Here is a 57,345-nt window from a genome sequence, read left to right on the forward strand (position 1 = left end):
ATGCGGCGCATCCAACGCTTCCGTTTCTGGCGCAGGGCGCGAACATGGCGTTGGAGGACGCGTGGGTTTTGGCCGATAGCCTTGCAAGCCATCCGGACCAAGAAACAGCCCTTGCGGCCTACCAGCATCTGCGTCGGGCACGATGTGAAAAGATTGTCGATGCCGCCAGCAAAAACGCCAAGAACTATCACCTGAGTTTCCCACCTCTGCGCTTTGCAGCCCACACGGCGCTACGAATTGCGGGTGGCCTGTCGCCCGACATGATGCTGCGTCGGTTTGACTGGCTTTATGGGTATGACGTGACGTCCTCTTAATCCTCCCTTGTTTAAAGAATTGGCAGCATTACTTGCGCTGGAAAGGCAAGAGTAGTCAGAAAGATGCGTTTAATGGTGTACCTGTTGGTTGGGCTTTGTGTGGCTGTGATTGGCCTGATGGGTTGGGTGCGTCTTGCGCCACATGACGTGGAGCGGTTCCACACAGAGGTTAGGGCTGAGAACCAAACCACCTTCGATGTTAAAAAAATCGGGGCGCTTGCGGTCACGGATGCCTATCCACAAAGCCCACAGGTTGTGATGCAGCGGTTTGTGGACATTGCGTTGAACTCTCCTCGAACCAAGGTGCTGGCGGGTTCTGTCGAAAGTGGTCGCATAACCTTGGTGACGCGGACCCTGTTTTGGGGGTTCGCGGATTATTCCACCATCGAAAGCGTTCATAGCCCCGAAGGCACCCGGTTGAAGATCTTTGCGCGGATGCGTTGGAATGGCTCAGATTGGGGTGTGAACGCCAAGCGGTTGAAAGGTTGGTTGAAGACGTTCACGGACGTCTGACATCGAGCAGCCGGTTCCTGTATCACGCCATGCGGGGTTGTTCAGAACCATCTCGCAGCGGGCGATATAGGAACGACCACCGACATTCAGGCAAATACTTTGCCCAAGCTCCACACGATCCCCCACGCTGTCTGTGCAGAAGCAATCCAAAGCCGTCCCACTGTGTTTCGGCTCTTGTGCCGTTCCCGCATGGGGCAGGGTGGCCAGTATGAGAAATGCCAGTCTCATACCCCAGATTACCACATCTTGGGCTTCAAGTCCTCTTGACCCCGGCGGATGCTTGCGCAAGACAAACGCATGGTTCCCTTTGATAAACTTGATCAGATCACCCAGAGGTTCGAATACCTCGAAGCGCAGCTTGCTGGCGGCGCGGCCGATGACTTTGCTAAAGTCAGCCGCGAATATGCCGAGGTAAAACCCGTTGCCGACCAGATCGCGGCCTATCGCCAGTTGCTGGACGATATCGCCGAGGCTGAGGCGATGTTGGATGACCCCGAGATGAAAGAGCTGGCAGAGGAAGAACTGCCCGGCCTCAAGGCGCAACGCCCCGAGATGGAAGAGGCGCTGCAAATTGCGCTTTTGCCAAAGGATGCCGCGGATGCCCGGCCGGCAATCATCGAAATTCGCCCGGGTACGGGCGGTGACGAGGCGGCGTTGTTCGCAGGGGACCTGCTGCGCATGTACCAGCGTTACGCCGAAGCGCAGGGATGGAAGTTCGAAATCCTTGAAGAGCAGTCATCGGAACTGGGCGGGATCAAGGAAGTGACCGCAAATATTCAGGGCGAGGGCGTCTTTGCCCGGATGAAATACGAATCCGGCGTGCACCGGGTGCAGCGTGTGCCCGAGACCGAAAGTGGCGGGCGAATTCATACCTCGGCGGCGACCGTCGCCGTGCTGCCAGAGGCCGAAGAGGTCGATATCGACATTCCCGCCGGCGACATTCGTATCGACACGATGCGCAGTTCGGGTGCAGGTGGTCAGCACGTGAACACGACTGACTCGGCGGTGCGGATTACGCACCTTCCGACTGGTGTGGTCGTGACAAGCTCTGAGAAGTCGCAGCATCGCAACCGCGAGATCGCGATGCAGGTTCTGCGGACACGCCTGTATGATCTAGAGCGTCAGCGGATCGCCGATGAACGTTCGGCAGATCGGGCTAGCCAAGTCGGCTCGGGCGACCGTTCGGAACGTATTCGCACGTATAACTTCCCTCAGGGCCGGATGACGGATCACCGCATCAACCTGACGCTTTATAAGCTGGATCAGGTCATGCAGGGCGATCTGGATGAGGTTATCGACGCCCTGATCGCCGACGATCAGGCCCGCAAACTGGCAGAGATGGACGCGTGACCGGTGCAGAGGCGCTGCGGGCTGGGGTTGCCCGCCTGAAGGCCGCCGGTATCGAAGACCCGGCCCGCGACGCGCGCCGCCTTTTGGCCTTTGCCATTGGGCAAGACATGTCTCGCCTGACTTTGGTGTTGCCTGACCCGATCACTGAAGATCAGAACGACGTCTTTCGAACAGCTATTCTTGCGCGGGCAGAGAAACAGCCGGTGTCTCAGATCATTGGCTACCGTGACTTCTTCGGTCGGCGGTTCAAGGTCACGCGGGATACGCTGGACCCGCGTCCCGAGACCGAAGATCTGGTTGCAGAGGCCTTGAAACACCCGTTTTCAAATGTGTTGGACATGGGGACAGGGACAGGGTGCATCCTGTTGTCCTTGCTCGCAGAGCGTCCTTTGGTAAAAGGTCTGGGCACCGATCTGTCTGATGCGGCCCTGTCGGTGGCCCGCGAAAACGCGGACAGGTTGAACATAGCGGATCGGGCAAGTTTCGCTCGGTCTGACTGGTACGCCAATGTCGCCGGGCGCTTTGATCTGATCGTCTCGAACCCACCCTATATCGCCGCCGATGAAATGGATGCGCTTGACGCCTCTGTCCGCGATTGGGAACCCCGCAGCGCCTTGACCGATGAGGCTGACGGGCTGTCCGCCTATCGCGTGATTGCGGCAGGTGCCAAAGATCATCTGACGCCGGGCGGCCGGTTGTTGGTCGAGATCGGCTGGATGCAGGGCGAAGCTGTTGCCGCGATTTTTCGGGCCGCCGGGCTTGAATCCGTATCGGTTCATCCCGATCTGGATGGAAGAGACCGGGTCGTGACCGGTAGGCAACAATCTTAGAAAACCGATCGGTTTGCGTCCTAATTCCCCCGCAAACAGGGTCAATTCCTTCGTTTTCTGGATTTTTGGCTTGTCTTGCCACCCGTGGCATGGTTAGTCAGATGGAGTGGATGGCTGGATGCCTTGGACGCTCCCCACCACGTTAAGCCAGACAATCGCCAGATCCGGTGGCACCCCGTGCAAGAGGTACGGAACGGATCACAACTCGCCAAGATAAGGCTGAACAGCAGATAATAGTATGAGATCTTCCAAGTCACGTTCGCGGAATAAGAACAACCGTTCGCGCTCGATGGGTAACATCATCAACCGTGTTTTCGACAGCTCTGGCCCCGAAGGCAAGGTGCGCGGAACACCGCAGCAGATCATTGATAAATACAACCAGTTGGCGGCAGACGCACAGCTGTCGAATGACCGTGTTGCGGCTGAAAACTTTCAGCAGCACGCCGAGCACTACGCACGTCTTCTAAGCGACGCACAGCGTGAGGCCGAGGCTAAGCGCGAGCAGCAGGAACGTCATAACCGCGAACGCCAGCAGCAGCGCGAGCAGCAGCAGCAGGCGAAAGAGCAAAAGGTCGATGGCACCGGCGATCAGCCCGACATCGCTGACGCGGGCCCCGTGGGGTTCGCGGACGAGTCACAAGACAGCGGTCTGGTGGACACTCCGGAAGAAAAGAAAAGCGCTCCGCGCCCTGCACGCCGTGGTCGTCCGAAGAAATCGGAAGCCAAGGACGCAGATGTCGCCCCGCAGGATGCGCCTGCACAAGACGCTCCGGCAGCAGAGTAACTGGCCCTAGGCCAGTTCCCGCGCCAGGGCGCAAAACCCCTCTAGCGATACATTTTCAGCGCGCAGCGTCGGTTCAATCCCCGCTGCGCGAAGACGGTCCTCGATATCGGGGGCCTGACCCTTCAGGCTTGCGCGCAGCATTTTGCGACGCTGGTTGAAGGCCGCGGCCACGACGCGTGACAGGATTTTCGCATCGGCCTCAAACGCCGGTTTCTCGCGACGTTTCAGATGCACGACTGCTGAATGGATTTTGGGTGGCGGTGTAAACGCCTCGGGCGGAAGGGTCATGACGATCTTCGCCTCGGCGCGCCATTGCGCAAGGATCGCCAGACGGCCATAGGCCTTGGAGCCCGGTTTGGCGACGATCCGCTCTGCGACCTCTTTCTGAAACATCAGCGTCAGGCTGTCCCAGAACGGGGGCCAGGAGTCGGGTGTCAACCAGCGAACCAGCAGTTCCGTGCCGACATTATAGGGCAGGTTCGCCACGACGCGGACTGGGGCGGTCAGGTGTTCCAGCGGGTCGACCTCTAGCGCGTCGCCATTGATCACCTTCAGGCGACCGGGGTAGGCGGCTTCGACCTCTGCCAGCGCCGACAGGCACCTTTGGTCTTTCTCAATCGCCAGAACGCGGCGCGCGCCTTCGGCGAGCAATCCACGTGTCAGGCCACCGGGGCCGGGGCCAATTTCCAGAACGTCGCATTCAGATAGATCGCCCGCCTGACGTGCGATTTTCGCGGTCAGGTTAAGATCCAAAAGGAAGTTCTGGCCAAGAGATTTCTTGGCAGCAAGTTCATGCGTCGCGATGACCTCGCGCAGGGGGGGAAGACCGTCAATCGTAGCCATGTGGGTCTCTTACGCGGTTCCGCGCGCCAGCGCCATGGCTTGTGCCATGCGAAGAGCGGCGATCAGGCTGGTCGGCTCTGCTTGCCCCTTGCCCGCGATATCAAAGGCCGTGCCATGGTCAGGTGAGGTGCGGATGAAGGGCAGTCCAAGAGTGACATTTACCCCGCCCGCGAAATCGAGGGTCTTGATCGGGATCAGGGCTTGATCGTGATACATCGCCACGGCCGCGTCATACTTGGCGCGGGCTGCCGCATGAAACGCTGTGTCGGCGGGGTGGGGGCCGGTCAGTTGCAGGCCCTCGGCCCTTAGCCGATCCAGAAGCGGTATGATCATATCCAGCTCTTCATGTCCCATGGCGCCGCCTTCGCCCGCGTGCGGATTCAGCCCCATGATTGCGAGGCGCGGATCAGAGATGCCGAAATCGCGGATCAGGCCATCGCGGGTGATGCGGATGGTTGCTTCCAAAAGGTCTTTGGTCAGGGTCTTTGGAACTTCGGACACCGGGATATGGATCGTCGCGGGCACCACGCGCAATGCATCGCAAGCCAGCATCATGACCACCCGATCTACGCCACCAAGGGCGGCCAGAAACTCTGTATGGCCGGGATAGGCAAAGTCCGCCCCGTCCTTGAGTGCTTTCTTGTTGATCGGGTTCGTACAAACGGCAGAGGCTGCGCCGGATTGCGCGTACTCGACGGCCATTTCGATCGACTGGATAACACCAAAGGCATTTGCGGCAGAAGGCTGGCCCGGTGCCGCACCCTCTGCGAACGGGAGAGATATGACGGGCAGCCCGTTAGCCATCGCTGCCGACGCCTGATCAGGCGATGGGATGCGAACCACGGGAAGGTCAGCTGGCAGATGCGCAGGATCGCCGATCCAGAAGAAGGTCAATTCATCCTTCAGTGCCTGCCAGGCCTTCGCGGTGATCTCGGGGCCGACACCGGCCGGTTCCCCACAGCTAAGCGCGATGGGGGCGGTGGTCATGGACGCTTGATGATCGCGCTGGCGCGAAGCTCTGCAAGGTAGCCGTCGGCATAGGCATTTACGCGCTGGTTACGCAGGCTATTCCGCAACGCCGTGCGGTCGAAATCTTCGTCCAGCGCAGGTGTGCGTCCGCACAGCATGTACAGGACATTCTGACCGCCCTGATTGACGACTGCGGTTTCGTTTTCGTCCAATTTCGCAAGGGTCAGCGCCGTCGCGTCATCTAGATCTGCAATCGCCAGAACCTCGCGCTGCAGGCGCTCTTCGGGCTGTCCTTTGGCGACGCCGTACAGGTCGTCGCATGTGTCGATTTCAGAGGTCACGCGACCGGGGGCCGTGTCGCCCAAGGCATAGCGCGCAAACTCGACCGACACTGAGTCCGGCAGCTCTGCGTCAAGCTCTTCCAAATCACGGACCATGAATACGGCAATTGCATTACCGCCAAGCGGGATCGGGTCCGAAACCTCGTTTGGCCCCAGAACAAGAAGGCGGCTGGCAAGTGCTGGCGGCAGGTTCGAGAGGTCAACCCAATCGACGCGTCCACCACGGGCGCCAGTCGGCGCAACAGAAAGGCTGCGCGCCGCGGCTGCAAAGGCGCCAGGTGACTTGATCTGCTCTTTCAAACGAGCAGCTGTGGCCTGCGCCTGCTCTTTGAACTCGGGTGTGTCTGCGCGTAGGATAATCTCTGAGATCAGAATGCGAGCCGACCCCGAACGCGAGCTGATCGCAATAGCGCGGTCGATCTCATCCTCGGTGATCTGGGACCGAGGGCCAAAGCGACGGCCAACGACCTCGCGCCAGACCAAACCGGCGCGAACAAATTCACGGAAGGATTCAGGAGCGATCCCGCGTTGGGTCAGCAATGTTTCAAACTGTTTCAGATTCAGATTTGCACGGCCCGCAAATTCTTCCATGCCCAAGGTGACGTCTTCAGGAGAGGGAGAAACACCTAGCCGAGCCCCTGCATCCACACGCAGACGGTCCTCAATCAGCCCTTTTTCGGCTTCTTCGACCAGATCGCCAGGTGAATTCAACAATTCCAACATCAGGATGCGTTGCTGCAGTTCATACCCGGTGATGCCCCGTCCATTGACGATGATCTGAGGTGCAAACGGATTCGCGTTTTGTGCCAGGGCAGCCATTGGTGCCATGGTCAAAGTCACGAGCAGAAGAAGCAGATTGCGCAACATCAAAGTCATCCTACCTGTTAAACACCGGTGCAAGAGCGGCGATAGCTTTGCCCGGTCGCATTATTGCCGAAACCACCAAAGGTGACATCGATTCCGAAGTCTGTCGTCGGCCTGACTGTATCCGAGGAAGTGAACCTGCGCGATACAGAAAGGTCAACAATGACACATTCGTTCTTATAGATCAGGCCAAGTCCCGCCTCTTGAGCGCGGTCCTGAGTGAAGTCATAGCGCCATTCAGCTCGGCCGCTCCAGTTGCGGTCAAAGCGGTAGGTGCCGTCAAAGTCCCATTCAGAACTGTCCTCTGTACGCCCTTCAAGCGCATTCTTTGCCAGCCAGACATAGGCTGTTTCGAACTCGAACTTGGCTTGCTGCCAATCCACGCGAAGCTGGCTGCTGCTTAGTCCGAGCGTGTCATCAAGAAGCGAGCGGTTGGAAATCGTCAGGTTTTTAGAGCTGAAAATCTTTGTGCTGACCAGCCAATCCGAAGTGTAGCCATCCAGACCAGAGCCCTGGTCGAACTGGTCGAGATCCCGTTCATAGAATACGCGGCCAACATCAATGCCGAAGGACCATCCGTTTGCAGAATACCGGGTCCATCCAACACCAAGGTTCGCGCGCAATCCGCGTTCAACCACGTCTTCGCCGGCAAACCGGTCCAAAGCAAACAGATTGCCTTCGTCCAGAACCGGGCTGAGGCTGTCATCGTTCGGGACATCATCGCCCGATGGGTCTGCCCAGGCCAATTGAAGCACTGGTTCCAGCACGTAGCTGGCCCCGTTGTAGCCCGACTTGACCAGTGGATAGCGCATCTCCACCGCAAGGCTGGGGGTAAGTCGCGTCAGTTGATTATCAAAAGAACCGTCGTCATCGACGTTATAGGCATCGAATTTAAGACGTGCGTCGGCGGTTAGCAGAAGCCCGTTGTCGAATGTCCAGCTGTTGGTCCAATCGGCGCCAAGGTGCAGGCGCTGAATGTCGCGACCATCCGCATCGTCGGATGAATCGCGTTCAAACGCCAAAAGTCCGGCCTCGACCCCGAAAACGCCTGCGGATTGCGATGGCCGGATTTTGAGCTCGTATCCAAGGTCCAAAACCTTCGTGGGTACAAATTCTTTATCGATGTCAGAGCGTAAGGGATTGTAATGAATGGCCTCGGTGCGAATGATCTCGTCTCGCGTTACACGGGTCAGTTTCACGTTGCTTTCCAAACGATCCGCATCGGAATAGTCGTAATCCAGAAGGTAGGAAGGGTCAGAGGTGTCCTGAAGCTGGAACTCTAGCACAAAATCTCGGGGCAGTTCGAACCGGCCATTACCGAAGATATAAGAGCGCGGGTCATCCTCGATATCATCCTTTGAAATCGCGCCGTTCCATTCCATACGACCGTTTCGGAAAGCATGTCGATAACGCAGTTCCAGAGTGCGCGTCTGACCCGTCGACAGATAAGGTGTGACAGTCAGATCAGCGTGGTCACCCAGAGTGATGAAATACGGAAACTTGATACCGGTGCCCAAAGCGTCGGTGATCCGGATCGACGGGGACAGGAACCCGGTCGAACGTTTCAGTGTCGGGTCGGGCAGGCGCAGCGACGGCAGATACAGTACCGGTACGCCTGCGATTTCAAACCGGGCGTTCTCGAAGTAAATCTGCTGCTCTTCCTCGTCATGCACGACGCGGCTGGCGCGGATTTGCCAAAGCGGAACTTCGTCTTTCACGCAGATGCGGCAGGATGAGGCAACAGTCTTGTCCAACACCAAATAGCGGTCATCTACACGATGGATCTGTGCCGCGGCGATCTGCATCTGCTGATCCAGCAACAAGCGTGCGCTTTGCAGGATGCCCGAGGTCAATGCCGGGTCCAGATCGGCACTGCTGGCCATGAGAACGATGTTTTCGCCGGATGCCAGCGTCAGGGGGCCTTCGATCTTCAAGCGGTCGGTGTCGGGGTCATAGGTGATACGCGTGGCGCGCAGGTGGGAGCCATCGTAGAAAACCTCGACGTTGCCCTCAGCAACCAACACATCGTCTGACTTGATGGACATGCGGTCGGCGATCATGGTGACGCCCGCCGTCTGGGCAAAGCTGGCAAACGGGGCCAAACACAACAAAGCCAGCCAAATTACGCGGCGCATCACCCGTCCTCCAGATGCAACAAGATACTCATGGCCAACAAAATCCCTGCTACCGGAGGCCCCCAGGCCGCCAGAAGAATGGGAATCTGTCCGTTCTCCCCAAGTACTTGCGCGAAGTTGCGCATGAAAAACAAGCCCAAGCCTAGGCCAAGAGCTGTAAGAACCATGGTTCCGGTGCGACCAAAACGCGAGTGGCGCATGGTCAGACTGGCCCCTAGCAGCACCATGGCGACAAACAGCAGGGGTAGGGCAAGCTCCATCTGTTGCCACATCACGTGGCGACGGGTGGTAAAGCCTGCACGCTCCAGATCGCGAATGAAGGTCGGAAGCTCCCAGAAAGAGATATCCGACGGCTCTCCGAAACTGTCACGAATGCGGTCGGCGGTCAGGTCCGAGGCGAGGGTCAAAGTGGCATGCAACGTCGAGGACTGTTCAGGGTTCAGTATCTCGGGGCCAAGGTCCCAACGTTTTGCATTTGTAAGTTGCCATGCGCCTTCGACCAGAACGGCGCTTTCGGCCTTGATGCGGAACAGCGCCTGAGAGCGTGCGTCCAGCGACATAAAGGTGACATCGCCCAGAACAGCCCCGTCATTGTCGGCTTCAGCGGCATGGATGACCATTTGACCCTCAGCAGTTGCCTGACGCAACCACAGCCCTTCGCGGCTTATCGACAGCGTATTTTGCGAGCCACTTTCGTAATTCGCAGAAAGGCGTTTGTAAGTGGCCGAGGTGGCCGCAACGATTGGATTGAAAAGCCCGACCAGTATCGCCCCAAGTACCAGCGCCGAAATCACGGGCGCGATCAGACTGCGCAGTGCAGACCGGCCTGCGGCGCGGGTGATCACCATCTCGCTGGTTCTGGCAAGGCCCAGATACAGGGCCAAGGTGGTCAGGATGACGATCAGAGGCAGGATGCGATAAATCGCTTTGGGCGCGTTCAGGAGTGCCAATTCCAAAGCTTGGCCAAAGCTGATCGTGCCGATCTCGAACTTTCGTATCTGGTCGACCACATCAAGAAGTAGTAGGAACACCAGAAAGCCCGCGAAAATCGCGGCGAAGTTGATGGCGAACCGACGAGCGAAATACAGGTGCAGGATCATGATTCCACCTCTGTCTCGGTTGCATTGTGGCTGCGCTTTGTCCCTTGGCTGATAAAGAGCAGGCCAATGGCCATCAGGACACCAATAATCGGCGACAGGTAAACCACCGGCCAGCTCTTGTCAGATTGACGGGCCAGATCCGAAGCTGCGTTGTCGATCAGTTGCAGGACAATCAGCAGAAAGATCGCAAATGCGATCTGGCGACCAAAGCCGAAGCGGCTGTATTGGCCAAGCATCAGTGCTGCAAAGCCGATCATTGCCCCGGCCAATGCAAGGAACGGCTGTGCGATCCGGGCGTGGCCTTCGTATAGGAACTCCGCCCTTGAGCTGTTCATATGATGAACCTGCCAAGGTGTGGGGGTGATCAATTCTTGCGTCGATAGCTCTTCGATCCTGACGTTTCTGCGGCCTGTGTCGGCAAGTCCCTGAAGGTCATAAACAGCGTCCTTGAAGCGCGTGGTTGTCAAGCGCTGGTCCGACGTGCGCAAAGTTTGCGAGGTCCCTTCGAACATAATCAGCTTCAGGCCCTCTTCACTGGGAACGAGAAGCGCTTGGTTGGCGATATAGGTGATCTGCCGCGCTTCATTGCTGGCATCCAGAAGGTAGACGCCGTTCAACTGTCCCTGATCGGTGATCTCACCCACAAAAAAGGTGATCCCGTTGCCGGGGTGGATGAAACGGCCCTCACGCAGCAGTTTTGCGGCGTCGTTGTTGGCGATCGCCTGTCGTCGGTCGGCCAGTTCGCTGCGGCTGATGGGAACAAGGATATGGTTCAGAATGCTGATGAGCACGGTCACCATAAGCCCAAACACCACCACCGCGCGCATCATTCGGAAGGGTGAGAACCCCATAGAGCGGGCAACCACCAGCTCGCTTTCACTGGACATGCGGTTGATGACAAATATGGTCGCGGTGAACGCGGAAATTGGCAGCACAAGGCGAATGACATTCGGCAGTGCCAGCGCGGTGAACTCCAGAAAGACGCTCGCGGATTGGCCATCGCCAATCAGCTCTTCGAAAAGCAACGCAGCGCGGTTGACCCAATAAACGGACACAAGAACAAGAGAGAAGAAACCAAACAGCAATGTCAGCTGTGACAGAAGATATCGGTCAAAGGTTTTCACTGGGTCCATCCCAAGGTTCAATCTGCGGGCGACCCTAGACCAAATGACAGATGGGTGAAACTCATAACTGGTCAAGGTGGCGGGCAGCCGCTAGGTATTTGATAAAGCCAAAATCGGAGAGACTTCATGACAACGCCCCCCTCGATTTCCATCGTCGAACTGGATCTGGATGCCATTGCCTCGGCAACTGGGCGGGTCGCCCTGTTTATCAATGCCGAGGGCAAGATGGACCCCGCTGCACGTCGGGTGAACAAGCTGTCGAAAGGCGGTGTTCAACGCGCCTTAGGTAGCAAGGCCTTCGAGAAGCTGAAATCGGGCGGTGTGATCTCATTGACCTTCCCGCCGCAGATGGAAGCCAAAGCAATTGATATCGTTAAGCTAGAGCGGCGTCCCTCGGTTTCCGAGGCGCGCAAGGCAGGTGCCGCGCTGGCACAGCTTCGCGGCGAGGATGATGTGCTTCTTTTGGCGGGTTCGGCCCCAAAGGCTGCGGAAATCGGTCTGGGCTTCGCCCTGCGGGCCTATGACTTCACCGACCACAAGACCGCAGATGCCCCGGTTACGGGCACTGTGACTTTGGCCGTAACGAAACCGGATGACATTGCCGATGACGCCGCGGTTGGCGCTGCAATCGCAGAGGGTGTATTCTTCACGCGTGATCTTGTGAACGAACCTGCAAACGTGCTGACCACGCAAAACTTCGCGGACAGGCTGGTTGCCATGAAGGACATCGGGCTGAAGGTCGAGGTTCTGGAAGAGGCCGAACTGGAAAAGCTTGGCATGGGCGCGCTGCTTGGGGTCGGGCAGGGCTCTGAAAGCCCGTCGAAGGTTGTCGTGATGCAGTGGAATGGCGGCGGAGATGAGGCCCCCTTTGCGCTGGTTGGCAAAGGTGTTGTCTTTGATACTGGCGGCATCAGCCTGAAACCCGCAGGTGGCATGGAAGACATGACCATGGATATGGGCGGTGCGGGTACCGTTGCAGGTGTCATGCGCGCGATCGCTTTGCGGAAGGCCAAGGCCAATGTTGTCGGCCTTGTAGGCCTCGTCGAAAACATGCCTGACGCGCTTGCACAGCGTCCGGGCGATGTTGTGACCTCGATGAAGGGTGACACGATCGAGGTTATCAACACAGACGCCGAAGGCCGTTTGGTTCTGGCCGATGTGCTATGGTACACGCAGGAACGGTTCAAACCTTCGGGGATCATTGATCTGGCGACGCTGACAGGCGCGATCATCATCGGCCTTGGGCATGAAAACGCGGGTGTGTTCTCGAATGACGACGACCTGTCCAAAGCCTTCTTGAAAGCGGCCGAGACCGAGGAAGAAGGCGCATGGCGCATGCCGATGGGGCAGGCCTATGACGACAAGCTGAAGTCGCGCATTGCCGACATGATGAATGTCGGCGGGCGGGATGCGGGCTCTATCACGGCGGCGCAGTTCCTGAAGCGCTTCGTCAAGGACGAGACGCCTTGGATTCACCTGGATATTGCCGGTGTTGCTTCGGTCAAAACGCCGACAACTTTCGCGCCGAAAGGGGCAACTGGCTGGGGCGTGCGTGCGCTTGATCGTCTGATCCGCGACAAGTTCGAGGTCTGATGGGCGCTGCGTATTTCTATCACCTGACCCGCGCACCGCTGGAAGCGACGTTGCCCATGCTGCTGGAGAAATCTCTGGCAGCAGGCTGGCGCGTTGTTGTGCGCGGAACAACCCCGGACAGGATGCGCTGGCTGGACGAACGGCTTTGGCTGCGACCTGAGGATGGGTTTCTGCCCCATGGCGTTGCAGGTACTGGCTTTGACGCCGATCAGCCGGTTTTGCTGACGACTGACAATGCGGCCCCAAATGGGGCGGCGTGCTTGATGTCCGTGGACGGGGCAGAAATCAGTGCTGAAGACTGTGAAGGCTCTGAACGGGTCTGCATCCTGTTCGACGGCAACGACCCAGAGGCGGTGCAGCATGCGCGCGGCCAGTGGAAGTTGCTGACCGGTCAGGGTGTGGCTGCGCAATACTGGTCCGAGGAATCGGGCCGGTGGGAGAAAAAGGCAGACTCAGCCTAAGCTGTCTCGGTCCAGATTATCTTTGCAGGATTAGGGTGCCGTTGTTGAAGGTCACCGTGTCGAACCGCTGCAAATAGGCCATGCCCAGAAGCGATGTGTCCAAATCGCCTTCGTTCACCCATGCACGGACATTGCGATCCACGATCGGGCCGATGGCAATCGTATCCAGCCGGACAGGGGCCGTGCGGACCATCCCATTTGCCGTGCTTGCCTGACCGGTGAACCGAAGATCGTTTTCGCTGAACCCGGCCTTTCGGGCGTCGGCCCGGCTTAGAACGATACTGGTCGCGCCGGTGTCGACGACGAAATCGACCTCGGTATCGTTGATAGTGACCGTCAGGTAGTAATGGCCGTCGAAGGACCGGGGCACCTCGATCCGACCGCTGTCTTCGAACACGGACTGCCGGGGGGATAGGTCACTGCGGATGTCACTCCAAAGTCCGTAACCGGCGATGAAGCCAAGGAAGATCATCCCCCAGATCGATAGCTGCTGCATCGTCTTGCCAAGGTTCTGGCGCGACGACAGCAGAAAGCTGCCTCCGATGGCGATCAGAAGCACGACAAGGTAAATCAGGCGACCGATTTCATTTTCGGACATTGGGGCTCCTTCAAGTGGTGCTCTTTATGTAGGCATCATCGCGAAGGTTTGCAGGTCTCAGACCGGAACAAGGCCAAAATCGCGCAATCCGTCCAAAACGAACTGAACCGACAGGGCCGCCAGCAGCATCCCCAGCAAGCGTGTGACCACGTTGATCCCGGTGCGACCCAAGGCGCGTTCCAGCAGACCCGAGGTCAGGAAGAACAGCATCGTCATGGCCAACACGCCCAGCATGATCAGGATAACCACGGCGATCTGACCCCAGTCGCCCGAAGATTCACCCGTCAGCAGGATCATCGTTGCGATAGAGCCGGGGCCTGCAATCAGCGGCGTGGCCAATGGGAAGACAGAGGGATCGGGATGAGGTTCTTCCTCTGCCTGATCTTCACGGCGCTTGGTGCGGCGCTCAAAGAGCATTTCCAGAGCGGTCAGGAACAAAAGCAATCCGCCTGAAATCCGGAAGGCCGCCATCGAGATGCCGACGAAGCCCAGTACAGCCTCGCCGAGCAAGGCGAACAGGGTCAGCACAAACGCGGCGATAAACAGCGAACGCAGGGCAACAGCCCGACGCTGCGCGGCGGGTTGGCCTTGTGTCAATGCGACGAAAATCGGGGTCAGCCCAATCGGATCAATGATCACGAAGAGCGTTGCAAAAACGGTCAGATAGAATGTCGGGTCCATTTCCGCCTCCTGCTGCCAGTTGAATCACGGTCGCCGGGGTTTGCCAAGAGCTTATGCCTCGGCCGTTTCCAGCTTTTCGAGAGCGTCCATCCATAAGGCTTCGGCCCGGTCAAGGCCATCCATCACCTCGGCATGCTTCTTCCGCCATTTGGCGACCTCGTCACCCTTGCCGGGTTCGTACAGAGTGGGGTCGGCCAGAATACCATCCAGCTTTTCCTTCATCTCGGTCAGCTTTTCGACGCGAGCCTCGCATTTCCGGACCTCGGACCGCAGCGCAAGGATATCATCACGCGACGCGCGTTTCGGCTTGGCGGTCGGGGTGGTCTTCTCGGCGGGTTTGTCCGAGGTCAGCAGCAGCTTGCGATAGGATTCAAGGTCGTCGTCATAGGGCGTAACGCGCCCGTCCCTTACCAGCCAAAGCCGGTCGGCGACCATCGACAGCAGGTGCATATCGTGGCTGACCAGGATCACCGCGCCGCTATAGGCCGTCAACGCCTCGACCAGCGCCTCGCGGCTTTCGATATCAAGGTGGTTGGTGGGCTCGTCGAGGATCAGCATGTGCGGTGCATCAAGTGTGGCCAGCAACAGCGACAGACGTGCCTTCTGACCACCAGACAGACGTCCGACCACGGTGTCCGCCTGATCCGGGCCAAGGCCGAACCCAGCAAGTTTGGCGCGCAGCTTCGATTGGTGCACGTCGGGTCGTTCCCGCTGGATGTGCTGCAAGGGGGTTTCGTCGACATGCAACTCATCCACCTGATGCTGCGCGAAATAGCCGATCCGCAGTTTTGAGGCTTTTGTGACGCGTCCGCCCATCGGGGAAAGCCTGTCTGACAGCAGCTTCGATAGGGTCGACTTGCCCTGACCGTTCTTGCCAAGCAGCGCGATCCGGTCGTCCTGATCGATCCGCAGGTTCAGGCGAGACAGAACAACAGTGTCACCATACCCGACCGAAGCGCTTTCGGTCGCAACGATGGGCGGTGATAGCTCTTCGGGTTCGGGGAAGGTGAATACAACACGCGCAGCCTCTTCCGGGGCCGTGATGGGCTGCATCTTTTCCAGCATCTTCACGCGGCTTTGGGCCTGTTTCGCCTTGGTCGCCTTGGCCTTGAACCGGTCGACAAAACTTTGCAGATGAGCGCGGCGCGCCTCTTGTTTCTTGGCTTGGGCGGCCTGCACAGCGCGCTGTTCGGCCCGTTGGCGGGCGAACTGGTCATAAGGACCTTGCCACAGTGTCAGCTTGCGATTGTCCAGATGCAGGATCGCACCGACAGCGCGGTTCAGCAGGCCGCGGTCGTGGCTGATGATCAGGACAGTGTGAGGATACTTCGCCAGATAGCTTTCCAGCCATAGCGCGCCTTCGAGGTCCAGATAGTTGGTCGGTTCGTCAAGCAGCAACAGGTCGGGCTGAGAGAACAGAACAGCTGCAAGCGCGACGCGCATCCGCCATCCGCCCGAAAAGGCAGAGCAGGGCATCTTCTGCTCGTCGGCATCAAACCCGAGACCGCGCAGAATTGACGACGCCCGGCCCTCTGCCGACCATGCGTCAATATCGGCAAGCCGCGTCTGAATTTCAGCGATCCTGCCGGGGTCACTTGCCGTTTCGGCCTCTGCCATCAATTCGGCGCGTTCGGTGTCGGCCGCCAGAACCGTATCCAGCAAAGACGTCTCGGACGAGGGGACCTCTTGGGCGACACCACCGATGCGGGCGCGGGCAGGCAGAGAGATCTGACCGCCTTCCAGCGACAGCTCTTGGCGGATCAGTCGGAAGAGGGTGGTTTTACCCGCCCCGTTCCGGCCAACCAGACCCACCTTATGGCCCGTAGGAATGGTGGCGCTGGCCCCTTCGAACAGGGGGCGGCCTTCGATAGAGTAAGTGATGTCGCTGATCTTAAGCATAACGCCCGTGTGCCGCAGGGCGCAGGCGGCGTCAATCACCGCTTTTCAAGTCAGTCATCCCATGTTAGTGGGGCGCCAATTTCCAACTTCCGTGCCTTAGGAGGCTTAGACATGGCTATTCAACGCACCTTCTCGATCGTTAAACCCGACGCAACCAAGCGTAACCTGACCGGCGCCATCAACGCCAAGCTGGAAGCTGCTGGCCTGCGCATCATCGCGCAAAAGCGCATCCACCTGACCAAAGCGCAAGCTGGCGTTTTCTACGCTGTGCACGCAGAGCGCCCCTTCTACGACGAACTGTGCGAGTTCATGGCATCCGAGCCGATCGTCGTTCAGGTTCTGGAAGGTGAAGACGCCATCGCGAAAAACCGTGAAGTCATGGGCGCCACCAACCCGGCAGAAGCTGCTGAAGGCACCATCCGTAAAGAGTTCGCGCTGTCGATCGGCGAAAACTCTGTCCACGGTTCGGACGCAGAAGAAACCGCGGCCGTTGAGATCGCGTACTTCTTCTCGGGCCTCGAGCTGGTTGGCTAAACCTAGGCCATACTAATTTCGGAAACCCGGGCCGTCGCGCCCGGGTTTTTTTATGCTTCACAGTCAGTGTCTTCCGGCTTAGCGTTCACCGAAACGAAAAAGGGAAGTCGCTATGAAATGTGCAATCGTCACCGGAGCCGCCAGAGGAATTGGATTGGCCACTGCGCGCCAGCTGCTTGCCGATGGATGGAAGGTCGCTCTGGTTGACCGCGACGCGGAAGCTTTGGAAACCGATGCGGCTGTATTGGGGGAAAACGCCCGCACCTTCCTGTGCGATGTTTCCGATTCAGATCAAATTGATCGTATGATTTCATCGGTTCTGGAATGGACGGGCCGGATCGATGGGTTGGTGAACAACGCAGGCGTCGCCGACTTTGGCCCGATTGAAGAGACTAATTTCGATCGTTGGCGCACCGTGATGGAAACCAATCTGGACGGTGTCTTTCTTTGCAGCCAGGCGGCGGCTCCGGCTTTGAGGGAAAGCGGTGGGGCCATTGTGAATATCGCCAGCATCTCGGGGCTGCGCGCCTCGACCCTGAGGGTGGCCTATGGCACGTCCAAGGCGGCGGTGATCCAGCTGACGAAGCAGCAGGCGGCGGAACTGGGAGAGTTCAATGTTCGGGCCAATTGTGTTTGCCCAGGGCCGGTCCGGACAAAACTGGCGATGGCTGTCCACTCGCAAGAGATCATCGATGCGTATCACGATGCGATCCCCCTGAACCGGTACGGCTCCGAACAAGAGATTGCGAATGTGATCGCGTTCCTGTGCTCGGAAAAAGCCAGCTATGTCACGGGTCAGGTTATCGCCGTGGATGGCGGGTTCGAGTCGACCGGGGTCGGTCTACCAGCGCTGCGCGCCTAAGGGCACTTGACCACACCGATCTCATCCAGTGTTTTTTCCAATGCTGAAAAGGCTTTAGGCTGCGACGTTGATTTGATTTTGTCGAAGCGGACGCGCAGTGCGTCCTTTTCCTTGCCTTTGCAGTCGTTCCACGGACGGCCCTGAAGGCCCATCTCGATCACGTAGTAACCGATGAAATGGGGGCGGTGCCCGTTTTCTAGAAGTTTGCGATAGGCCGCGTCTGTACCGATCTCTCGCAATTGCTCTGCCGTGGAGATGCCAACCTTGCGGAAGGCCTCTTCCATAGCGGGGCCAAGATTTCGGATTGAAGACACAGGGTTCGCCACGTGCGGGTCCTTTCAGCCCGCAGGATAGCCCCCGCTGCCTAAATTGAAACCCTAGAAGCTGGCCCAGTCCTGAAAGCGGCTGGGGCATTTTGGCGTGTCTACCTCACGGCGATCACGCTGACGGCTGGCATCCATATGGGACGGGTTAGTAATCGAATTATTAGATGCCTGATTGGGCAACTCGGGGGTCTTTTGATCAGTGTGCATTTTTTCACTCCTGCCATGATTGACGTACGAGTAAATTATCATGAAATCGTTATATTCCTGATGCTTGGCTGATCATTCTTCCCGGGGCATTGATATAATTTCGTGACCCAAACGTAAGGTTCTTGGGACATTCGGATAGGTTTTCGTACAAAGGTGGGGGGCTCTATCCGAACTGGCCAATGTGTCTGTTACAGCGGCCAGTTCCTTGTTTTCAACCATGGCATTGCGATTCGTTCTTAAGACTGAACCGCGTCCATGAAGCGATCACGAATGGTGATCGGGTTCGTTTTGATCACGGGCACCTGTACGTTGCCGCTGTCGCATTTTGATACGATGACGGTCATTTTCTTCGATGCCAAAGCGGCCTTCAGTGCCTCTGGCGTTTCTTCGTCAGAGACCTCAACAACGTTCTCGCAACCGCAAGCGCTGGCCACAGCCGCCAAAGAGGTTTTGCCGCCTGCATAGGTCGGTTGATCCCCAGTTGATCCGTAAGAGCCATTGTCCACGATCAGCAGGATGTAGTTGTCTTGCGGGTTGTTCCCGATCGTTGAGAGCGTCGCCAGATTTGTCAGGACCGATCCATCTCCGTCGATGGAAATCACCGGTTTGTTCTGCGCTAGGGCCAGTCCGAACCCGATTGAGCTGGCCAGTCCCATTGTTCCGAGCATGTAGAAATTGGTGGGCTGGTCGTCCAGCGCATGCAGTTCCTGGCTTGGCGCACCAATGTTGCAGACGACAAGCTGGTCAGAGATCACCGGGATCAGTGTTTTCAGAAGGTCGTGACGTATCATGTTGCGGTCCTCCAGAATGTGGCGTCAGTCAGGATGGCGACAGGTTTGCTACACATCTGCGCGTGGTTCAGGATCCCAGGCAGTTCCTCGACATCTTCGGGTCGGTGGAAGTGATAGGTCGGGATGTGAAGCTGGTTCAGGATCGCCTTGGTGTGCAGGGCCATCTCGACCTGACAGGCGACGGGTTCTCCGACTTCACCACGGTAGCTGATCAGCATGGGTAGGGGGATCTGGTAGAACTGGATCAGTGTCGCCAGCGTGTTCACCACAACACCAAGCGCCGTGTTCTGCATGAAGATCGCCGGGCGTCCACCGCCAAGATAGGCACCCGCGCACAGGCCCATGCCTTCGTCTTCCTTGTTGGACGGTACATGTTTAATTGCTGGGGTCTGATCAAGAACCTCGATCACGCCCGCAAGCTGTTTGCACGGAACCGAGGTGACAAAATCCACCCCGTTATCGACGAAATCGCCGATGATCCGTCTGTCGATGTCTTTGGCCATGAATCCTCCTATGAAAGCCGGTCCAGCACGTGATCCGCGATCATCGCGCTGACCCTGATGTTGCTGTCTTGTGTGACGCCAGCGATGTGTGGTGTCAGAATGAGATTTTGCAGGCCATCAAAGATCTGGGCAGCCTCTTGAGTAAGGGGTTCGGTTTCGAATACGTCCAATGCCGCGCCTGCGATTTGACCCTCTGCCAACGCGGTGGCGAGGGCCGCGTCGTTCACGACGCCTCCGCGCGCGGCATTGATCACAACGGCGTCGGAGCGCATTTGGGCAAGGCGCTCGGCGTTGATGATATGGCGGGTGTCCGGGGTTAGCGGGACGTGCAGGCTGATCACGTCTGCGGTCTTCAGGACGTTCTCGAGGGGCAGGGAGGTGGCGCCGTCCCATACAGGGCTGTCGGCTGGAAGCATTGGATCGTAGGCAATGACCTCCATACCAAGCGCACGCGCCAACCGGGCGGTTTCCTGCGCGATGGCACCAAAGCCAATGAACCCTATGACGCGCCCGAACACTTCGCGTCCTGAACAGTCTGTTCTGGGCCATTCCCCGGCCATCATCCGATCCCCGGCCTGATAAGCGTTGCGCAGCAGTATCAGCGCGTTGGTGATGACATATTCGGCGACTGACAAGGTGTTTGCACCCGTCGCAGGGATGACCTCAATCCCCCGTGCGCGACAGGCGTCGAGGTCAATGTTGTCCAACCCGACGCCAAGCCGCCCGACAACCTTCAGATCTGGCGCGGCGTTCAGCAAGTCTTCGGTGACCTTGGTCCGGTTTCGCACGATCAACGCCTGTATTCCGGTCATCATCGTTGGAATATCAGACTGTCTGTCAGCAAGGTCCGGATCATAGGTGGTCGGGTACGTGGCTTTCAGTTTTTCAACCGAGGCCCCATCCATGAATTCTGTGATCAGGATCATATGCCAAGCCCCGCCACGCAGGTGTATTTGGTCTCTAAATAGTCATCCAGGCCTTGGCTGCCGCCTTCCTTGCCCATGCCGCTTTCCTTCAGGCCACCGAAGGGGGCTTCGACAGTGGTAATCAAGCCAGAGTTGATGCCGATAAGGCCATATTCCAAGCCCTCGTTCAGGCGGAAAGCGCGGCCCAGATCTTGGGTGTAGGCATAGGCGGCCAGACCGAATTCCGTGGCATTGGCGGCGGCAATGGCTTCTTCTTCAGTGTCAAACTTGAACACGGCAGATAGCGGGCCGAAAATCTCATCCGTTGCAAACTGCATGTCGGCAGAGGCGTTCTGAATCACGGTCGGCTCAAAGAATGTTCCGCCATTGGCGTGGCGGCGCCCTCCTTGAACGACCTCACCGCCTTTAGAGACCGCGTCCGCGATCATCTCTTCTACCTTGGCCACGGCTGCTTGGTCGATCATCGGGCCTTGCTGGACACCATCTTCCACACCGTTGCCGACCAGCAAACCGGCGGTGGCTTCTTTCAAGCGCGCGACAAAGGCATCGTGAATTCCGGCCTGAACGTAAAACCGGTTCGTGCAAACGCAGGTCTGTCCCATGTTGCGGTACTTTGCGATCATCGCGCCATCAATCGCCGCATCCAGATCGGCATCGTCGAAGACAATAAATGGGGCATTCCCGCCCAGTTCCATCGAGACTTTCTTGACCGTATCTGCCGATTGCCGGATCAGGGTTTTACCCACCTCGGTCGAGCCGGTGAAGGTCACCTTCCGCACGATCGGGCTGTCCATGATGGCCCCACCGATCTGGCGGGATGATCCGGTGACGATATTCAAGACACCCGCAGGAAAGCCCACATCTTCTGCCAGTTTGCCCCAGACTAGACCAGAGTAAGGTGTCGCGGTCGCGGGTTTCGCGACAACGGTGCAACCTGCGGCCAGAGCAGGGCCCAGCTTTCGGGCCAGCATTGAAGATGGGAAGTTCCAAGGCGTAATCGCGCCGACAACTCCGACGGGATGGCGCGTCACAAGAAGTTTGCGGTCAGCGGTCGGAGATGGGACGATTTCCCCCTTCGCACGGCGGATTTCTTCCGCAAACCAGCGGATATAGGCCGCGCCGATGGCGATTTCTCCGCGCGCTTCAAAGATGGGTTTGCCTTGTTCAGCTGTCAGTAACTGGGCCAGCGTTTCCTGATTGTCCATCAGGGCATCGTGGAGCTTGTGCAGTAATCCCACGCGGAACAGCAGATCGCTGTGTGACCAAGAGATAAAAGCCTCTTGCGCGGCAGTGATGGCACGTTCGGTCTCGGCGGAACCACAGTTGGGGATAGTGCCGATCACGTCGCTTGTCGCGGGGTTGGTGACGTCAATTGTGCCGCCGCTGTCGGCCCCGGTCCATTCGCCTCCGATCAGGTTCGACTGCATCAGTAGGTTGTCGAAATCAGTCATGTTGTCGTCCTCGAGAATACGTATTGGGTATGCTGTTCATAGGTTTCGCCCGGTCGAAGAACGGCTAAGGGAAAACCATCATGGTGGTTGGCATCCGGCCAGACCTGAGGCTCCATCGCGATACCGGCGCAGGCGCTCATGGGCTGGCCATGCAGGCCGATCAGGGGGATGTTGATCTTGGCACCGTCATAGATCTGAAGCCCCGGTTCCGTGGTTCGACACTCCATCGTGACACCAGAGGCAAGGCTTTGCAGGGTCGCGACTGTACGCAGCTCTGTTCGGGAGTTCGACAGGCAGAAATTGTGGTCGATGGGGAAGGCCTGCACGATTGGTGCAGGCGTCGTGAAATCAAATGGCGTTCCTTCAACCGGACGTATTTCGCCCGTCGGTATTAGCTCTGCGTCGACAGGCAGATAGTGATCTGCCGCGACGGTCAGCAAGTGCTCTGACGCCGACGCTTCACTATCCAGTGTGAAATAGCTGTGATGGGCAAAGTTGCACAACGTGGGCGCATCGGTCGTCGCGATGATCCGAATATCCAGAACACCGTCAGTCTCTAGTGCAAAGGTGACTTCCACCGTCAGGTCGCCGGGAAACCCCATGTGTCCGTCAGGCAGATCAAGCCTTAGTGTGGCGTGCGAGGCAGAATGGTCTTGAAACTTCCAAACCTGTTTGCCCGTCCCCTTGGATCCGCCATGCAGGTGGTGCTTACCCAGAAAATTCCGATCCAGTTGGTATGTCGTGCCATCCAGTTCCAGATGCCCATCGCGAATGCGGTTTGCATAGCGTCCGGCGGTAGCGCCGAAATGGGGGGAGTGGATCAGGTATGGGGCGAATTCTGGAAAGCCCAGAACCAACGGTGCATCGTGCCCATCCAAACGAAGGTCTTGCAAGACCGCTCCGTAGGTAATGACCGAAGCCGTGAGGCCGCCGCCCTGAAGTGTTACGCGATCAATGGTCTGGCCGTCCGGCATTATGCCAAAGGGTTCGATCACAACTTTAGCTCGATCGATTGACCGGTGCGTGCGCTTTCTTCGGCGGCCTCGCCGACAATTACTGACCAAAGACCGTCCAGAAGAGATACCTCGGGCTTACCTTGGCCGCTGACCACAAGATCACGGAACCTTTTATGCTGATAAAAGGTCGAACCGTGGTGGTCACCTGCGGCAAGGACAGTCTCGTCAACTTCGACTTCTTCGACAGTAACCGTCTTGGAAGCACGCTCTGAAATCTCAATCTCGGCAGCGCGTTCCTTACCATCCACACTGAAGCGGGCAGGGCCGGGGACCTTGGCGTCGATGCGAGCCTTCTCACCGGTGACAGACACAACTTCCTGCCAATAAGAGCCTTCGGCAAACATGCACAGGTCCAACATCCCTCGCGCACCGCTTTCGAAATCAACGACCACATAGGCGTTGTCCAGTATGTCGGGCGTCTTGCCGTCATAACTCTCGTCCAGATGGTTCACATCGACACCGGCAGAGGCATAGACCCGAACCGGGTCGCTTTGCAGGGTAAGACGCATGAGGTCCCAGAAGTGGCAGCATTTCTCGACGAGTGTTCCACCAGTTCGGGCGTTCATCCGGTTCCAGTCCCCTACCTTTTCAAGGAAGGGGAAACGGTGTTCGCGGATTGACATCATGCGCGGCGTGCCCACGGTGCCGTCGGCCAATTCCTTCAATAGACGCTGGACCGGCGGCATGTATCGATACTCCATCGCCACCCAAACCGGAGCCTGTCGGCTTTCGGATCGAGCCATAATATCGCGGCAATGCTGGGACGTCGTGCAAAGAGGTTTTTCGACAAGGATGGGCAGGTTGGTGTCCAGTACATCCAGCAAAATTTCATGGTGCATATCATTCGGGGCTGCAATCAGCAGCGCGTCACAAAGGCCGGACGACAACATGTCTTTGTAGTCTGAAAAAGCCTTGGCGCGACCACCCGCGGTTTTGACCGAAAGATCTCGCATTCCATCGTTTGGATCAGAGATCGCCGCAACCTCGCAGTCGCCAAGAAGGGAAATATTTCGGATGTGTTCTTGGCCCATCATACCAGAGCCAATGATGCCGTATCTTACCATTTCAAAGCTCCAGCACTGGCAGACCCATGGCTGCCGCGACTTCTTTTAACAGAGGCCTGTGCTCTCCATAGGCAAGCGCCATATGGTGTTCGAGGCCGCTATCCATCACGCGCGTCAGCACTTGGTCGGCAGAGGTGTCAAAACGGACAACACCCGAGGTTCCGGTAAAGGACTTTGGTCGGTCCAGCATATCCCCGCCTGCCAGGATCATTTTTGGCTTCCCATGAGCTTGACTGATCCGCATGAAAGTGACCCGCCCGGGTTTCAACGGAAACTCGTAGAGCAGTGGCATTTTGCGATTGGTATGGATCGTTGCGAGCGGCTTTTCGCCCTCAGCCAGCATCGACAGGGGGGCTTGGCCGCAATGCCAGACAACACTGGTGTCGTCGCTTGTGTCTATGTCGACGAGGTCGGTCAGAAACACGGCTTCCCCGCTTGCCTCTTGCAGAACAAGTTGGGTGAGCGCGCCATAGACGTCTGCCTCGCAGGCGCAGGGAACCCGGGCTTCACCCATCAAGGAAACAGGGCCGCAGACAGCGCCGCCGTACTCGGTAAAGGTTTCCGGCCAGCATCGGATGGCGAAGGCGTCGAAACGACCATCTTTGCGAATGCCGTCCAATGCGATTTTCAGGCGAAGGGAGCGGTCCAACTCTGTCTGGTCGACATCTTCCAGCCCTTCAGCATCCACGGTCCGGCGCAGTTCTTCGACGTCATCCGCATCCGCGATTTTGCCCGCGTCAAAAAGGGTGTCGAGGTTTAACTCCTCCACCTCGACACCCGCCAGGGCTTTCAGGTTTGCCTTGTCATAAGCACAGGTATCAAACCCGACCGGATGCTCGCCCAAGCGCGCGATCCGTTTCCCGGCTGTCTTCCTAACGACCTCTTCTGCCGCCTCAGAGGTGGTTGCAGCGATCGTTCCCTCCAACTGTCCAACCACGCGCTTGCCAGACAGCAGGTCTGCCAGTTCTCCCGCAATGTCGTCTGCTGGATCGGCGTAAAGCCACGAAAACTTCCGTCCGCTCAGCCCCAAAGCGTGGCTGGCAAGGTTTAGCCCACAGAAAGAGTTGAGCCTCAGCCGCCCTCCGATCCGAGGTTCCGGAATGGCCCATATGGCCATTGGCAGATCAAAGGCATTCGCGGCAGCAACGGTCAGCGAGGCATCCGTGAACGTTACCTGTAGTAGCAGCAAGAAGTCGATTTCTTGCCTCTTCAGGTCGGCGATTGCGGCTTCGGTGGCTTCTGCATCGAACAAAAGGGTTCGAGGCCCCAAAACCTTTGCGCCAGCCGCCTCCAGCGCTGTCAGCATTGCCGAAAGGTTTTTTTCGGCGAATGGGACGTCAAATGTCGGACGCCCAAGTGGCAGGATGCCTAGCTTCATGCGTTAAATCCTGCGTATTCGTGTCTGAATGTTTCGTCAGCCGGGGTAAAGCGTGCGCCGCTTCCTCCAAAGCATGGATGTTCGAACCAAGGCGCAGCCTTGTCGTCAGCAAGGGCAGAGATTTCGTTCATGTAATCCGATGCACCGGTGCGCAGATCACGTTCAATCTTGTCCCAATCAGGGTAATGATTGAACGCATCCAGCCAGATCGCGCGTCCAGCCAAAAAGCCAGAGGCGCCTGCAGTAAAGGCGTGTTCAAGAACCTTCTTGAACTCTGCTTTGCCAGCACCGGCTGACAGCATCACCCAAGGGCGTCCTGCAAGGCGGCCCATTTCGTCAAAGGTTCCCTGAACGCTGGCCGACCCATCCGCGTCTGCGGCGTTTACGGGACTTTCCAGTTTGAATACGTCGATGCCGTAGTCCGGTTTGGAGAATTCTTCGACCGAGCCCAGCACATCGTCGGCCTTCTTGCCCTGCATCTCGACATAGTCCTTGGTCTGATGCGCGTCCTTGGCAAGCGGATAGACCAGCAGTTCGAACAGGAAGGGGATGTCGTAGTGCACACACTCCTCGCCGATGCGTTTGACATAGTCTTGCTGCGCCTGACACACGGCCGGGTCCGCGTCCGGGCGATACCACGCCAATACTTTCACCGCGTCGCCGCCCATCCGCTTGATCTTCGCCACAGACCAATCGTCTATATCCGAGGAAAGGCGGCCCCCGTCGGTTTCGGTGAACAGAGAGTCTTCCAGCGTTACAATCAAACCCTTTGTGGGCGAGTAGGTGTCGATCGCATGTGGAATCGCGTAAGCCGGGTCAAGAAGCATTGCTGACGACTGTTCCTGCAACGTCTCAACCAACATTCGTTTGAACCGGGCAACCTGATCCCATGGGGCAGTGTCGACACCAAGATGTTTTGCGATCGGGTTCTTGATCGGTGGCCGCTGGTCAACTGCGGTCATCTTGAATTTCCCTTTGGCATCCGCCATCCGGCGCAAGCCCCACAGTTTTCCAGGCGACAGTTGCATCAGGCCCTCTCTCTTAAGAATTGTTCGGTTTCTGCACGGGTGGGGGCGCCTTTTGGGCCTCCGCGCCGCGTGCATTTGAGCGCGGCGACAGCGTTGCTAAATTTCGCCGCTTCTAATTCGTTCATGCCTTCCCCAAGCGCCAACGCGAAAGCGCCGTGCCAACAGTCACCCGCGCCAAGGGTATCGACAGCTTCGACAGGAAGGCTTGGGACGTGTCCTGTCCCTTCGTCACTGTGAAAAAGGAGGCCCTGCGCGCCCATGGTCACACATACCCAGCCGCCGAATTCTTCATGAGCAGCTGCAATCGCTTCCGCTGGTGTTTTGTCCGGCACAAAGGATTCTAACCCCTGCAAAGAGAACGCAAGGTGGCTGGCTGGATACAGTGAATCCGGTTCGTCCGACGCCTCGATATCCAGAATGCCGGGTACGTTTCTCTTCTTGGCCAGTTCCATCGCGGTCACTGCGCCTTTGGTCCAACGCGTGTCGGCCAGAACGGCCGAGATGTCTTGGGTACTGTCGAAGTGATCGGTGGTCTCAACAAGATCGCGACCACGGAAGTTTACGATCTGACGTTCGCCCGCAGCGTCGATTAGAATGGAAGAATATGCCGAAATGCTGCCCGACCGATCGCATAGATCGACGTCCACGCCTTCGTCACGCAGTTCGGACAGGATCGATTCACCGACCGCGTCAGAGCCAAGACGCGCCGACAGCAAGGGTGTTCCCCCAAGCCGCGCGATGGCGACAGCGGCGTTTGCCGCGCAGCCACCGCCAATGACCTTTGCGTCATCCGCGCGATATTTCGTGGCCTCGGTTGGAAAGTCTTTTAGGTAAAAGACGTAATCCGCAACGGCCATGCCAACCAAAAGCACTCGTGTCATGCTTTAAACTTCCATTTTGAGGCAATACTTGGCGGTTTCACGGACGACTCATCAGTTGAGGTGTAGAGTTCATTCAACGCCACCACCTGATTGGTTCCAAGGTTCAGATCACCAATTTTTTCGAAATATTCGAACTTTCTTACAAACGAAAGCAATTTAGAAAATCACTATATCGGGCGAAATCACGCTTCTACCACTCTGACTTTCTTGTTTTGACACAGCTGTCTCAGCACTTCAGAGCACCTCGTGTCTGTGACCAAGACGTTGATGTCATCTAGGTCAGCAACACGGATCGGAGCCATCTTCTGAAACTTGGAACTGTCTGCGCAAAGGATAGTGTTTCTGGCGTATTTCATCATTGCCCGGACCACCGACACCTCTGCTATATCATAGTCCAGCAAAGCGCCGTCATGAGAGATTGCTGCCACCCCAAAGATCGCGAAGTCGGGCCGGAATTGCGAAATGAATTCTACCGCCTGATGTCCCACGATGGAACCGTCCGACGGTCGGACACGTCCACCCGGAACCATTAGATCAACGCCGGGAAAGTCCTTGATTTCATCTGATATTTTTACAGAATCCGTAACCACACGAAGCCCTTTGTGGTGGACAAGTGCCCGTGCTACAGCAGAGGTGGTCGTACCAGAGTTTATCATCACGGCAACGTTGTCTGGTATCAGTTTCGCGCAGGCGTCTCCGATCCTGGTCTTCTGTGCCTCGGCGATGTTTTGGCGGGCTTCATAACCTGTGTATTCGATCCCGGCTAACAGGGATGCGCCTCCGTGAAATCGAACGACACGGTTGTCTTCAGCTAGCGTTCCAAGATCGCGGCGGATGGTCTGTGGGGTCACCCCCAAGTCTGCCGAAAGTTCTTCAACTGATGCGCGCCCCGACTTGGTCAGAAGCTTGATTATGTTCTCGAGTCTCTGTTCAGATTTCATCCGCCCTCGCTTTCGTTTTTACAGATAACCGAAAATTGGTGGTCGGTGTAAAGGATCAATCCTTTTCGTTGTCCGCCATAATCAACGTCTGTGTGGGTTGCTCCCATTCGCCCCGACTTGCGTGGATAGGTTTAATTTTCCAAGGTCCATCTACGTGATGCCGGCAAAAGACTTGGCACTCTGGGAGGAAACCAACAGAAAGGTGCGCCAAAATGCATCTTGTTATCAAACCGTTAGAGTTTGTGCTGACCTACCTTTTACGGGCTGGAAGGTATATTGCGACCGCTGCGATTGGGCTGATGGTGCTGATTATCTTGCTTCAAGTTTTCATGCGCTACGTTCTCAACAGTGCGTTGCCTTGGCCTGATGAGGCTGCACGGTTTCTGATGCTTTGGATGACAGGGTTAATGGCGCCCTCGGCGTATCGTTGGGGCGGCTTTGTAGCGATTGATACCTTCAGTGACCTTCTAGGACGGCGCAGCGGATTGATCCTGAACCTGTTCATTCTTCTCTTGTCTCTTGCGGTTCTGGTGGTCGCGCTTCAACTCGGACTGAAACACATCAAATCTGGGTGGCTGTTCAACTCCAGTTCGTTGAAAATTCCCCTGCAAATCATTGGGGAAGAGCCGATCCGGTTGAAGCTGGCATGGATGTACATGTCGGTCTACGTCGGCTTTGTCGGACTGGTGCTGGTCAACATAGAGATGTTGCTGAAGAACCTGCACATGTTGTTCAGCGATGTCGATTACGGGGACGTCCCGGATCAAACAGTCATGAGTGCGGAGTAAGATTATGCTAGTCTGGTTTCTGCCTCTATTCCTGGTTTTCATCCTGATCGGCACGCCAATCTTCTTTGCAATGCTTGCCAGCCCGGGCATCCTGATGTGGGTCACGGACACGACACGTGACTGGAACCTGCTTTACCGTAATGTTTACAACGGGATGGATAGCTTCCCTCTGATGGCGATCCCATTCTTCATGCTCGCGGGTGAGTTGATGAATCGTGGTGGTATTACCATGCGTCTGGTTGCTTTCAGTCAGGCTCTTATGGGTCATCTAAGGGGTGGTCTGGCGCAGGTTAACATCCTGTCTTCGATCTTGTTTGCCGGTCTCTCGGGCTCTGCGGTTGCCGACACTTCCGCGCTTGGATCAATGTTGATCCCTGCGATGGAGAAGGAAGGATATTCCCGTCGCTTTGCCGCCGCCATTACTGCGGCTTCATCTGTCATTGGCCCGATCATCCCACCGTCGGGCATCATGATCATTTACGCCTTCGTGATGGGTGAAAGTGTTGCCGCGCTGTTCCTTGGTGGCATCGTTCCGGGCATTCTGGTCGGTGTCGGTCTTATGCTGGCTGTACGCCTTCTGGCCGACAAATATGAGCTGCCTGCAGCCCACAAAGTGGAACTGAACCCAGAGCCGCTGTCCTTTGTCGAATACTGGCTGTCGTTCCTGTTGGTCCGTCTGAACCTGACCGCCTTAATCTATGCCTTCGCTCCGGTCACGGAAGAGACACCCGGGACAACCAAACTTCTTTACGCTGGTGCCGCGCTAGTCGGATCTCATGTCGCAGCGCTGTTGATGCGTCGGGCGGTGTCGCCAGAGTTTCGATCTGTTTGTAAACGTGCTGCGCTGCCTCTTCAAACCCCGGTCCTTATCTTGGGCGGGATCTTGGGTGGTGTCTTTACGCCAACAGAAGCCGCCGCCGTGGCCGTGGCCTATGCTTTCCTGATCTCGTTCTTCGTACTTCGTTCGCTGACATTGAAGGCGCTTCCCAGTGTTCTGATGCGTGCGGCGATCACCTCATCCACCGTGCTGCTTCTGGTCGGCGCGGCGATTGCGTTCAAGGTGATCGTGGCCCTCAGCCACCTACCTGAAAACATGGCTGAATTCGTTCTGGGGCTGACCTCGAACCCGCTCTTGCTGTTGTTCTTAATCAACCTCGTTTTGTTTATCGTGGGCATGTTTCTGGACGCGGGACCGGCAATCATCATTCTTGGTCCGATCCTGGCGCCGATCTTTATTGATCTGGGCATTCACCCGATCCACTTCGCCATCATTATGAGCGTCAATCTGACCGTAGGGCTTGCGACACCGCCGATGGGGCTTGTCTTATTTGTCGCCAGTGCGGTGAGCGGCGAGAAGGTCCAGTCCATTGCGCGTACAATTCTGCCATTCTTGCTGGTCGAGATCATTGTGATCTTCATGATCACCTATATCCCGGCCATTTCACTGGCGGTCCCGTCGTTCTTCGGGTTCGTCGAGTGGTAATCGAAAATACAAAAGATCAACAAGGAGGAGCACATGTTTAAGAAACTACTGACCACACTGGCGGTTGCGGCGATTGCCGTTCCGGCAGTTGCGGCTGACTATAACCTGCGGGTTCAGGTCGGCTCGAACATCAATGACGAAGACTACGACGGCATCGTTGTTTTCAAAGACTTCGTAGAAGCGGCCTCTAACGGCGCGATTTCGGTGGAAGTCTTCGCAGGCACCCAGTTCTGCGCTAACGGGGCAGAGTGTCTTCAGTCGGTTGCCGACGGTACCATCGACGTTGCCATGACCACTTCCAGCGGTGGCGCGGGTATCTTCCCCTATATCCAAGTCTTCGACCTGCCGTACCTGATGCGCGACGATCGTGTTGCCGAAGAGGTGCTGCGCGGTGGCGATTTCGTGAATCTTCTGCGCGCCAAAGCGCTGGAAGATTCAGGCGGGGCGATCCGCTTGATGACCATCGGTAACACCGGTGGCTGGCGCAACTTTGCTAACACCAAACGTGTTGTTCGTGAGCCGGCAGATATCGCTGGTCTGAAGATCCGGACCGTTGTTGCGGACCTTCCGCAGGAACTGGTGAAGGCACTTGGTGCATCGCCGACCCCGATCCCGTGGCCTGAACTGTTCACCTCGTTCCAGACGGGTGTGGTTGAAGGTTCGAAGAATGGCATCACCGATATCATGGGTATGAAATTCCCCGAAGCGGGCCTGCAGTATATCACGCTCGATGGCCACGCCTACATGGGGGCCTTGTGGTGGATGAACAACGAAAAGATCCAAAGCCTTCCGGCCGATCTGCAGCACGTCGTCAACAATGGCTTCTACGCACTTCAGCAGGCAACTTTTGCCTCTCCAAAGCGCAAAGCGATCCAAGCCTATCAGGACTTTGTTGAAGGCGGCGGAAACATCTATGTTCCGACCGTCGAGCAAAAGACCGCGTTCAAAGACGCAGCAGCGCCTGTATACGACTGGTTCCGTTCGAACGTTCGCGGTGGATCGGAAGTTATCGACGCTCTGATCGCTGCTTCGGCAGATGCTGAAGCCAAGATCGACAGTATGAACGGCATGGCTATTAAATAGGTCTTGCTGAATGAGACAGTCAAAGGCCTCGGTGTTGTCGGGGCCTTTTTCTATTCAGGCCAATTCGGTCCAACTGACAAGTTCGATATCAAGTTGGTCGATTACCTGTTGGCTTTCCGGGTTTGAGAAAAATTCAAACTCCTTGCGCCGCGGCTTGCTGTGATGTGGGGCGAAGAGATCCATGCCTTGGGCCGTATCGGCGTGCAGGGCATAGTATAACAACCCTACCGAAGCCGTTTCGATCAGTTGTTTGACATGTAGTTCGATTGGCTGGTCATCAGGGCAAAATCCGATGATGAAATTGTCAAACACGGGCCACCCCAAGTGCTCTGCCTCCTGTTTTAGTTCTGACAGAAAGCCCGGATCAAAATCGGGCACCCGCACACTGTTAACCAGCGGGTCTAAAGTCTTGCAGGTCAGCACCGGGATGCCAAACTTTTTGCCCAGATCAAACAATGACCAAACAAATGGTTCCAGCAAGGCGGCTCCCATATGAGCATCCAGATGTGTCGGGCGCAGGCCGTCAGAAATGACGCGCTCGACTTGGGCCGCCATTTCATCTGCAACAGCCAGCGGATCCGCACTTTCCAATACCTGTTCAGGGCGGCGGTGGAAAAAACCTTCCTCGTCGACTAGCCCGCCAAGTTGCCCGGTCATCGGGCGCCACCGATAGTTTGACCATTCAGATGTCAGCGTGATGTGAACCCCCATGTCCTGATCGGGGTTGTCCTGCCAGTGGTCGCGGGCCATGAGATAGTAAGGGCAGGGCACCATCGTCGAGGCTGATTTCACGACCCCTACCTTAGACAAGGTGGACCAAGCCTCGACGGATCCGGCTGACATGCCCACGTCGTCAAGATGCGTCAGCAACTTCATGCAAGCTCCGGTTCTGGTGTTTCAAGGACATGTGACACAGCCGAGATTTGCCAATCTGCGTGGTTTTGAACCAGCGATGCGGGAAATGCGGGAGTGACAGGCCCGAATGCCAGTCGCCGGATCGCCGCGCTTTGCCAAGATCGGTTCATGAACAGATGCAGTTTGCGCGCAGATAGAATTTCCCGCATGCCAACGGTAACAGCAAGTCTGGGAATGCGGGCAACGTTGCCGCGTGCCGCAGTGACAGAGTTGATCAAGCGCGTTTCGCGAAGCAGGGGCACGACCCGCGTTGGCAGAGTTGCGAAGTAGGCAGCATCTGTCACACCTTCCATCGGTTCGTTGAAGGCAAGGTGCCCCGTTATGCCGACGCCTGCATAAGTGATGTCGACGCCGCCAAAGGCCTCTATCCGCTTTTGGACGGATTTTGGGTTTCGGGGATCGGGAATGATGACTTCAGGCTGATCGTCCGGCGCCAAGTTGGCGAGAAGGTTCCGTTCAATATGGCCCCGAAAACTAAGCGGGTCACTATCGTCGATCCAAGCGCCTTCGTCCGTCAGATACTCGTCCATCACGATCAACGTCATTTTGCGAAGGGAAACGCCAGCGCCTTGGCAGAGCTTTGCTAGAAGCGGGTACTGGCCCACCGGGCCGACCGGCACGATGGCAACAAAGTGAGTCCGTCCCGCATCAAGCGTCGCTACATAGTCATCAAAAATGGCCTTTGCGAAGGCCTCAATCATTTCTTCGTTGGAAGGATATACTGTCAGCCTTGGCCCAAGGCTTTGGATCACCGCATCGCGTGAAAGTCGCAGTGCGTTGCGCGTAGTCTCGTCTTGATCATTGTAAGTCGCTGTCATTGGGTGGCCCCGCAATCAAGCTGTCTTTCTTGTAGTATGCGTAAGGGGAAACGCCGCGCAACTTTTTAAAAACACAAAAGAATTGGGGATAACTTCCAAAACCCGCCTCTAAGGCGGCTTCACGTTGTTTCAGGATTGATTGGGCCTCGATGACCGCGTCCATAAGGGCCAGTCATGCTCGGTCACTCTCGGAAGGGGTAAAGCCACGCCTGGTAATCTTTGACCAACACGATGGCCCGATCAATCTCTTCCGGGGTCATCTTCTTGATGATTTCTTCTTGGCTGATTGCTGCATCCGGGTCGCCCCCGATTGCGGACAAAACGTACCACATGTAGGCGCGCACCAAGTCGGGCGCGGGCATGCCCAGCCCAACTTCGTAGTACCAGCCAACCCCGGACTGTGCGCCGGGGTGACCTTTCATCGAAGACCGCAGGTACCATTCGAAGGCGCGTTCATAATCTTGCTCGACCCCCAAGCCCATGGCGTACATCACGCCGATCAATTCTTCCGCATCCGCATTTCCCGACCGTGCGAGGGGCCAAAGCGCCTCCATCGCGGCTTCGTACTGATCGGTTTCCATTAAATCGCGCGCTTCCTCCAATGCGCTATTGGAAAAGCTGGCAGAGGGCGCAATAGTTACTGTTATGCACAGACATAAGCTGCGGAAAAATCTGACGAACATCGCGACCGGATCCCTGTTTCTGGCAAGCCTGTTTTTGTCGGTTCCCCAAGCTTATGCGGTAGAGCTTCCTGATCCGATCCGAGACAGCGATTATCGTCCGTTTGATCCGGTTCGGGCAAAGCTGGGGCAACTTCTGTTTTATGATAAGATTTTGTCGGGCAACCGCAATATTTCCTGTTCGACTTGCCATGCAATTGAACACGGAACTTCGGATGGTTTACCGCTTGGGATCGGGGAAGGCGGCATTGGTGTCGGCCACAAACGGCGCTTTGCTGATGGCGCAGACAAACCGTTCAAGCGGGTGCCCCGCAACTCTCCGGCGCTGTTCAATCTGGGGCACAAGTCGATCTCGGTGATGTTCCACGATGGGCGTGTGACGTCGCAAGACAGCTATGGTGTTGGTTTCAACACTCCGGTCGAGGAATGGTTGCCGGAGGGTCTGCAAAGTATTGTCGCCGCACAGGCGCTGATGCCCTTGACGTCCGAGGTCGAAATGGCCGGATCGCGCGAGGAAAATGAAGTTGCTGCCGCTGCGAACAGACGTATCGACAATGTATGGCCTGCCTTGGTCGCGCGAGTAGCTGCGGTGCCCGAATATGTGGACTTGTTCGTCACTGCATATCCCGACATCGAAGTGCAGGCTGATATCACGGCGGTGCATATTGCCAACGCCTTGGATGATTTCCAAAGCAGCGAGTGGCGATCAACAGCCAGCCCATTTGATGCCTATCTGAACGGAGATATTGATGCGCTGACGGATCAGCAAACGCAGGGGATGGAGTTATTTTATGGCAAGGCCAACTGCTCTACCTGCCATTCTGGCCCGCTGCTGACAGATCAGCAATTTCATGCACTGGCGGTTCCGCCATTCGGGCCGGGGCGTGTGCGGAAGTTTGACCCTTATGCCCGCGATGTGGGGCGGATGTCCGAGACGGACCAGCTAGAGGATGCCTACCGGTTTCGGACGCCGTCGCTTCGAAACGTGACGCTGACTGGCCCGTGGGGGCACAACGGGGCCTTTGGGACCCTGGAGGCGACGGTGCGACACCATTTGGACCCGGAAGGCTCTTTCAAGACATGGAGCCGAGAACAGGTTCAGTTGCCTCCTGATCCGGCGTTCGCGGCTACGGATTTTGTGATTTGGGAAGATCAAAGAGAGATATCGCGGATCAAAGCCAAGTACGACATCCAACCGGTGGGTCTTCTGGACGTGGAAGTGAAGGCCATCCTTTCTTTTCTTGAGGCGTTAACAGACGATGGGGCGCTGAATGGCCGTTTGGGCAAGCCAGAGAAGGTTCCAAGTGGTCTGCCAATCGATTGACGTTCTCAAAGTCGGGAAAGTTGAAGTTGGACAGTTGATTGCGGCGGGTATCCGGTCTTTTGATGCATAGAAAATAAGCACCGAAGCGTTCAGAATTTTACTGATTTTTAGGTCCAATTGGCAGTTTTTTTGCCAAAGTCGGCACTAAATTCAACTGGCCCTATCGCTGTCTGCAATCTGGCCCTAAACCAAGTATAGCCAGAGGGAATAAAACCCGTTCAAATCAATCCCGAAGAACGGGGTTCTAGCGATTCAGGAGAAGCTTTATGAAGATGACCACCGAAGAAGCCTTCGTGAAGGTTCTACAGATGCATGGGATCGACCATGCGTTTGGCATTATCGGGTCGGCGATGATGCCGATTTCGGATTTGTTCCCGGTTGCAGGCATCAAGTTTTTTGACTGCGCGCACGAGTGTAACGCCGGCATGATGGCCGACGGGTTCACCCGCGCTTCGGGGAAGATGTCGATGATGGTGGCCCAGAATGGTCCGGGCATCACCAACTTCGTGACCCCGGTGAAAACGGCGTACTGGAACCACACACCGCTGCTGTTGGTCACCCCGCAGGCGGCGAACAAGACCATCGGGCAGGGCGGGTTCCAAGAAGTCGAGCAGATGAAACTGTTCGAAGACATGGTTGCCTATCAGGAAGAGGTTCGTGACCCATCGCGGATCGCCGAGGTTCTGAACCGCGTGATCCTGCAGGCCAAGCGTGCCAGCGCACCGGCGCAGATCAACGTACCGCGCGACTACTGGACTCAGGTTGTTGATATTGACCTGCCGGCGGTGGTCGAATTTGAACGCCCCTCTGGCGGCGAGGCCGCTGTGGCTGAAGCAGCAAAGCTGCTGTCCGAAGCCAAATTCCCCGTGATCCTGAATGGCGCGGGTGTCGTGATCGGTGGCGCAATTGCGGACTCGATGGCATTGGCAGAGCGTCTCGATGCTCCGGTTTGCTGCGGCTACCAGCACAATGACGCGTTCCCGGGGTCGCACCCGCTGTTCGCCGGTCCCTTGGGTTATAACGGCTCGAAGGCAGGGATGGAGCTGATCGCGAAGGCCGACGTCGTACTGGCGCTTGGTACGCGTCTGAACCCGTTCTCGACCTTGCCGGGTTATGGCATCGATTACTGGCCCGCCAACGCCAAGATCATTCAGGTCGACATCAACCCTGATCGCATTGGCCTGACCAAGAAGGTCTCGGTTGGCATCGTGGGTGATGCGAAGAAAGTCGCACAAGGAATTTTGGCGCAACTGACCGACGAGGCGGGTGACGCAGGCCGCGCTGATCGCAAGGCAACCATCGCGACCACCAAGTCCGCATGGGCGCAGGAACTGACGTCGATGGACCACGAAGACGACGATCCGGGCACCACCTGGAACGAGCGTGCCCGCGACCGCGAGCCCGAAAAGATGTCGCCCCGTATGGCTTGGCGCGCAATTCAGTCGGCCTTGCCGAAAGAGGCAATCATCTCGTCTGATATCGGCAATAACTGCGCAATCGGTAATGCCTATCCGACCTTTGAAACGGGCCGTAAGTACTTGGCACCCGGTCTTTTTGGCCCCTGTGGTTATGGCTTCCCGGCGATTTGCGGGGCCAAGGTCGCTTGCCCGGATACGCCGGTTGTTGGTTTCGCTGGGGACGGTGCGTTCGGTATCTCGATGAACGAAATGGTCTCGATCAGCCGCGACGACTGGCCCGCGATCACTATGGTGATCTTCCGCAACTATCAGTGGGGTGCGGAAAAGCGGAACACCACGCTTTGGTTCGACGATAACTTCGTGGGTACCGAGCTTGCGCAAGAGGTCAGCTATGCTGGTATCGCCAAGTCCTGCGGCATTGAAGGCGTGGCGGTCTATGGCATGGAAGAGCTGACCGATGCCCTGAACAAAGCGATCAAGGCGCAGATGGAAGAGGGCAAAACCACCTTCCTAGAGGTCATGCTGAACCAGGAACTGGGTGAACCCTTCCGCCGCGACGCCATGAAGGCGCCGGTGGCCGTCGCGGGGATCAACCCGGACGACATGCGCCCACAGCAGGTCGGCTAAATGACGGTTGGGGGCGATATCCTCGTTCTGAACGCGGGCTCGTCCTCGATCAAATTTGCTCTGTTCGATGCAAAGTTGAACGAAAAGCTATCAGGCATCGCCGCCGAAATCGGTGGCGGTGGCTTTCTGCAAATTGATGATGAGAAACAGGCGACGCCGTTCATTGATCATCGTGCAGCCCTTACCGGAATACTGAAGGCGCTGGAAAAGCGCGGGGTGAAACCGACAGAATTGGCTGCCGCCGCACATCGCGTTGTGCATGGTGGGCGCCATCTGACCCGTCCTGTACGGATCACGCCAGAGGTCACGACAGAGATCGCCGCCTGTTCTCCGCTGGCCCCGTTGCACAACCCTCATAACTTGGCGGCCATTCTGGCCCTAGCCGAAGCCGCGCCGGATCTGCCGCAGTTCGCCAGCTTTGATACCTCTTTCCATGCGACCAACCCCGAGGTTGCGACGCGCTTTGCCATCCCTCGGATGCAGGAAACTCAGGGCATTCGGCGCTATGGATTTCACGGGCTCAGCTACGCGTCGCTGACCGAGAGCCTGCCCGTGGTTTCGAAAGAAAAGCTGCCGTCGCGCTTGCTGGCCTTTCACCTTGGAAATGGTGCTTCGCTTTGCGCGATCAAGAATGGAAAGTCGATTGCGACCACCATGGGCTATTCGCCGCTTGATGGTCTGACCATGGGTACCCGCTCTGGTGGGATTGATGCCAATGCTGTTTTGAAACTGGTCGAGGAAAACGGGTTAGAGCGGACCAAGGCGATCCTGAACCATGAAAGCGGTCTTTTGGGCCTGTCCGGCGGCAAGTCGGACATGCGCAAGCTGATGCTGGATCAATCGGCTGACAGTGCCTTTGCTATCGAGCATTTCTGCTATTGGTCCCTTCGTCATGCGGGGTCGCTGATCTCTGCGCTCGAAGGTTTGGATGCCATCGCCTTTACTGGCGGGATTGGTGAAAACGCCATCGGCGTGCGCGCCCGAATCCTACGAGGGCTGGAATGGATCGGCGCGCGCATGGACCCCGATGCCAATCACCGAAATGGGCCGCGCCTTCACGCGAAAAGCTCGAAAATTGCGATTTGGGTGATCAAGGCTGAAGAAGAGAAGATGATCGCCACGGATGCCTTGAGACTGATGAATGACTGATCAGGCCGGTTCCATTTATCCCATAGCGATCGCCACAGCCGTTGCATCGACGATGTCATCCACCGTGGCGCCGCGGCTAAGGTCGCAGACCGGGCGGGCGAAACCCTGCAGGAATGGGCCGATTGCCTTGGCGCCGGCCAATTCTTGCGCCAATTTGTACCCGATGTTGCCCGCGTCCAGCGATGGGAAGATTAACACGTTGGCGTCGCCGTCGCCCATGCCTTTGGCTGCCGCGATGCGCGGGTTCAGTGCTGCATCGGCTTGGATTGGGCCAAGAAAGCCGGTTTCGTTCACCGCCGCGCGCACCCGGTCCACACTGTCGCCGGCGCCGCTGGTGCCGGTTGAGAAGGACAGCATCGCCACCCGTGCAGAGCCCAGTAAGGCTTTGGCCGAGGCCTCTGACGCCCGCGCGATTGCTGCCAAAGCCTCTGCGTCCGGGTCCACGTTCACCGCGCAATCTGCAAAGACCATTTCGCGCCCGTCAGGGAACACCATCAGAAAGAACGACGAGGGAAGGGCGACCCCATCAGCAAGACCGATCCCGATCGACGCCGCTTCGATCACGCGCCGGGTTGGGCTATCTGCGCCCGCAACCATCGCGTCGGCCTCGCCTGCAGCCACCATCGCGGCCGCGCGATACAGGGGTTTCGTCAACATGCGTCGTGCGACAGGCTCTTTCAGGCCTCGTGCGGCAATCAAAGCGGCAACCTGGGCCTCTGACACGTCGGCCAGACCGACAGGCTGGCATAGGCCTTCGTCACGCATCCGATCAGTTGCCTCGGCAACGCGCGCATCCTCAAGTTCCGGAAACACAACCCGTGCCTGTTTGGCGCGGGCTTGTTCATATGCACTGTTCAAAACCGACATGTTGAATTCCCTTCTACCTGCAAGGAGACACCCATGACCGAGACCGTCAAGATCAACCGTGGCCTGAAGGGTGTTTATTTCGAGCGATCCGGTGTCTCTGATATCAACGGCGCGAAGGGAGAGCTTATCTATCGCGGCTACTCGATCCACGATCTGGCGACCCACGCGACCTTTGAAGAGGTTTGCTATCTTCTGATCCACGGAGAGCTGCCAACCGCCAACCAACTGGCCGAATTCGACGCCAAGCTGCGGGGATATCGCTGTGTGCCCGATCAGGTGTTGTCAGTGATTGAAGCCTGCAAGGACGGTCATCCGATGGACGTTCTGCGCACCGCCGTGTCTGCTATGGCGGCTTTGGATGCAGGCAGCCTGCAGGTCGGGGAAGAGGCCTTTGTCGAAAACGGTTTGAAACTGACCGCTCAGGTGCCCACGCTTATCGCGGCGCACGAAGCGCTGCGCAATGGCCGTGATCCGGTCGCACCTGATGCCAGCCTAAGCCACGCTGCCAACTGGCTGTGGATGCTGAAGGGTGAAAAGCCATCCGAAGATGCTGCGCGCCTTGCCGACGTGGATTTCATATTGCACGCCGAACATGGGGCCAATGCCTCTAGCTTCGCGGCGCGGGTCACGGTGGGCACCGAGGCCAATCTGCACGGGGCAATCGTGACGGCGCTGTCGACCCTGGCCGGTCCTGCCCATGGCGGCGCGGCAGAGGACGTCATGAAGATGGTCCACGAGATCGGCAAACCCGAAAACGCGGCCGAATACGTGAAAGCCAAACGCAAGAACCGCGAGGCTGTCACCGGTTTTGGCCACCGCGTTTATCGCGCCGAAGACCCGCGCGCGCGTCACATGCGTGAAGGTGTCCGCAAACTGGGTCAGGAGATGGGCGCGCCCGAGTGGTATGAGATCTTGCAGGCTGTTGTAGAGGCGATGAAGCCGTATTCGCGTCACGGGCTGAACGTGAACGTCGATTTCTATTCGGGCGTTATCTATCAGTTGCACGGCATCCCGATGGACCTGTACGTCCCGATCTTTGCCATTGGCCGGATGCCCGGATGGGTCATCCAATGCATCGAGCAGCAGCGCGGAAATATCCTGATCCGGCCCCTGACGCTCTACAATGGTCCCGAAAAACGCGACTGGGTTGCGATTTCTGACAGATAAACGGGCACAAATCGTGTAAGCGCTTACATAGCGGGTCGAACTAAGGTAAAGCGGATAGAGCGAGGAAGGATTTCAGTACATGGCGCAAACAAAACCAATCGTCGAAACGTCCCCGAAAGTTTCGGACGAGGTCCGCCAGACAACCTGTTACATGTGCGCCTGTCGCTGCGGCATCGACGTGCACCTTCGCGATGGCAAAGTCAGCTATATCGAAGGCAATCGGAACCATCCGGTGAACAAGGGTGTGATCTGCGGCAAGGGTGCCTCGGGCATCATGCAGCATTATTCACCGGCTCGTTTGCGGGCCCCGATGAAACGGGTGGGACCGCGCGGCTCTGGCCAGTTCGAAGAGATTTCGTGGGACGAAGCACTGGAACTGGCCACTGAATGGCTGGGTAAGGTGCGCAAGACCGATCCCAAGCGTTTGGCCTTTTTTACAGGGCGCGATCAAAGCCAGTCTTTGACCGGGCTTTGGGCGATGAAATACGGCACGCCGAATTTCGCCGCGCATGGTGGGTTCTGTTCGGTCAATATGGCTGCAGGTGGGTTGTACACCTTCGGTGGCGCTTTCTGGGAATTTGGTGATCCTGATTGGGATTACACGAAGTACTTCATGTTGTTTGGTGTTGCCGAAGACCATGCCTCTAACCCGATCAAGAAGGGTATCGGTAAGATCAAGAAGCGTGGGGCCAAGTTCGTCTCTGTGAACCCGGTACGCACCGGCTATAACGCGGTTGCGGATGAGTGGATCGGAATTCGTCCGGGCACGGATGCGTTGTTCGTTGGGGCGTTGATCCACGAACTGTTCCGAATGCAGCAGATCGATCTGGACTATCTGATCCGCTACACGAATTCGCCTTGGCTGGTCATTCAGGACCCGGGGGCAGAAGATCATGGCTTGTTCGCACGTAACGACGATGGCGACCCGTTGGTCTGGTCGAACGAGGCAGGTGGCTTTGGAAGCGGCAAGATCAGCGACCTGTCCGCGTCCCTAACCGGAACGCGCACCCTGCCTGATGGGCGGACGGCGCGGACGGTGTTCGAGTTGATGGCAGAACGCTATCTGGGTGACGAATATTCCCCGGAAGCCGTTGAAGAGCGCACAGGTGTGCCAGCAACTCAAATCCGCAAGATTGCGGCAGAGCTAGCCCATGTTGCCTTCGAGGAAGAAGTCATCATCCAGCGTGAGTGGACCGACGCCTGGGGCCGCAAGCACGACAAGCTGATCGGGCGTCCCATCTCGATGCATGCAATGCGCGGGATTTCGGCCCATTCCAACGGGTTCCAGACCTGCCGGATGATCCACATCCTGCAGATCCTTCTGGGGTCGATCGATTGCCCCGGGGGCTTCCGTTACAAGCCGCCGTATCCCAAGCAAACACCCCCTAATTTGCTGCCTCACGGTGCTTCTGGCGACATCAAGCCAGAGATGCCTCTTGGCGGTCCTCATCTGGGCTTCCCACATGGGCCGCATCATCTGCTGCTAGACGAAGAGGGCGGGCCGAACCGGCTGGACAAGGGCTTTAGCTGGGACGCGCCGATGTCGGCGCACGGGCTGATGCACATGGTCATCAACAACGCCGCCGAGAAAGACCCTTACGGGATCGACGTGCTGTTCATGTATATGGCCAACATGGCGTGGAACAGTTCGATGAACACGCCGGGCACGATTGATGCGCTGACCAAGACGGATGAGAACGGCGACTATGTGATCCCCAAGATCATCTATTCGGACGCCTATTACTCTGAAACGGTGCCCTTTGCCGACCTGATCCTGCCCGACACGACCTATCTAGAACGCTACGATTGTATTTCGCTGCTGGATCGCCCGATTTCCGAGCCCGAGATTCTGGCGGACTCAATCCGCTATCCGGTGGTCGAGCCCGACCGTGACGTGCGCGGGTTCCAAACCGTGCTGATCGACCTTGGCGCGCGTCTGGGTCTTCCCGGTTTTGTCGATGATGCGGGTGCGCCGCTTTATCCCGGTGGATATCCGGACTACATGGTCAACCACGAGCGTAAGCCGGGTGTCGGTCCCCTAGCCGGGTTCCGAGGGAAGGACGGCACCGAATATGGTGTCGGTGACAAGAACCCTGACCAGCTGAAGCGCTACATCGAGAACGGGTCGTTCTGGGAGCAGCGCTTTGATCCCGAACACGCGTATTTCCGGCATGCGAACCGTGGCTATCTGGACTGGGGGATCAAGAAGGGCATTCGCCTGACGCCCGACGCCACCATTTTCCAGCTCTATTCAGAGCCGGTGCAAAGGTTCCGGCTGGCTGCGGAAGGCCACGGAGACCGCCAGCCGCCTGATCGGGCGCGCGAGCGCATTCAGAAGTACTTCGACCCGCTGCCGTTCTGGTACGAGCCCATGGAAGGGGCGATGGTCGATACGTCCAAGTTCGCGTTGCATGCGATCACGCAGCGTCCCATGCACATGTACCATTCGTGGGGATCGCAGAACGCGTGGCTGCGGCAGATCACGGCGCAGAACCGGCTGTATATCCACACCTCGGTAGGAGAGCAGATCGGAGCGAAGGATGACGACTGGGTCTGGCTCAGCTCGCATCAGGGGCGCGTCAAATGTCAGGTCAAGCTAATGGACGGGGTGAACCCGCACACGGTTTGGACATGGAACGCTATCGGCAAACGTCGTGGGGCTTGGGGGCTTAGCGACGATGCGCCGGAAAGTAATCAGGGTTTCCTGCTGAACCACCTGATCTCGGAGCTGTTGCCAGCGGGTGGGGGCGGCTATCGCTATTCGAACTCGGACCCGATCACGGGGCAGGCCGCGTGGTTCGACCTGCGCGTGTCCATCGAGAAAGCCGATGGCGACGAGAAAACAGAGCCCTTCTTTGAACCCGTCGGAACCGGCATGCAGGAACCGTCGCCAACCAAAGTCGCCTTCGGCGCAGAGTTCCGGAGGAAAGCCCAATGACCTGCCTTCCTGAAAAGACAGACAAGAAGCTTGGCCTTGTCATTGATCTGGACATTTGCGTCGGCTGCCACGCCTGTGCGACCAGCTGTAAAGAGTGGAACACCAGCGGCTACAGTGCGCCCTTGTCGGATCATGATCCCTATGGCGCGGACCCTTCTGGCGCTTGGTTGAACCGTATTCATTCGTTCGAGGCCACAACGGCCGAGGGCGTTTCTAAAACGGTTCATTTCCCAAGATCCTGCCTCCACTGCGAAGAGCCTGATTGCGTAACCGTTTGCCCAACCGGCGCGTCCTATAAGCGCGAGGAAGACGGTATCGTTCTGGTCAATCCGGACACCTGTATCGGCTGCAAGCTTTGCTCTTGGGCCTGTCCTTATGGGGCTCGGGAATACGACTATGACGATGGGGTAATGAAGAAATGCACCCTATGCGTCGACCGGATCTACAACGAGAACATCCCCGAAGAAGACCGCGTCCCGGCCTGTGTCCGCGCTTGCCCAACCGGTGCCCGCGCCTTCGGGGACCTTGGTGATCCGGACAGCGACGTTTCCAAGTCCGTGGCCGAGCGCGACGGATTCAACCTGCTTGACGAATTCGGCTACAAGCCGGTGAACAAATATCTGCCCCCACGCATCAACAGTGTTCAGGCTGCCCCCGTAGCCGAGGAACCCGCCGCCCCGGATGGGTCGCGGTTGGAAAAACTGTTTGCTTGGGCTGACAAAGCCCTGTCGCGGTAAGAGGTCCCAAGATGCATCCAGCCTATTCCGTTATCGTTTTCACAACCTCATCTGGCGCGGGTTACGGCCTGTTGTTCTGGCTGTCTCTTGCCCATCTGGCAGGGCGTTTGCCGGGCGGCGCGATGGCTTTCGTCGCTATCGCACTAGCGCTGGCGCTGATCACTGTCGGTCTGTTGTCCTCGACCATGCACCTAGGTCATCCCGAACGCGCCATCGGGGCGTTTTCGCAATGGCGGTCTTCTTGGCTGTCGCGCGAGGGCGTGGCCGCGGTTGCGACCTATGCACCGGCAGGCCTGCTGGCGCTGATCTGGTTGATCGGGGCTGACACAGGTGTGACCAAACTGTTGGCGTTGCTTTCGGCAATAGGGGCGGTTGCAACGGTCTATTGCACAGGCATGATTTATGGCTCTTTGCGTACCATCCGGCAGTGGAACAAGGGGCTGACACCTGTCGTCTACCTAGCGCTTTCCGGGGCAACGGGGGCGCTTCTACTGGCTGTATTGATGTCGTTGTTTGGCGCTTCGGCCCAATGGATCGGGGTGATCACTCTGGTCTCGCTGGTGATCGCGGGTGTCGCCAAGCTTGCCTATTGGCGCCAGATTGATGCCGACCCGGGTCAGTACACGACCGCAATGGCAACCGGCCTTGGCGGGCAGGGTGGCTCTGTCCGTCCGCTGGATCCGCCCCACACCAAGCCGAATTTCGTGATGCGTGAAATGGGCTATCAGGTGGCGCGCAAGCATGCCTCTCGTCTGCGCCGTCTGTCGGCCATCGCGCTGTTCGCGGTTCCGATTGTTGCGGTTCTTATCGCGGTCTTCGCCCCGGGTGGCGCGGCGGTTCTCTATCTGATTGCGGCCCTTGCCGCCGGGTGGGGCGTCGCAACGGAACGCTGGTTGTTCTTCGCCGAAGCCGAGCACGTCAGCCAGTTGTACTACGGCGCGACGCGGGCTTGATCTAAAACTAACCGGCTTCGTGAAAAAACGTTTTGAAATTTCACAGACTCGTGTGAAAATTTCAGGACGTTTTTCATTAGGGGTGAGTCGATGGGGTCTGTGACGACCTTTCCAGCCACGCTAGGCAAAGACATCCGGGCGCTGCGGAAGTCGCGGAAGATGACGCTTGATGAGCTCGCACAGCGATTGGATCGCTCTGTGGGGTGGGTCTCTCAGGTCGAGCGCGATATCTCGACCCCGACGATGGACGACCTACGCCAGATCGCAGGTGTTTTCGATGTGCCGCTATCGCTGTTTTTTGGAACTGCGACTGCGGCTGTGAACGAGCAGGGGCAGATCGTCCGCGCCTCGGCCCGCCGGGCTATTGGAGAACGTGAAAGCGGGTTGATCGAAACCTTGATCTCGCCTGACCTGACTGATGATTTCGAGGTTATCCATTCGACCTTCAACCCGGGGTCGTCCATCGAACACACGGTCAAGCGCCCCACGACCGAGGTCGGTTACCTGATCTCGGGGAAGCTGGATATCTGGATCGAAGGTGAACCCTTTACCGTCGAAGCCGGTGACAGTTTCCGCATCAAGGAAGCCGCCTTCCGTTGGGCCAACCCCTATGACGTCCCGGCCGTTTCGGTCTGGGTCATTTCTCCACCGATTTATTAAGAGGCTTGTCATGTCGCTTCCATCCACTGCACGGGTCGTCATCATCGGGGGAGGGATCGTCGGTGTTTCGACGCTGTACCACCTTGCCAAAGCCGGATGGTCCGACTGCGTCCTGCTAGAGAAAAACGAACTGACTGCCGGGTCCACTTGGCACGCGGCGGGGAACTGCCCGAACTTTTCGACCAGCTACGGCGTGATGAACATGCAGCGCTACGGGCTGGAACTGTATCGCAATCTGGCCGAAGAGGTTGATTATCCGATCAACTATCACGTCACCGGCGCGGTTAGACTGGCCCACACCCACGAACGGATGATGGAGTTCGATCGCGTGCGCGGCATGGCCGCCCATATGGGGCTGCAGATGGACATTTGCACGCCGGATGAGCTGCAGCAGCACATGCCATTCATGGAGACCCATGATCTGGAAGGTGGTCTGTGGGATCCATTAGATGGGGACATCGACCCCTCGCAGGTCACGCAGGCGCTGGCCAAAGGTGCGCGGGCACATGGCGCCAAGATCGCGCGCTTTACACCCGCGACCGGTGTCAGCCGCGAGAATGGCGAATGGGTGGTGCACACCGAAAAGGGTGATATCCGTTGCGATTACGTTGTGAACGCAGCGGGTTACTATGCTGCGCGGGTGGGGGACTGGTTCTTGCCGCACGGTGGCCGCAAGGTGCCCCTGACGGTGATGAGCCATCAGTATTTCCTGACCGAAGCCATCCCAGAGATCGAAGCGTGGACCAAAGAACATGGCCGCAAGGTGCCGATGCTGCGTGATGTGGATACGTCCTATTACCTGCGGCAAGACACCTACAGCCTGAATCTTGGCCCGTATGAGCGGAACTGTCAGGCCGCTTGGGTCACCAGCAGCGACCCGATGCCCGATGACTTTAGCTTCCAGCTTTATCCTGACGATTTGGACCGTCTGGAATGGTACATCATGGACGCGATGGAGCGTGTGCCGCTGCTTGGCACCCAAGGCGTGTCACGCAACATTAACGGCCCCATCCCCTATGCCCCCGACGGGTTGCCGATGATCGGCCCGATGCCCGGCGTTCCAAACGCGTTCGAGGCGCACAGCTTCACCTTTGGCATCGCGCAGGGTGGTGGCGCTGGCAAGGTCATGTCTGAATGGATCATGCACGGTTATACCGAGTGGGACATGTGGTCGACCGACCCGCGTCGCTACACCGATTACACTGACCAGCAATACCATCTTGGCAAGGCGCTAGAGACCTATGGCCACGAATACGCGATGCACTTTCCGCATCATGAATGGCCGGCTGAGCGGAACAAAAAGACCTCTCCGAACCACGACCGTCTAATTGCGGATGGTGCGCAGATGGGGGCCTATAGCGGGTGGGAGCGCGCAAATTGGTTCGCCAAGGGCAGCGATGATACCAGCGAAGAGGCAACCCATACCTGGGACCGTAGCGGTCCGTGGGAACCCCGAGTGCGCGAAGAGGTCGAAGCGATCCGCGATGGCGTTGGTGTCATCGATATGTGCGGGTTCTCTCGCTACACTCTGTCGGGTGACGGTGCGGCGGAATGGCTGCGTTGTACTATTGCCGGGGCACTGCCGAAAGTCGGCCGGATGAACCTGATCTATATCGCAGATCAGCGCGGTAGGGTGCTGACCGAGATGTCCTGTATTCGTCATGGAGAGGATGACTTCACCCTGATGACCGCAGCCGTCGCCCAGTGGCACGATTTCGAAATCCTGTCGCGTAGTTTGCCAGATGGTCTGACCCTGAAGGACATTACGAAATCCGTCACTACGATGCTGGTCACCGGGCCGAAATCGCGCGATTTGTTCGGGGGGATTTCTGATGCTGACTTGAGCCTTGGCTGGCTGACACATCAGCAGGCCACCGTTGCAGGAAAACCAGCGATGCTGGCGCGCGTCTCATTCGTTGGGGAATTGGGGTGGGAGGTCCATGTAGACACCGCCGACGCGGCAGAGGTCTATGCGGCGATCCGCGACGCTGGCGCGACACCCTTCGGGATGTACGCATTGAACGCGATGCGGATCGAGAAAGGCTATCTGACGTGGAAGGGTGACCTGTCGACGGACTACTCGCTGTTTGAAACCAATCTTGGCCGCTTTGTGCGTCTGCAAAAGCCGCAGGATTTTCCCGGCAAGGCAGCGCTGATTGCCCAAGAAAAAGCGGGCCTTACAAAACGTATGGTTGCGCTGGTCGTCGATCCTGACGAACAGGACGCGCCATATATGGCCGCGGTTTTCAAAGACGGCGAACGCGTGGGCGAGGTTCTGTCCTCGGCCTATGGATATCGCGTTGAGAAAGCCATCGCCATGGCCATGCTGGACATCGGCAGCACGGCCCCCGGAACGGTAGTCGCAGTCGAAGTTTACGGCAAAATGCTGAAGGCTACGGTACAGGGTGACGATCCGCTGTGGGACCCTGAAAACGCACGTATTCGCGCCTAGAGACCAAAGGAGACCGCGATGACCGATGCACCACGCAAACGCAGAGGAGGCGGTCGCGCCGCCCGCGTCGCTCTTCGTGCGGCTCCGCTGGCTGAAGAATTACGTCCGGTGCGGGCGGGGATGACCGGGGGTGTCTACAAACCTCTGAGTGACAGCGATATCCAACGTATCCACGAGGCCGCATTGAATGCGCTTGAACAGATCGGGATGGTCAACGCTCCGGATTCGGGGGTGGAGATCCTGACCGGTGCTGGGTGTACGTTGGGCGATGATGGCCGCATCCGTTTCCCACGTGCATTGGTCATGGACATGTTGGCCAAGGCTGCAAAGTCGGTCACCTTGCCCGGACGAGATCCGAAACATGATCTGGATTTGTCAGACTCCCGCGTTCATTTCGGTACTGCGGGGGCCGCGATCAGCATCGTGGACACGCAGGATGGCAGCTATCGCGACAGTACCTTGCAAGACCTCTACGACGCGGCGCGGATCGTTGAGCAGCTAGAGCATGTGCACTTCTTCCAGCGGCCCTTGGTGGCGCGGGATATCACCGACAACCTCGCGTTGGATATGAACACGATCTACGCCTCTTGCGCCGGAACTACCAAGCATATCGGGACCAGCTTTGTAGGCCCTCAAAACGTCCAACCCTGTTTGGAGCTGCTTTACGAGATCGCAGGGGGCGAGGCCGCGTATCGCGCGCGTCCATTCGTGTCGAACACCAACTGTTTCGTTGTGCCGCCGCTGACCTTTGCAGAGGAAAGCTGTCAGGTGATGGAGTTGTGCGTTCGCGCCGGGATGCCCGTCTTGCTGTTGTCTGCGGGGCAGGCGGGTGCAACCGCACCAGCGCCCATCGCCTCTGCGATCGTGCAGGCGGTTGCCGAGTGTCTGGCGGGCGTTGTCTATGTCAACGCGATCCAGCCCGGAGCGCCGGCAATAATCGGCACATGGCCCTTTGTCAGTGACTTACGCACGGGCGCCATGAGCTCTGGCTCGGGCGAGCAGGCATTGCTGTCGGCCGCAAGCGCGCAGATGCATCACTTCTATGGGCTTCCGGGTGGGGCCGCTGCGGGCATGTCGGATTCCAAGATGCCTGACATGCAAGCTGGCTGGGAGCAGGCAATCAGCAACGTGATGGCGGGTCTTTCGGGCCTCAACATGGTCTACGAGGCTGTTGGCATGCATGCCTCGCTTCTTGGGCTTAGTCATGAATCGCTTGTGCTTGGCAATGACTTGCTGGGTCAGGTGCAGCGTTGTGTTCGCGGGATTGACGTGAACGAAGACACGGTGGGCCTTGATGTCATGAAGGCGGTTTGTCTGGGCGGGCCGGGGCACTATCTGGGCCACGAACAGACGCTTGGCATCATGCAGACGGAATACATTTATCCCGACATGGCGGATCGCCAATCGCCGGGGGAATGGGATTTGGCTGGTCGTCCTAATCTGGTGGAAAAGGCCCGCGCCAAAGTCTCTGAAATTCTTGGTCGGGACGGGCACCAGTTCCCCGCAGAGTTGGACCAGAAACTCCACGACAACTTCAACATCCTTCCGCTGCAACGGCAGGTTTGAAAGGTAGCATCATGAATATCCCGAACAAAGCACGGGTGGTTATTGTTGGTGGGGGCGTGATTGGCTGTTCTGTCGCCTATCACCTGACCAAGCTTGGTTGGACCGATGTGGTTCTGCTGGAGCGTAAGCAGCTGACCTCTGGCACCACTTGGCACGCGGCGGGCCTTATTGCGCAGTTGCGGGCGACGCAGAACATGACGCGCTTGGCGAAGTACAGCCAAGAGCTTTACGGCCAGCTAGAGGAAGAAACCGGCGTAGCCACCGGATTTCGCCGAAACGGATCAATCACACTTGCGCTGAGCGAAGAGCGGAAAGAAGAGATTTTGCGTCAGGCCTCGATGGCGAAGGCCTTTGGGGTCGAGGTCGAACAGATCAGCCCTGAAGAGGTTGCGAAGCTGCACCCACATGTCAATGTTCAGGACGCCACCGCCGCGGTCTATCTGGACAAGGACGGGCAGGGCGATCCGGCAAACATCGCGCTGGCCCTTGCGCGTGGCGCGAAGAACCGTGGCGCGAAAGTCATCGAACGCACCAAGGTCACTGGCTTTCGTAAGGACGGCCGCCGTATCACAGCGGTCGAATGGGAGAATGATCAGGGCCAAGGCGTGATCGAATGCGATCACGTCGTGAACTGCGCTGGCATGTGGGGCCATGAGGTGGGGCGCAAGATGGGCGTGAACGTGCCTTTGCACGCTTGTGAACATTTCTACATCGTCACCGACACTGTCCCGGGCCTGACCCAGCTTCCGGTGCTGCGCGTGCCCGAGGAATGCGCTTATTACAAGGAAGATGCCGGCAAACTGTTGCTTGGCGCCTTCGAACCCGTGGCCAAGCCGTGGGGCATGAACGGAATTCCCGAGGACTTTGAATTCGACCAGCTGCCTGAAGATTTCGACCACTTTGAGCCGATCCTTGAGGCTGCCGTCAATCGTCTGCCGCTGCTTGCCGAAACTGGCATTCATACCTTCTTCAACGGCCCCGAAAGCTTTACCCCCGATGACGCCTATCACCTTGGCCTTGCGCCCGAGATGGACAATGTCTGGGTCGCGGCCGGGTTTAACTCGATTGGCATTCAATCTGCAGGTGGGGCTGGCATGGCCTTGGCAGAATGGATGGAGAGCGGCCAAAAACCCTTTGATCTGGGTGATGTCGATATCTCTCGGATGCAGCCCTTCCAGGGCAACAAAACCTATTTGTTCGAGCGCTCGAAAGAGACGCTTGGGCTCTTGTACGCCGACCACTTCCCTTACCGCCAAAAGGCCACTGCGCGGGGCATTCGACGCTCTCCCCTGCATGAGGCCCTGAAGGCAGAGGGGGCAGTGGTCGGCGAACTTGCTGGCTGGGAACGCGCCAACTGGTTCGCGGACAAAGGACAGGAGGCTGCCTACCAGTATTCCTGGAAGCGTCAGAACTGGTTCGAGAACTCGGCACGTGAACACAGGGCGATCCGTGAAAACGTCGGCATCTACGACATGAGTTCCTTCGGTAAAATCCGTGTTGAAGGCCCCGATGCCGAAGCGTTTTTGAACTATGTCTCTGCCAGCAACCTGTCGGTGCCGGTGGGCAAGATCGTCTACAGCCAGTTTCTGAACAGAACCGGCGGGATCGAGGCCGATGTCACCATCACGCGCCTGTCCGAAACCGCCTATTTGATCGTGACCCCCGCTGCGACCCGTCTGGCGGATGAGACATGGCTGAGCCGTCATGTGGGTGACCATCGTGTTGTGATAACGGACATGACCGCGGCAGAGGCGGTCATCTGCGTTATGGGGCCGAATGCACGTGACCTTCTACAAAAGGTCTCGCCCAACGATTTCACCAATGAAACCAACCCCTTCGGAACTTGCCAAGACATCGAAATCGGCATGGGTCTGGCCCGAGCGCATCGCGTGACCTATGTCGGCGAGCTTGGATGGGAGCTTTATGTCTCGACCGACATGGCCGTCCATGTTTTCGAGGTCCTACGCGAAGCGGGCCGGGAGATGGATGCCAAGCTTTGCGGGCTACACATGATGGACAGTTGCCGGATCGAGAAGGGTTTCAGACACTTCGGTCACGACATTTCCAGCGAGGATCACATTCTGGAAGCGGGCCTTGGCTTTGCGATCAAGAAGACGGATGTCGAGTTCATTGGGCGCCCTGCGGTTCAGGCCAAACGAGAGCAAGGCTTGCAGAAACGCATGGTGCAATTCCTGCTGACCGACCCCGAACCGCTTTTGTATCACGCAGAACCAATTCTGCGGGATGGCAAGACCGTGGGCTATCTGACATCGGGCAACTACGGTCATCATCTTGGCGCTGCGGTCGGCATGGGCTATGTGCCTTGTGCGGGTGAAACTGTGCAGGAACTGCTTGCCTCCAGCTTCGAGATTGAAGTGGCTGGTCAAAGGTTTGCGGCGACGGCCTCGTTGAAGCCTCTTTACGATCCGAAATCAGAACGTGTGAAAGTCTGAGCCATGAAGAAAATCTGCCTGACCGTGACATGCCCGTCCAAACGCGGGATTGTCTCTGCCATTTCGACCTATCTGGCCGAGAACGGCTGCAACATCCTCGACAGTTCGCAGTTCGATGACATGGAGACAGGGAAGTTCTTCATGCGGGTCAGTTTCTTTGTGGAAGAAGGGGCCTCGTTTGAAACCCTGCGTGATGGTTTTGCCGAGACTGCCGCGCCGTTCGACATGGATTTCGCCTTCCATGACGAAAGCCAGAAGATGAAGGTCATCATCATGGTGTCGCGGTTCGGGCACTGCCTGAACGACCTTCTATATCGCGTGAAGATCGGCGCGTTACCTATTGAAATCGTTGCGGTTATTTCCAATCATATGGACTATCAAAAGGTTGTGGTTAACGCAGATATTCCTTTTTATCACATCAAGGTCACGAAAGAGAACAAACCCGAAGCCGAAGCTGCGATCATGAATGTGGTCGAGGATACAGGCGCCGAACTGATCGTTCTGGCACGCTACATGCAGATCCTTTCTGACGAGATGTGCCAAAAGATGTCGGGGCGGATTATCAATATCCACCATTCCTTCCTGCCGTCCTTCAAGGGGGCTAACCCGTACAAGCAGGCCTATGAGCGTGGGGTGAAGTTGATCGGGGCGACATCGCACTATGTGACCGCCGATCTGGATGAGGGGCCTATCATCGAGCAAGACATCGTACGGATCACCCACGCGCAATCTGCGTCTGACTATGTGTCTTTGGGGCGTGATGTGGAAAGCCAGGTTCTGGCCCGGGCAATCCATGCCCATGCACATCACCGGTCTTTCCTTAACGGAAATAAAACCGTTGTATTTCCGGCGTCTCCGGGCAGTTTCTCATCCGAGCGGATGGGCTAGGCGGCTACCTTTTCAATCGCTTCTGCGATCAGCGCGATACCGTCCTCTATCCGGTTCGCGCTGAGCGAGGAATAGGCCATCCGGAAATGCGAATGATCCGGGGTTTCCGGGAAGAATGCAGATCCCGGTTCAATCAGAACGCTTTGTTTTTGCAAGTTGCGCGCCAATTGCCGGGTGTCGATTCCTTCGGGCGCCTGCATCCAGAAGGATGACCCGCCGTGTCGGGCGTTGCTGGCCGGGGTTAGCCCGTATTTCCGGATGCTGTCCTCCATCACAGTTCGCCTGCGCGCATAGGCGCGGGACATCCGGGCGATTTGTGCGTCGAAATGGCCAAGAGACAGAAAATAAGCTGCCGTCCGCTGCATGTGTCCGGGCGGGTGCCGCAGAATAACACGGCGCAAGCGGCGCAGCTCTTCGATCAGGGGTGGGGCGGCGACAACGTAGCCTAACCGAAGTCCCGGGAAGAGAGATTTCGAGAAAGACCCGACATAGATCACCGATCCGGCCTGATCCAAAGACTTCAGCGCCGGGGATGGGGATTTCAGAAGGGAAACCTCGAATTCATAATCATCCTCGACAATGACAAAGTCGTTCTGACGCGCGAGGTCCAGCATCTCTTTTCGACGGCCAAGAGGCATGGTGACATTGGTCGGACAATGATGGCTGGGCGTGGCAAAGACTACGTCGGCGTCGCTTGGAATCTGTGAAGGTGGCAGGCCCTCGGCATCGACGTCGATCGCCTCTATTTTGCAATTAATAGGGGCCAAAACCTCGTGCAGCCCGGGGTATGAGGGGTTTTCGATTACCGCTTTCTGGCCTTGGCCAAGAAGGGCCTCGGCCGTCAGCCAAAGCGCGTTTTGCGAGCCCATGGTGATCAGAATTTCATCCGGATTCGCACGAATGCCGCGGCGGGGCAGGATGTGGCGCAGAATGTATTCGATCAGCATCGGATCATCGCGCTGATAGTGGTCTGTTGCGAGCATATCGAAGTCGCGTCGACCTACCGCGCGCAACGCGCAGGCGCGCCAGTTACGGTGGTCGAACAGGGTCGAATCCGATTGGCCATAGATGAAGGGATATTTGAACTCGCGCCAATTAGGAGGGCGGAATATCTGTTCTCGCATTCTCGGGGTAGGCCGCAGTTTTGCCGCCCAATCGACCCCGTCCTCGCGAGGCGTACGAACCTCTTCAAATGTTGGACGAAGCGGTGCTGTTTCCGAAACAAAATAGCCCGAGCGCCCCCGCGACGTCAGGTAGTCGTTCGCCACAAGTTCGGTGTAGGCCAGTGTCACGGTGATACGTGCGACGCCGAGATGGTCGGCCAGTTTACGCGAAGAAGGCAGTTTTTCCCCAGACACGCAGCGACCCGAGACGATGGCCTCGGACACGACTTGCTGGATCTGTTGTTGCAGGGTGGCCTCGCTGCCGGGGGGCAGCGAAAACATCTCTGGAGGTATTACCATATCTGGACCTATTGCGCCGGGCGTTTGGACTTATGTTAGGGTCCTGCGTCGCCCGACGCAATCTGTCGGTTAGCCAAATACTTTGGTCAGGGCCTTGTCCATTGCATCTGTAATCTTGTCGATGTCGTCGGCTGTGGCGATCAGGGCCGGGGACAGGCACAAGGTGTTGTTGAACCCGGGCAAGGATCGGTTGGTCGCCCCGATGATCACACCCTGCGCCATGCAGTCGGCAACCACGGCCTGAACCTGCGCTTCGGGCACCGGTTCCTTGCTGTCGCGATCCTGAACCAGCTCGGCCCCGCAGAAGAGCCCAAGTCCACGGATGTCACCAATGACTTTGTGCTTGTCCATCAACCCTTGCAGGTTGGCCATTACGCGTTCGCCCATGGCCGTGGTGTTGTCCAGAAGGGCTTCGTCTTCGATGATCCGCATGTTTTCCAGAGCCGCCACCGGACCAGCGGTACAGCCACCAAAGGTCGAAATATCGCGGAAGTGGTTCATTGGATCAGAGGCGTCGTCTTTGAACATTTCGAACACGCGCTCTGTGGTGACCATGCAGGCGATCGCGGCATAGCCAGAGGCCACGCCCTTGGCCATGGTGACAAAGTCGGGCTCGATACCAAAATGCTGATATCCAAACCATTTACCGGTCCGGCCTACACCGCAGACAACCTCGTCGATATGCAGCAGAATGTCGTATTTACGGCAGATTTCCTGGACCCGCTGCCAATAGCCGACGGGCGGGGTGATTACGCCGCCGCCAGCGGTCACAGGCTCTAGGCACAGGGCGCCGACCGTGTCAGGGCCTTCGCGCAGGATTACCTGTTCGATCTGGTCCGCAGCCCATTCACCGTAATGCTCTGTTTCAACCTGTGCGCGGTATTCAAGGCAATGGGGCACCTCGACGAAACCCGGCGTGTAAGGCCCGTATTGCGCGTTACGCTCGGGCTGACCACCTGCGGACATCGTCGCGATGGTCGCGCCGTGATAGTCGCGCTCGCGGTACAGGATCTTGTGCTTCTTGCCGCCGTGATGCTTGTGCGCAATCTGGCGAACCATTTTGAAGGCTTTCTCGTTCGCCTCACTTCCCGAGTTCACATAGTAAACGCGGCTCATCCCCGGCATCTTGTCGATCAGGCGTTCCGCAAATTGCGCGCCCGGGATCGAGCCTGCGGACTGCGCGAAATAGTTCAGTTTGACCAACTGGTCACGAACCGCATCCGCGATGGATTCGCGTCCATAGCCGACATTCACAGTCCACACACCGCCAGAGACTGCATCCAGATGTTCTTTGCCGGTGGCGTCCCAAAGGCGCATGCCTTTGCCTTCGACCATGATCTTGGGGTCATTGGTTTCAAGCGGTTTGTGCTGAAGCAAGTGATGCCAAACATGCGCCTTGTCCGAGGCGATCACTTCATCAAAATCGTTCATAGATGCAGAGTGGGTCACGGTGTTGCTCCATTACGGTTTGGGGTGAGGGCCGAATAGCCATGGGGCACAATCTTCGGCTTGCATCAAGACAGTTGAGACGAATAGCGATTGTGGAGTAGGGCCAGTTTCGCGTTACCCATAGGGCCAGATGTCACGCGTCGTTGCTAACTTCTGACACGTGTGAAGTCTGGATCGTAGGGAGAGAATGCAATGACCTCTGCCGGGATGCGCTTTCCACATAGATCCAGCTCCATCCGGTTGCCCTTTCGCGCCTGTTCTGGATCAACAAATGCGTAGGCCACATTCATCCCCACGCGATGCCCCCATGCGCCGGACGTGATGGTTCCGACAACGGTATCACCTTGCATCAAGGAGCTGCCGGGATGGGCAGGAGTATGGGTTGTTTCGATCCTTAGCGTTACGAGTCTTCTACGTGGCCCCTCGCCGTGGCGCTGCACAAGGGCCTTTTTCCCAACAAAGTCATCTTTCTCAAGGTTTACGAACCGCTCAAGAGAGGTCTCAAACGGGTCAAACTCTGTCAGCAGATCGGCCTTCCAGTGCATGAAGCCCTTTTCAAGCCGCATCGATTCGATGGCTCGCGCCCCGAAAAGTTTCATTCCGTGGGTTTCACCCGCTTTCCGCAAGGCAAGATAGGCGGCGTAAAGAGAGGCGTTTGGAACGTGGATTTCATAGGCCAGTTCGCCCGAGAAGCTGACGCCCAGAACGGTGGCAGGAGAGAACCCGATGAAACACTCGCGCACAGACAGCCATGGGAAAGCCTTGCGCGACCAATCCCCGCGAGAGCAGGCAGACAGGACATCGCGCGCCTTTGGTCCGGCCAGAACTAGTATCGTCTGGTCATTGGTCAGGCTTTTGATCTGGACGTCCTCGTCGTCGCGAAGATGAAGCCGCAGCCAATCCATATCGTGAAACTCGGATGCAGCGGCAGAGCCATACCAGATGCGGTCTGCCCCCCGGTCGCTGGCCGGTATGTTGGCAATAGTCGCTTCGCCTTTGATCATGCCGTGGTGGTTCAGAAGATAGCCCAATCCCACGCGGCCCGGGCGTTTTGTGATGTTGCCGCAGAACATTCGGTCAAGGAATGTATGGCGATCCGCGCCAGTAATCTCGAACCGGTTGAAGCCATTGACCTCGGACAGGCCAACATGTTCCTGCAG

General features: G+C 57.5%; 53 protein-coding genes (2 of these 53 running past the window's edge). 24 read left to right on the top strand and 29 right to left on the bottom strand.

What is annotated here, in order from left to right:
- From CLM58_RS11725 to CLM58_RS11745, 5 genes are all read left to right on the top strand, one after another.
- Positions 1-314: the final stretch of an FAD-dependent monooxygenase gene (locus CLM58_RS11725; protein WP_095596101.1), read on the top strand. It extends 853 nt beyond the left edge of the window; only the last 314 of its 1,167 coding nucleotides appear in the window; its start codon lies beyond the left edge, outside the window; it ends in the stop codon at positions 312-314.
- Between the two features lie 63 nt (positions 315-377).
- Positions 378-827, top strand: a complete 450-nt coding sequence (locus CLM58_RS11730; protein ID WP_095596102.1) for a DUF1499 domain-containing protein — start codon at positions 378-380, stop codon at positions 825-827.
- A 297-nt stretch (positions 828-1,124) separates the two neighbouring features.
- Positions 1,125-2,177 carry a peptide chain release factor 1 gene (gene prfA, locus CLM58_RS11735; RefSeq protein WP_095597081.1) on the top strand — a complete coding sequence of 351 codons (1,053 nt, stop codon included), beginning with the start codon at positions 1,125-1,127 and terminating at the stop codon, positions 2,175-2,177.
- Positions 2,174-3,007: a peptide chain release factor N(5)-glutamine methyltransferase gene (prmC, locus tag CLM58_RS11740; RefSeq protein WP_095596103.1), complete on the top strand. Its 834-nt coding sequence runs from the start codon at positions 2,174-2,176 to the stop codon at positions 3,005-3,007. The genes prfA and prmC overlap by 4 nt, the downstream gene beginning before the upstream one ends.
- Before the next feature lie 238 nt (positions 3,008-3,245).
- Positions 3,246-3,791: a DUF4167 domain-containing protein gene (locus tag CLM58_RS11745; protein ID WP_095596104.1), complete on the top strand. Its 546-nt coding sequence runs from the start codon at positions 3,246-3,248 to the stop codon at positions 3,789-3,791.
- Positions 3,792-3,797: 6 nt separating this feature from the next.
- Here CLM58_RS11745 and rsmA read toward each other — a convergent pair whose 3' ends face one another.
- The 6 genes from rsmA to lptF form a co-directional block, all read right to left on the bottom strand.
- Complete coding sequence (gene rsmA, locus CLM58_RS11750) at positions 3,798-4,634, bottom strand: 16S rRNA (adenine(1518)-N(6)/adenine(1519)-N(6))-dimethyltransferase RsmA (protein WP_095596105.1); 837 nt, start codon at positions 4,632-4,634, stop codon at positions 3,798-3,800.
- A gap of 9 nt (positions 4,635-4,643) precedes the next feature.
- On the bottom strand, positions 4,644-5,621 hold the full coding sequence (gene pdxA / locus CLM58_RS11755; RefSeq protein WP_095596106.1) for a 4-hydroxythreonine-4-phosphate dehydrogenase PdxA: 978 nt from the start codon (positions 5,619-5,621) through the stop codon (positions 4,644-4,646).
- The gene (locus CLM58_RS11760; protein WP_158221903.1) at positions 5,618-6,763 is read right to left on the bottom strand and encodes a peptidylprolyl isomerase; all 1,146 of its coding nucleotides are present in this window, start codon (positions 6,761-6,763) and stop codon (positions 5,618-5,620) included. Before CLM58_RS11760 ends, pdxA begins: the two co-directional genes overlap by 4 nt.
- Before the next feature lie 65 nt (positions 6,764-6,828).
- Positions 6,829-8,943 (bottom strand): LPS-assembly protein LptD, encoded by a 2,115-nt coding sequence (locus CLM58_RS11765; RefSeq protein WP_095596108.1) that lies wholly within the window; start codon positions 8,941-8,943, stop codon positions 6,829-6,831.
- Positions 8,943-10,043 (bottom strand): LPS export ABC transporter permease LptG, encoded by a 1,101-nt coding sequence (lptG, locus tag CLM58_RS11770; protein WP_095596109.1) that lies wholly within the window; start codon positions 10,041-10,043, stop codon positions 8,943-8,945. The genes CLM58_RS11765 and lptG overlap by 1 nt, the downstream gene beginning before the upstream one ends.
- Complete coding sequence (gene lptF / locus CLM58_RS11775; RefSeq protein ID WP_233133109.1) at positions 10,040-11,176, bottom strand: LPS export ABC transporter permease LptF; 1,137 nt, start codon at positions 11,174-11,176, stop codon at positions 10,040-10,042. Before lptF ends, lptG begins: the two co-directional genes overlap by 4 nt.
- 117 nt (positions 11,177-11,293) lie before the next feature.
- Here lptF and CLM58_RS11780 point away from each other — a divergent pair, with 117 nt between their 5' ends.
- Together CLM58_RS11780 and CLM58_RS11785 are read left to right on the top strand one after the other, a co-directional pair.
- Positions 11,294-12,760, top strand: coding sequence for a leucyl aminopeptidase (locus CLM58_RS11780; RefSeq protein ID WP_095596110.1), 1,467 nt, complete (start codon positions 11,294-11,296; stop codon positions 12,758-12,760).
- A complete protein-coding gene (locus tag CLM58_RS11785) occupies positions 12,760-13,221 on the top strand; it encodes a DNA polymerase III subunit chi (RefSeq protein ID WP_095596111.1) in 462 nt (153 codons plus the stop codon). The genes CLM58_RS11780 and CLM58_RS11785 overlap by 1 nt, the downstream gene beginning before the upstream one ends.
- A gap of 16 nt (positions 13,222-13,237) precedes the next feature.
- On the opposite strand, the gene CLM58_RS11790 is transcribed toward CLM58_RS11785, so the two are convergent.
- Genes CLM58_RS11790 through CLM58_RS11800 form a run of 3 tightly spaced genes read right to left on the bottom strand, consistent with a single transcriptional unit; the run spans position 13,238 to position 16,399 of the window.
- Entirely contained in the window at positions 13,238-13,819 is a 582-nt protein-coding gene (locus CLM58_RS11790) for a retropepsin-like aspartic protease family protein (protein ID WP_095596112.1), read from the bottom strand.
- A 57-nt stretch (positions 13,820-13,876) separates the two neighbouring features.
- Positions 13,877-14,500 (bottom strand): MarC family protein, encoded by a 624-nt coding sequence (locus CLM58_RS11795; RefSeq protein ID WP_095596113.1) that lies wholly within the window; start codon positions 14,498-14,500, stop codon positions 13,877-13,879.
- A gap of 51 nt (positions 14,501-14,551) precedes the next feature.
- Positions 14,552-16,399 carry an ABC-F family ATP-binding cassette domain-containing protein gene (locus CLM58_RS11800; protein WP_095596114.1) on the bottom strand — a complete coding sequence of 616 codons (1,848 nt, stop codon included), beginning with the start codon at positions 16,397-16,399 and terminating at the stop codon, positions 14,552-14,554.
- 111 nt (positions 16,400-16,510) lie between these two features.
- On the opposite strand from CLM58_RS11800, the gene ndk reads away from it, so the two are divergent.
- Both ndk and CLM58_RS11810 read left to right on the top strand, forming a co-directional pair.
- The gene (gene ndk / locus CLM58_RS11805) at positions 16,511-16,933 is read left to right on the top strand and encodes a nucleoside-diphosphate kinase (protein ID WP_095596115.1); all 423 of its coding nucleotides are present in this window, start codon (positions 16,511-16,513) and stop codon (positions 16,931-16,933) included.
- A 112-nt stretch (positions 16,934-17,045) separates the two neighbouring features.
- Positions 17,046-17,795: an SDR family NAD(P)-dependent oxidoreductase gene (locus tag CLM58_RS11810; RefSeq protein WP_095596116.1), complete on the top strand. Its 750-nt coding sequence runs from the start codon at positions 17,046-17,048 to the stop codon at positions 17,793-17,795.
- On the opposite strand, the gene CLM58_RS11815 is transcribed toward CLM58_RS11810, so the two are convergent.
- The 12 genes from CLM58_RS11815 to CLM58_RS11865 all read right to left on the bottom strand — a co-directional run bounded on the left by CLM58_RS11815 (position 17,792) and on the right by CLM58_RS11865 (position 28,307).
- On the bottom strand, positions 17,792-18,121 hold the full coding sequence (locus tag CLM58_RS11815) for a TfoX/Sxy family DNA transformation protein (protein ID WP_095596117.1): 330 nt from the start codon (positions 18,119-18,121) through the stop codon (positions 17,792-17,794). The two genes, CLM58_RS11810 and CLM58_RS11815, sit on opposite strands and share 4 nt — an antisense overlap.
- A gap of 51 nt (positions 18,122-18,172) precedes the next feature.
- Positions 18,173-18,328 carry a hypothetical protein gene (locus CLM58_RS17175; protein ID WP_158221904.1) on the bottom strand — a complete coding sequence of 52 codons (156 nt, stop codon included), beginning with the start codon at positions 18,326-18,328 and terminating at the stop codon, positions 18,173-18,175.
- Between the two features lie 236 nt (positions 18,329-18,564).
- The gene (gene comE / locus CLM58_RS11820) at positions 18,565-19,119 is read right to left on the bottom strand and encodes a sulfopyruvate decarboxylase subunit beta (protein ID WP_095596118.1); all 555 of its coding nucleotides are present in this window, start codon (positions 19,117-19,119) and stop codon (positions 18,565-18,567) included.
- Positions 19,116-19,622, bottom strand: coding sequence for a sulfopyruvate decarboxylase subunit alpha (gene comD / locus CLM58_RS11825; RefSeq protein ID WP_095596119.1), 507 nt, complete (start codon positions 19,620-19,622; stop codon positions 19,116-19,118). The genes comE and comD overlap by 4 nt, the downstream gene beginning before the upstream one ends.
- Before the next feature lie 8 nt (positions 19,623-19,630).
- Positions 19,631-20,548: a hydroxyacid dehydrogenase gene (locus tag CLM58_RS11830; RefSeq protein WP_095596120.1), complete on the bottom strand. Its 918-nt coding sequence runs from the start codon at positions 20,546-20,548 to the stop codon at positions 19,631-19,633.
- Positions 20,545-21,999 (bottom strand): NAD-dependent succinate-semialdehyde dehydrogenase, encoded by a 1,455-nt coding sequence (locus tag CLM58_RS11835; RefSeq protein ID WP_095596121.1) that lies wholly within the window; start codon positions 21,997-21,999, stop codon positions 20,545-20,547. The genes CLM58_RS11830 and CLM58_RS11835 overlap by 4 nt, the downstream gene beginning before the upstream one ends.
- Positions 21,996-22,973, bottom strand: coding sequence for an aldose epimerase family protein (locus tag CLM58_RS11840; protein ID WP_095596122.1), 978 nt, complete (start codon positions 22,971-22,973; stop codon positions 21,996-21,998). Before CLM58_RS11840 ends, CLM58_RS11835 begins: the two co-directional genes overlap by 4 nt.
- 17 nt (positions 22,974-22,990) lie before the next feature.
- Entirely contained in the window at positions 22,991-24,079 is a 1,089-nt protein-coding gene (locus CLM58_RS11845) for a Gfo/Idh/MocA family protein (protein WP_095596123.1), read from the bottom strand.
- 1 nt (position 24,080) lies between these two features.
- Positions 24,081-25,457, bottom strand: a complete 1,377-nt coding sequence (locus tag CLM58_RS11850; protein WP_095596124.1) for an L-fucose/L-arabinose isomerase family protein — start codon at positions 25,455-25,457, stop codon at positions 24,081-24,083.
- Positions 25,454-26,485 (bottom strand): tagatose 1,6-diphosphate aldolase, encoded by a 1,032-nt coding sequence (locus CLM58_RS11855; RefSeq protein WP_095596125.1) that lies wholly within the window; start codon positions 26,483-26,485, stop codon positions 25,454-25,456. The genes CLM58_RS11850 and CLM58_RS11855 overlap by 4 nt, the downstream gene beginning before the upstream one ends.
- Positions 26,485-27,366, bottom strand: coding sequence for a PfkB family carbohydrate kinase (locus CLM58_RS11860; protein WP_095596126.1), 882 nt, complete (start codon positions 27,364-27,366; stop codon positions 26,485-26,487). Before CLM58_RS11860 ends, CLM58_RS11855 begins: the two co-directional genes overlap by 1 nt.
- Before the next feature lie 182 nt (positions 27,367-27,548).
- Positions 27,549-28,307 carry a DeoR/GlpR family DNA-binding transcription regulator gene (locus tag CLM58_RS11865; RefSeq protein ID WP_095596127.1) on the bottom strand — a complete coding sequence of 253 codons (759 nt, stop codon included), beginning with the start codon at positions 28,305-28,307 and terminating at the stop codon, positions 27,549-27,551.
- 212 nt (positions 28,308-28,519) lie between these two features.
- Between CLM58_RS11865 and CLM58_RS11870 the strand changes: the two genes are divergently transcribed.
- From CLM58_RS11870 to CLM58_RS11880, 3 genes are read left to right on the top strand one after another with little or no spacing between them, the layout of a single operon-like run.
- Positions 28,520-29,095, top strand: coding sequence for a TRAP transporter small permease (locus CLM58_RS11870; protein WP_095596128.1), 576 nt, complete (start codon positions 28,520-28,522; stop codon positions 29,093-29,095).
- 4 nt (positions 29,096-29,099) lie between these two features.
- A complete protein-coding gene (locus CLM58_RS11875; protein ID WP_095596129.1) occupies positions 29,100-30,578 on the top strand; it encodes a TRAP transporter large permease in 1,479 nt (492 codons plus the stop codon).
- Between the two features lie 33 nt (positions 30,579-30,611).
- Positions 30,612-31,661, top strand: a complete 1,050-nt coding sequence (locus CLM58_RS11880; protein WP_095596130.1) for a TRAP transporter substrate-binding protein — start codon at positions 30,612-30,614, stop codon at positions 31,659-31,661.
- 54 nt (positions 31,662-31,715) lie between these two features.
- Here CLM58_RS11880 and CLM58_RS11885 read toward each other — a convergent pair whose 3' ends face one another.
- The 4 genes from CLM58_RS11885 to CLM58_RS11895 are packed head-to-tail and all read right to left on the bottom strand — an operon-like array spanning position 31,716 to position 33,975.
- Positions 31,716-32,537, bottom strand: a complete 822-nt coding sequence (locus tag CLM58_RS11885) for a ChbG/HpnK family deacetylase (protein WP_095596131.1) — start codon at positions 32,535-32,537, stop codon at positions 31,716-31,718.
- Positions 32,534-33,394: a sugar phosphate isomerase family gene (locus CLM58_RS11890; protein ID WP_095596132.1), complete on the bottom strand. Its 861-nt coding sequence runs from the start codon at positions 33,392-33,394 to the stop codon at positions 32,534-32,536. The genes CLM58_RS11885 and CLM58_RS11890 overlap by 4 nt, the downstream gene beginning before the upstream one ends.
- Positions 33,375-33,557: a hypothetical protein gene (locus tag CLM58_RS17180; RefSeq protein WP_158221905.1), complete on the bottom strand. Its 183-nt coding sequence runs from the start codon at positions 33,555-33,557 to the stop codon at positions 33,375-33,377. Before CLM58_RS17180 ends, CLM58_RS11890 begins: the two co-directional genes overlap by 20 nt.
- Before the next feature lie 19 nt (positions 33,558-33,576).
- A complete protein-coding gene (locus tag CLM58_RS11895; RefSeq protein WP_229666108.1) occupies positions 33,577-33,975 on the bottom strand; it encodes a tetratricopeptide repeat protein in 399 nt (132 codons plus the stop codon).
- Between the two features lie 64 nt (positions 33,976-34,039).
- On the opposite strand from CLM58_RS11895, the gene CLM58_RS11900 reads away from it, so the two are divergent.
- The 3 genes from CLM58_RS11900 to CLM58_RS11910 all read left to right on the top strand — a co-directional run bounded on the left by CLM58_RS11900 (position 34,040) and on the right by CLM58_RS11910 (position 38,592).
- On the top strand, positions 34,040-35,398 hold the full coding sequence (locus CLM58_RS11900) for a cytochrome-c peroxidase (protein ID WP_095596134.1): 1,359 nt from the start codon (positions 34,040-34,042) through the stop codon (positions 35,396-35,398).
- A 266-nt stretch (positions 35,399-35,664) separates the two neighbouring features.
- Positions 35,665-37,443: a sulfoacetaldehyde acetyltransferase gene (gene xsc / locus CLM58_RS11905; RefSeq protein WP_095596135.1), complete on the top strand. Its 1,779-nt coding sequence runs from the start codon at positions 35,665-35,667 to the stop codon at positions 37,441-37,443.
- On the top strand, positions 37,444-38,592 hold the full coding sequence (locus CLM58_RS11910) for an acetate/propionate family kinase (RefSeq protein ID WP_095596136.1): 1,149 nt from the start codon (positions 37,444-37,446) through the stop codon (positions 38,590-38,592). It abuts the gene before it with no gap.
- Positions 38,593-38,607: 15 nt separating this feature from the next.
- On the opposite strand, the gene CLM58_RS11915 is transcribed toward CLM58_RS11910, so the two are convergent.
- On the bottom strand, positions 38,608-39,459 hold the full coding sequence (locus tag CLM58_RS11915) for a phosphate acyltransferase (protein WP_095596137.1): 852 nt from the start codon (positions 39,457-39,459) through the stop codon (positions 38,608-38,610).
- Between the two features lie 33 nt (positions 39,460-39,492).
- Here CLM58_RS11915 and CLM58_RS11920 point away from each other — a divergent pair, with 33 nt between their 5' ends.
- From CLM58_RS11920 to purU, 9 genes are all read left to right on the top strand, one after another.
- On the top strand, positions 39,493-40,626 hold the full coding sequence (locus tag CLM58_RS11920; RefSeq protein WP_095596138.1) for a citrate/2-methylcitrate synthase: 1,134 nt from the start codon (positions 39,493-39,495) through the stop codon (positions 40,624-40,626).
- A 79-nt stretch (positions 40,627-40,705) separates the two neighbouring features.
- Positions 40,706-43,564, top strand: a complete 2,859-nt coding sequence (locus CLM58_RS11925; protein ID WP_095596139.1) for a molybdopterin oxidoreductase family protein — start codon at positions 40,706-40,708, stop codon at positions 43,562-43,564.
- The gene (locus CLM58_RS11930) at positions 43,561-44,301 is read left to right on the top strand and encodes a 4Fe-4S dicluster domain-containing protein (RefSeq protein ID WP_095596140.1); all 741 of its coding nucleotides are present in this window, start codon (positions 43,561-43,563) and stop codon (positions 44,299-44,301) included. Before CLM58_RS11925 ends, CLM58_RS11930 begins: the two co-directional genes overlap by 4 nt.
- An 11-nt stretch (positions 44,302-44,312) precedes the next feature.
- Complete coding sequence (locus CLM58_RS11935; RefSeq protein ID WP_095596141.1) at positions 44,313-45,254, top strand: dimethyl sulfoxide reductase anchor subunit family protein; 942 nt, start codon at positions 44,313-44,315, stop codon at positions 45,252-45,254.
- 90 nt (positions 45,255-45,344) lie between these two features.
- Positions 45,345-45,914 carry a helix-turn-helix domain-containing protein gene (locus CLM58_RS11940; protein WP_095596142.1) on the top strand — a complete coding sequence of 190 codons (570 nt, stop codon included), beginning with the start codon at positions 45,345-45,347 and terminating at the stop codon, positions 45,912-45,914.
- Positions 45,915-45,924: 10 nt separating this feature from the next.
- Positions 45,925-48,366 (top strand): GcvT family protein, encoded by a 2,442-nt coding sequence (locus CLM58_RS11945; protein WP_095596143.1) that lies wholly within the window; start codon positions 45,925-45,927, stop codon positions 48,364-48,366.
- A gap of 18 nt (positions 48,367-48,384) precedes the next feature.
- Entirely contained in the window at positions 48,385-49,932 is a 1,548-nt protein-coding gene (locus CLM58_RS11950) for a trimethylamine methyltransferase family protein (protein WP_095596144.1), read from the top strand.
- Positions 49,933-49,943: 11 nt separating this feature from the next.
- Positions 49,944-52,385, top strand: coding sequence for a GcvT family protein (locus CLM58_RS11955; protein WP_373286775.1), 2,442 nt, complete (start codon positions 49,944-49,946; stop codon positions 52,383-52,385).
- A 3-nt stretch (positions 52,386-52,388) separates the two neighbouring features.
- Entirely contained in the window at positions 52,389-53,273 is an 885-nt protein-coding gene (gene purU, locus CLM58_RS11960; RefSeq protein ID WP_095596145.1) for a formyltetrahydrofolate deformylase, read from the top strand.
- Here purU and pdxR read toward each other — a convergent pair.
- The 3 genes from pdxR to CLM58_RS11975 all read right to left on the bottom strand — a co-directional run.
- Positions 53,270-54,736 carry a MocR-like pyridoxine biosynthesis transcription factor PdxR gene (pdxR, locus tag CLM58_RS11965; protein ID WP_095596146.1) on the bottom strand — a complete coding sequence of 489 codons (1,467 nt, stop codon included), beginning with the start codon at positions 54,734-54,736 and terminating at the stop codon, positions 53,270-53,272. The two genes, purU and pdxR, sit on opposite strands and share 4 nt — an antisense overlap.
- A gap of 69 nt (positions 54,737-54,805) precedes the next feature.
- Positions 54,806-56,167, bottom strand: a complete 1,362-nt coding sequence (locus tag CLM58_RS11970) for an aminotransferase family protein (protein ID WP_095596147.1) — start codon at positions 56,165-56,167, stop codon at positions 54,806-54,808.
- Positions 56,168-56,331: 164 nt separating this feature from the next.
- Positions 56,332-57,345: the end of a GcvT family protein gene (locus tag CLM58_RS11975; protein WP_095596148.1), read on the bottom strand. The gene runs 1,422 nt beyond the window's last position; 1,014 of the gene's 2,436 nt are visible here — the last part of the coding sequence; its start codon lies off the right edge, out of view; it ends in the stop codon at positions 56,332-56,334.

It is taken from the genome of Actibacterium pelagium, assembly GCF_002285415.1.
In the GTDB taxonomy this organism is placed as follows: Bacteria; Pseudomonadota; Alphaproteobacteria; order Rhodobacterales; family Rhodobacteraceae; genus Actibacterium_B; species Actibacterium_B pelagium.

Bases quoted from the DNA above. Each gene is read 5' to 3' on its own strand.
- CLM58_RS11890 (WP_095596132.1), bottom strand. From the start codon at position 33,394: ATGACAGCGACTTACAATGATCAAGACGAGACTACGCGCAACGCACTG.
- CLM58_RS11785 (WP_095596111.1), top strand. From the start codon at position 12,760: ATGGGCGCTGCGTATTTCTATCACCTGACCCGCGCACCGCTGGAAGCG.
- xsc (WP_095596135.1), top strand. From the start codon at position 35,665: ATGAAGATGACCACCGAAGAAGCCTTCGTGAAGGTTCTACAGATGCAT.
- CLM58_RS17175 (WP_158221904.1), bottom strand. From the start codon at position 18,328: ATGCACACTGATCAAAAGACCCCCGAGTTGCCCAATCAGGCATCTAAT.
- CLM58_RS11790 (WP_095596112.1), bottom strand. From the start codon at position 13,819: ATGTCCGAAAATGAAATCGGTCGCCTGATTTACCTTGTCGTGCTTCTG.
- CLM58_RS11795 (WP_095596113.1), bottom strand. From the start codon at position 14,500: ATGGACCCGACATTCTATCTGACCGTTTTTGCAACGCTCTTCGTGATC.
- CLM58_RS11850 (WP_095596124.1), bottom strand. From the start codon at position 25,457: ATGAAGCTAGGCATCCTGCCACTTGGGCGTCCGACATTTGACGTCCCA.
- CLM58_RS11830 (WP_095596120.1), bottom strand. From the start codon at position 20,548: ATGATCCTGATCACAGAATTCATGGATGGGGCCTCGGTTGAAAAACTG.
- lptG (WP_095596109.1), bottom strand. From the start codon at position 10,043: ATGATCCTGCACCTGTATTTCGCTCGTCGGTTCGCCATCAACTTCGCC.
- CLM58_RS11855 (WP_095596125.1), bottom strand. From the start codon at position 26,485: ATGCAACTGTCGCCTGGAAAACTGTGGGGCTTGCGCCGGATGGCGGAT.
- CLM58_RS11730 (WP_095596102.1), top strand. From the start codon at position 378: ATGCGTTTAATGGTGTACCTGTTGGTTGGGCTTTGTGTGGCTGTGATT.
- CLM58_RS17180 (WP_158221905.1), bottom strand. From the start codon at position 33,557: ATGGACGCGGTCATCGAGGCCCAATCAATCCTGAAACAACGTGAAGCC.
- CLM58_RS11930 (WP_095596140.1), top strand. From the start codon at position 43,561: ATGACCTGCCTTCCTGAAAAGACAGACAAGAAGCTTGGCCTTGTCATT.
- CLM58_RS11915 (WP_095596137.1), bottom strand. From the start codon at position 39,459: ATGTCGGTTTTGAACAGTGCATATGAACAAGCCCGCGCCAAACAGGCA.
- pdxR (WP_095596146.1), bottom strand. From the start codon at position 54,736: ATGGTAATACCTCCAGAGATGTTTTCGCTGCCCCCCGGCAGCGAGGCC.
- CLM58_RS11780 (WP_095596110.1), top strand. From the start codon at position 11,294: ATGACAACGCCCCCCTCGATTTCCATCGTCGAACTGGATCTGGATGCC.
- CLM58_RS11955 (WP_373286775.1), top strand. From the start codon at position 49,944: ATGAATATCCCGAACAAAGCACGGGTGGTTATTGTTGGTGGGGGCGTG.
- ndk (WP_095596115.1), top strand. From the start codon at position 16,511: ATGGCTATTCAACGCACCTTCTCGATCGTTAAACCCGACGCAACCAAG.
- CLM58_RS11920 (WP_095596138.1), top strand. From the start codon at position 39,493: ATGACCGAGACCGTCAAGATCAACCGTGGCCTGAAGGGTGTTTATTTC.
- comE (WP_095596118.1), bottom strand. From the start codon at position 19,119: ATGATACGTCACGACCTTCTGAAAACACTGATCCCGGTGATCTCTGAC.
- CLM58_RS11935 (WP_095596141.1), top strand. From the start codon at position 44,313: ATGCATCCAGCCTATTCCGTTATCGTTTTCACAACCTCATCTGGCGCG.
- CLM58_RS11875 (WP_095596129.1), top strand. From the start codon at position 29,100: ATGCTAGTCTGGTTTCTGCCTCTATTCCTGGTTTTCATCCTGATCGGC.
- CLM58_RS11885 (WP_095596131.1), bottom strand. From the start codon at position 32,537: ATGAAGTTGCTGACGCATCTTGACGACGTGGGCATGTCAGCCGGATCC.
- CLM58_RS11840 (WP_095596122.1), bottom strand. From the start codon at position 22,973: ATGCCGGACGGCCAGACCATTGATCGCGTAACACTTCAGGGCGGCGGC.
- CLM58_RS11765 (WP_095596108.1), bottom strand. From the start codon at position 8,943: ATGCGCCGCGTAATTTGGCTGGCTTTGTTGTGTTTGGCCCCGTTTGCC.
- CLM58_RS11880 (WP_095596130.1), top strand. From the start codon at position 30,612: ATGTTTAAGAAACTACTGACCACACTGGCGGTTGCGGCGATTGCCGTT.
- CLM58_RS11945 (WP_095596143.1), top strand. From the start codon at position 45,925: ATGTCGCTTCCATCCACTGCACGGGTCGTCATCATCGGGGGAGGGATC.
- CLM58_RS11910 (WP_095596136.1), top strand. From the start codon at position 37,444: ATGACGGTTGGGGGCGATATCCTCGTTCTGAACGCGGGCTCGTCCTCG.
- pdxA (WP_095596106.1), bottom strand. From the start codon at position 5,621: ATGACCACCGCCCCCATCGCGCTTAGCTGTGGGGAACCGGCCGGTGTC.
- CLM58_RS11835 (WP_095596121.1), bottom strand. From the start codon at position 21,999: ATGACTGATTTCGACAACCTACTGATGCAGTCGAACCTGATCGGAGGC.
- prfA (WP_095597081.1), top strand. From the start codon at position 1,125: ATGGTTCCCTTTGATAAACTTGATCAGATCACCCAGAGGTTCGAATAC.
- CLM58_RS11950 (WP_095596144.1), top strand. From the start codon at position 48,385: ATGACCGATGCACCACGCAAACGCAGAGGAGGCGGTCGCGCCGCCCGC.
- CLM58_RS11800 (WP_095596114.1), bottom strand. From the start codon at position 16,399: ATGCTTAAGATCAGCGACATCACTTACTCTATCGAAGGCCGCCCCCTG.
- CLM58_RS11860 (WP_095596126.1), bottom strand. From the start codon at position 27,366: ATGACACGAGTGCTTTTGGTTGGCATGGCCGTTGCGGATTACGTCTTT.
- lptF (WP_233133109.1), bottom strand. From the start codon at position 11,176: ATGGACCCAGTGAAAACCTTTGACCGATATCTTCTGTCACAGCTGACA.
- CLM58_RS11745 (WP_095596104.1), top strand. From the start codon at position 3,246: ATGAGATCTTCCAAGTCACGTTCGCGGAATAAGAACAACCGTTCGCGC.
- rsmA (WP_095596105.1), bottom strand. From the start codon at position 4,634: ATGGCTACGATTGACGGTCTTCCCCCCCTGCGCGAGGTCATCGCGACG.
- CLM58_RS11870 (WP_095596128.1), top strand. From the start codon at position 28,520: ATGCATCTTGTTATCAAACCGTTAGAGTTTGTGCTGACCTACCTTTTA.
- purU (WP_095596145.1), top strand. From the start codon at position 52,389: ATGAAGAAAATCTGCCTGACCGTGACATGCCCGTCCAAACGCGGGATT.
- CLM58_RS11865 (WP_095596127.1), bottom strand. From the start codon at position 28,307: ATGAAATCTGAACAGAGACTCGAGAACATAATCAAGCTTCTGACCAAG.
- CLM58_RS11760 (WP_158221903.1), bottom strand. From the start codon at position 6,763: ATGGCTGCCCTGGCACAAAACGCGAATCCGTTTGCACCTCAGATCATC.
- CLM58_RS11925 (WP_095596139.1), top strand. From the start codon at position 40,706: ATGGCGCAAACAAAACCAATCGTCGAAACGTCCCCGAAAGTTTCGGAC.
- CLM58_RS11970 (WP_095596147.1), bottom strand. From the start codon at position 56,167: ATGAACGATTTTGATGAAGTGATCGCCTCGGACAAGGCGCATGTTTGG.
- CLM58_RS11895 (WP_229666108.1), bottom strand. From the start codon at position 33,975: ATGGAAACCGATCAGTACGAAGCCGCGATGGAGGCGCTTTGGCCCCTC.
- CLM58_RS11810 (WP_095596116.1), top strand. From the start codon at position 17,046: ATGAAATGTGCAATCGTCACCGGAGCCGCCAGAGGAATTGGATTGGCC.
- comD (WP_095596119.1), bottom strand. From the start codon at position 19,622: ATGGCCAAAGACATCGACAGACGGATCATCGGCGATTTCGTCGATAAC.
- CLM58_RS11940 (WP_095596142.1), top strand. From the start codon at position 45,345: ATGGGGTCTGTGACGACCTTTCCAGCCACGCTAGGCAAAGACATCCGG.
- CLM58_RS11900 (WP_095596134.1), top strand. From the start codon at position 34,040: ATGCACAGACATAAGCTGCGGAAAAATCTGACGAACATCGCGACCGGA.
- CLM58_RS11845 (WP_095596123.1), bottom strand. From the start codon at position 24,079: ATGGTAAGATACGGCATCATTGGCTCTGGTATGATGGGCCAAGAACAC.